47 protein-coding genes (1 of these 47 running past the window's edge) are annotated in these 57,671 nt (G+C 68.6%); 29 read left to right on the top strand and 18 right to left on the bottom strand.

The features are described 5' to 3' along the window. Positions 1–389: the beginning of a glycoside hydrolase family 15 protein gene (locus JJL56_RS11535; RefSeq protein ID WP_145624543.1), read on the bottom strand. The gene continues 1,408 nt to the left of window position 1, outside the view; the window shows 389 of its 1,797 coding nt (coding positions 1–389); its start codon is at positions 387–389; the stop codon falls past the left edge of the window. Positions 390–568: 179 nt separating this feature from the next. Between JJL56_RS11535 and JJL56_RS11530 the strand changes: the two genes are divergently transcribed. Next, on the top strand, positions 569–2,074 hold the full coding sequence (locus tag JJL56_RS11530; protein WP_247891034.1) for a right-handed parallel beta-helix repeat-containing protein: 1,506 nt from the start codon (positions 569–571) through the stop codon (positions 2,072–2,074). A 37-nt stretch (positions 2,075–2,111) separates the two neighbouring features. Here the strand turns inward: JJL56_RS11530 and JJL56_RS11525 are convergent, their stop codons facing one another. Next, positions 2,112–2,387, bottom strand: coding sequence for a hypothetical protein (locus JJL56_RS11525; protein WP_200485198.1), 276 nt, complete (start codon positions 2,385–2,387; stop codon positions 2,112–2,114). Positions 2,388–2,428: 41 nt separating this feature from the next. On the opposite strand from JJL56_RS11525, the gene JJL56_RS11520 reads away from it, so the two are divergent. Then, complete coding sequence (locus JJL56_RS11520; RefSeq protein WP_145624545.1) at positions 2,429–3,304, top strand: response regulator transcription factor; 876 nt, start codon at positions 2,429–2,431, stop codon at positions 3,302–3,304. Between the two features lie 60 nt (positions 3,305–3,364). Here JJL56_RS11520 and JJL56_RS11515 read toward each other — a convergent pair whose 3' ends face one another. Further along, entirely contained in the window at positions 3,365–4,063 is a 699-nt protein-coding gene (locus JJL56_RS11515; protein WP_247889359.1) for a response regulator transcription factor, read from the bottom strand. A gap of 889 nt (positions 4,064–4,952) precedes the next feature. Here JJL56_RS11515 and JJL56_RS11510 point away from each other — a divergent pair. Beyond that, complete coding sequence (locus JJL56_RS11510) at positions 4,953–5,627, top strand: response regulator transcription factor (RefSeq protein ID WP_247891033.1); 675 nt, start codon at positions 4,953–4,955, stop codon at positions 5,625–5,627. Here the strand turns inward: JJL56_RS11510 and JJL56_RS11505 are convergent. The 9 genes from JJL56_RS11505 to JJL56_RS11465 form a co-directional block, all read right to left on the bottom strand. Beyond that, entirely contained in the window at positions 5,584–6,084 is a 501-nt protein-coding gene (locus tag JJL56_RS11505; protein ID WP_247891032.1) for a response regulator, read from the bottom strand. The two genes, JJL56_RS11510 and JJL56_RS11505, sit on opposite strands and share 44 nt — an antisense overlap. A 163-nt stretch (positions 6,085–6,247) precedes the next feature. Then, on the bottom strand, positions 6,248–7,684 hold the full coding sequence (locus JJL56_RS11500) for a UDP-glucose dehydrogenase family protein (RefSeq protein WP_145624933.1): 1,437 nt from the start codon (positions 7,682–7,684) through the stop codon (positions 6,248–6,250). Positions 7,685–7,748: 64 nt separating this feature from the next. Next, positions 7,749–8,768: an NAD-dependent epimerase/dehydratase family protein gene (locus JJL56_RS11495; RefSeq protein WP_200485195.1), complete on the bottom strand. Its 1,020-nt coding sequence runs from the start codon at positions 8,766–8,768 to the stop codon at positions 7,749–7,751. A gap of 27 nt (positions 8,769–8,795) precedes the next feature. Beyond that, positions 8,796–9,875, bottom strand: coding sequence for a GDP-mannose 4,6-dehydratase (locus JJL56_RS11490; protein WP_200485194.1), 1,080 nt, complete (start codon positions 9,873–9,875; stop codon positions 8,796–8,798). 45 nt (positions 9,876–9,920) lie between these two features. Then, a complete protein-coding gene (locus JJL56_RS11485) occupies positions 9,921–11,177 on the bottom strand; it encodes a glycosyltransferase family 4 protein (protein WP_200485193.1) in 1,257 nt (418 codons plus the stop codon). 198 nt (positions 11,178–11,375) lie between these two features. Further along, positions 11,376–12,182 (bottom strand): WecB/TagA/CpsF family glycosyltransferase, encoded by an 807-nt coding sequence (locus tag JJL56_RS11480; protein WP_145624564.1) that lies wholly within the window; start codon positions 12,180–12,182, stop codon positions 11,376–11,378. Further along, a complete protein-coding gene (locus JJL56_RS11475; RefSeq protein ID WP_200485192.1) occupies positions 12,179–13,258 on the bottom strand; it encodes an NAD-dependent epimerase/dehydratase family protein in 1,080 nt (359 codons plus the stop codon). The genes JJL56_RS11480 and JJL56_RS11475 overlap by 4 nt, the downstream gene beginning before the upstream one ends. Before the next feature lie 51 nt (positions 13,259–13,309). Continuing rightward, positions 13,310–14,908 (bottom strand): undecaprenyl-phosphate glucose phosphotransferase, encoded by a 1,599-nt coding sequence (locus tag JJL56_RS11470; RefSeq protein ID WP_186452861.1) that lies wholly within the window; start codon positions 14,906–14,908, stop codon positions 13,310–13,312. 76 nt (positions 14,909–14,984) lie between these two features. Continuing rightward, the gene (locus tag JJL56_RS11465) at positions 14,985–15,932 is read right to left on the bottom strand and encodes a UDP-glucuronic acid decarboxylase family protein (RefSeq protein ID WP_145624571.1); all 948 of its coding nucleotides are present in this window, start codon (positions 15,930–15,932) and stop codon (positions 14,985–14,987) included. A 549-nt stretch (positions 15,933–16,481) separates the two neighbouring features. Between JJL56_RS11465 and JJL56_RS11460 the strand changes: the two genes are divergently transcribed. The 6 genes from JJL56_RS11460 to JJL56_RS11435 all read left to right on the top strand — a co-directional run bounded on the left by JJL56_RS11460 (position 16,482) and on the right by JJL56_RS11435 (position 26,450). After that, on the top strand, positions 16,482–18,833 hold the full coding sequence (locus JJL56_RS11460) for a GumC family protein (RefSeq protein WP_145624572.1): 2,352 nt from the start codon (positions 16,482–16,484) through the stop codon (positions 18,831–18,833). A 270-nt stretch (positions 18,834–19,103) separates the two neighbouring features. Next, positions 19,104–21,350 carry an NAD-dependent epimerase/dehydratase family protein gene (locus JJL56_RS11455; protein WP_200485191.1) on the top strand — a complete coding sequence of 749 codons (2,247 nt, stop codon included), beginning with the start codon at positions 19,104–19,106 and terminating at the stop codon, positions 21,348–21,350. Continuing rightward, complete coding sequence (locus JJL56_RS11450; RefSeq protein ID WP_247891031.1) at positions 21,347–22,624, top strand: MATE family efflux transporter; 1,278 nt, start codon at positions 21,347–21,349, stop codon at positions 22,622–22,624. Before JJL56_RS11455 ends, JJL56_RS11450 begins: the two co-directional genes overlap by 4 nt. Then, positions 22,611–23,837: a glycosyltransferase family 4 protein gene (locus tag JJL56_RS11445; protein WP_186452863.1), complete on the top strand. Its 1,227-nt coding sequence runs from the start codon at positions 22,611–22,613 to the stop codon at positions 23,835–23,837. The genes JJL56_RS11450 and JJL56_RS11445 overlap by 14 nt, the downstream gene beginning before the upstream one ends. Further along, the gene (locus tag JJL56_RS11440; RefSeq protein ID WP_200485190.1) at positions 23,834–25,171 is read left to right on the top strand and encodes an O-antigen ligase family protein; all 1,338 of its coding nucleotides are present in this window, start codon (positions 23,834–23,836) and stop codon (positions 25,169–25,171) included. The genes JJL56_RS11445 and JJL56_RS11440 overlap by 4 nt, the downstream gene beginning before the upstream one ends. Positions 25,172–25,184: 13 nt before the next feature. Further along, positions 25,185–26,450: a glycosyltransferase family 4 protein gene (locus JJL56_RS11435; RefSeq protein ID WP_200485189.1), complete on the top strand. Its 1,266-nt coding sequence runs from the start codon at positions 25,185–25,187 to the stop codon at positions 26,448–26,450. 135 nt (positions 26,451–26,585) lie between these two features. On the opposite strand, the gene rffA is transcribed toward JJL56_RS11435, so the two are convergent. The 3 genes from rffA to JJL56_RS11420 form a co-directional block, all read right to left on the bottom strand. Further along, positions 26,586–28,106, bottom strand: a complete 1,521-nt coding sequence (rffA, locus tag JJL56_RS11430; RefSeq protein WP_425599129.1) for a dTDP-4-amino-4,6-dideoxygalactose transaminase — start codon at positions 28,104–28,106, stop codon at positions 26,586–26,588. A gap of 504 nt (positions 28,107–28,610) precedes the next feature. Continuing rightward, a complete protein-coding gene (locus tag JJL56_RS11425) occupies positions 28,611–31,430 on the bottom strand; it encodes a carbohydrate-binding domain-containing protein (protein ID WP_200485188.1) in 2,820 nt (939 codons plus the stop codon). Between the two features lie 372 nt (positions 31,431–31,802). Further along, positions 31,803–32,801 (bottom strand): LysR family transcriptional regulator, encoded by a 999-nt coding sequence (locus JJL56_RS11420; RefSeq protein ID WP_200485187.1) that lies wholly within the window; start codon positions 32,799–32,801, stop codon positions 31,803–31,805. 236 nt (positions 32,802–33,037) lie between these two features. Here JJL56_RS11420 and JJL56_RS11415 point away from each other — a divergent pair, with 236 nt between their 5' ends. The 11 genes from JJL56_RS11415 to JJL56_RS11365 all read left to right on the top strand — a co-directional run bounded on the left by JJL56_RS11415 (position 33,038) and on the right by JJL56_RS11365 (position 46,653). After that, positions 33,038–34,351 carry a M20 family metallopeptidase gene (locus tag JJL56_RS11415; RefSeq protein ID WP_211111837.1) on the top strand — a complete coding sequence of 438 codons (1,314 nt, stop codon included), beginning with the start codon at positions 33,038–33,040 and terminating at the stop codon, positions 34,349–34,351. Positions 34,352–34,391: 40 nt separating this feature from the next. Further along, positions 34,392–36,002, top strand: coding sequence for an ABC transporter substrate-binding protein (locus JJL56_RS11410; protein ID WP_145624585.1), 1,611 nt, complete (start codon positions 34,392–34,394; stop codon positions 36,000–36,002). A gap of 123 nt (positions 36,003–36,125) precedes the next feature. Next, positions 36,126–37,106, top strand: a complete 981-nt coding sequence (locus tag JJL56_RS11405) for an ABC transporter permease (RefSeq protein WP_145624587.1) — start codon at positions 36,126–36,128, stop codon at positions 37,104–37,106. After that, positions 37,103–37,975 (top strand): ABC transporter permease, encoded by an 873-nt coding sequence (locus tag JJL56_RS11400; protein WP_145624588.1) that lies wholly within the window; start codon positions 37,103–37,105, stop codon positions 37,973–37,975. The genes JJL56_RS11405 and JJL56_RS11400 overlap by 4 nt, the downstream gene beginning before the upstream one ends. After that, on the top strand, positions 37,975–39,639 hold the full coding sequence (locus JJL56_RS11395; RefSeq protein WP_200485185.1) for an ABC transporter ATP-binding protein: 1,665 nt from the start codon (positions 37,975–37,977) through the stop codon (positions 39,637–39,639). Before JJL56_RS11400 ends, JJL56_RS11395 begins: the two co-directional genes overlap by 1 nt. Before the next feature lie 10 nt (positions 39,640–39,649). Then, entirely contained in the window at positions 39,650–40,615 is a 966-nt protein-coding gene (locus JJL56_RS11390; protein WP_200485184.1) for a ketopantoate reductase family protein, read from the top strand. Positions 40,616–40,642: 27 nt separating this feature from the next. Beyond that, positions 40,643–41,872 (top strand): Zn-dependent hydrolase, encoded by a 1,230-nt coding sequence (locus JJL56_RS11385; protein WP_145624593.1) that lies wholly within the window; start codon positions 40,643–40,645, stop codon positions 41,870–41,872. A 147-nt stretch (positions 41,873–42,019) separates the two neighbouring features. Next, positions 42,020–43,081: a histone deacetylase family protein gene (locus JJL56_RS11380; protein WP_200485183.1), complete on the top strand. Its 1,062-nt coding sequence runs from the start codon at positions 42,020–42,022 to the stop codon at positions 43,079–43,081. Beyond that, the gene (locus JJL56_RS11375; RefSeq protein WP_200485182.1) at positions 43,078–44,640 is read left to right on the top strand and encodes an acetolactate synthase large subunit; all 1,563 of its coding nucleotides are present in this window, start codon (positions 43,078–43,080) and stop codon (positions 44,638–44,640) included. Before JJL56_RS11380 ends, JJL56_RS11375 begins: the two co-directional genes overlap by 4 nt. 55 nt (positions 44,641–44,695) lie before the next feature. Next, positions 44,696–45,640, top strand: a complete 945-nt coding sequence (kce, locus tag JJL56_RS11370; protein WP_200485181.1) for a 3,5-dioxohexanoate:acetyl-CoA acetone transferase — start codon at positions 44,696–44,698, stop codon at positions 45,638–45,640. Positions 45,641–45,714: 74 nt separating this feature from the next. Next, the gene (locus JJL56_RS11365) at positions 45,715–46,653 is read left to right on the top strand and encodes a DMT family transporter (RefSeq protein WP_200485180.1); all 939 of its coding nucleotides are present in this window, start codon (positions 45,715–45,717) and stop codon (positions 46,651–46,653) included. Here the strand turns inward: JJL56_RS11365 and JJL56_RS11360 are convergent. Beyond that, positions 46,619–47,704, bottom strand: a complete 1,086-nt coding sequence (locus JJL56_RS11360; protein ID WP_200485275.1) for a LacI family DNA-binding transcriptional regulator — start codon at positions 47,702–47,704, stop codon at positions 46,619–46,621. The two genes, JJL56_RS11365 and JJL56_RS11360, sit on opposite strands and share 35 nt — an antisense overlap. 134 nt (positions 47,705–47,838) lie before the next feature. On the opposite strand from JJL56_RS11360, the gene JJL56_RS11355 reads away from it, so the two are divergent. The 6 genes from JJL56_RS11355 (at position 47,839) to JJL56_RS11330 (ending at position 54,906) form a co-directional block, all read left to right on the top strand. After that, positions 47,839–48,894: a TRAP transporter substrate-binding protein gene (locus tag JJL56_RS11355; RefSeq protein WP_200485179.1), complete on the top strand. Its 1,056-nt coding sequence runs from the start codon at positions 47,839–47,841 to the stop codon at positions 48,892–48,894. Between the two features lie 50 nt (positions 48,895–48,944). Then, a complete protein-coding gene (locus JJL56_RS11350; RefSeq protein WP_247891030.1) occupies positions 48,945–50,834 on the top strand; it encodes a TRAP transporter large permease in 1,890 nt (629 codons plus the stop codon). Positions 50,835–50,878: 44 nt separating this feature from the next. Beyond that, on the top strand, positions 50,879–51,418 hold the full coding sequence (locus tag JJL56_RS11345; protein ID WP_137117247.1) for a VOC family protein: 540 nt from the start codon (positions 50,879–50,881) through the stop codon (positions 51,416–51,418). An 8-nt stretch (positions 51,419–51,426) separates the two neighbouring features. Then, complete coding sequence (locus JJL56_RS11340) at positions 51,427–52,698, top strand: ribulose-bisphosphate carboxylase large subunit family protein (RefSeq protein WP_200485178.1); 1,272 nt, start codon at positions 51,427–51,429, stop codon at positions 52,696–52,698. Beyond that, positions 52,695–53,999 carry a four-carbon acid sugar kinase family protein gene (locus JJL56_RS11335; RefSeq protein WP_145624607.1) on the top strand — a complete coding sequence of 435 codons (1,305 nt, stop codon included), beginning with the start codon at positions 52,695–52,697 and terminating at the stop codon, positions 53,997–53,999. Before JJL56_RS11340 ends, JJL56_RS11335 begins: the two co-directional genes overlap by 4 nt. Before the next feature lie 175 nt (positions 54,000–54,174). Beyond that, on the top strand, positions 54,175–54,906 hold the full coding sequence (locus tag JJL56_RS11330) for a helix-turn-helix domain-containing protein (protein WP_200485177.1): 732 nt from the start codon (positions 54,175–54,177) through the stop codon (positions 54,904–54,906). Positions 54,907–55,094: 188 nt separating this feature from the next. Here the strand turns inward: JJL56_RS11330 and JJL56_RS11325 are convergent, their stop codons facing one another. Both JJL56_RS11325 and JJL56_RS11320 read right to left on the bottom strand, forming a co-directional pair. Then, positions 55,095–55,277, bottom strand: coding sequence for a hypothetical protein (locus tag JJL56_RS11325; RefSeq protein WP_145624611.1), 183 nt, complete (start codon positions 55,275–55,277; stop codon positions 55,095–55,097). 86 nt (positions 55,278–55,363) lie between these two features. Then, entirely contained in the window at positions 55,364–55,648 is a 285-nt protein-coding gene (locus tag JJL56_RS11320) for an HU family DNA-binding protein (protein ID WP_014241890.1), read from the bottom strand. Positions 55,649–55,824: 176 nt separating this feature from the next. On the opposite strand from JJL56_RS11320, the gene JJL56_RS11315 reads away from it, so the two are divergent. From JJL56_RS11315 to JJL56_RS33055, 3 genes are all read left to right on the top strand, one after another. After that, positions 55,825–56,373: a sigma-70 family RNA polymerase sigma factor gene (locus JJL56_RS11315; protein WP_200485176.1), complete on the top strand. Its 549-nt coding sequence runs from the start codon at positions 55,825–55,827 to the stop codon at positions 56,371–56,373. A 2-nt stretch (positions 56,374–56,375) separates the two neighbouring features. Next, complete coding sequence (locus tag JJL56_RS11310; protein ID WP_145624613.1) at positions 56,376–57,263, top strand: anti-sigma factor family protein; 888 nt, start codon at positions 56,376–56,378, stop codon at positions 57,261–57,263. Between the two features lie 58 nt (positions 57,264–57,321). After that, a partial coding sequence (locus tag JJL56_RS33055; RefSeq protein ID WP_247891029.1) for a Bax inhibitor-1/YccA family protein occupies positions 57,322–57,671 on the top strand: 350 nt, incomplete at its 3' end.

The following is a 57,671-nucleotide window of genomic DNA, read 5'->3' as shown; positions in this document are numbered from 1 at the left end:
ACCCACGGCACGACGTGCCCGTAGCCGAAGCGCAGCGTCAGGTCCATGCGCATGGCGACGCGCCCGCGCCGCCCGCGCAGGATGCGCACGATGTCCGACGCCTCGCCGCGCGGGGGCATGAAGTCGATCATGGTGACGGCGCCCTCCGCCGTCTCGAACTCCGTCTCCAGGATCAGGCTGTCGCCACGGTAGCGCCGGGTCGTCCGGGCGTCGCGATCGCTCGGTCGCAGCAGCCAGCGCCCGTTCTCCGGCGTGCCCAGCAGTGCTGCGAAGCAGGCGTCGGAATCGAAGCGCGGCCAGCACAGCCAGTCGATGGAACCTTCGGCGGACAGAAGGGCTGCGGTCTCGCAGTCTCCCAGAAGGGCGTAATCCTCGATGCGGGAGGCCATGGCACGCTCTCGAACGATTGGGGGGTGTGCCTTTGGGCAACGGCCTGCGACGGCTCCGGTTCCCTCCGGTCAAGACTGTGTGCCGACGAAGGTCGATCGTCCGGTTTGACGATTCTGGCCGCCGAACCCGCGTGTTAGCGTTTCCGCCCATCGCCGGAGGACAACCCATCGAGGCCATCATGGACACCGGACGCGCCACGCCCCGGCGGCATGCCGCCCGCCTTGCCCGCCTCGCGGCGGCGGCCCTCCTTCTCGCCGGCCTCCCGATGACGGCGGCGGGAGCGGAGCCTCCCACCGTCTCCCTGCGGCCGGGCGCCGGCATCCAGGCGGCGGTGGACCGCCACCCCCCCGGCACGCGCTTTCGGCTGGAGCCCGGCGTCCACCGTTTGCAGTCCATCGTGCCGAAAGACCGCAACCGGTTCGAGGGCGCTCCCGGCGCGGTGCTGAGCGGAGCGCGCCGGCTGACCGCCTTCGTCCACCGCGGCTCCGTCTGGATCGCCCGCGGGCAGACCCAGGAGGGCCGGGTCAACGCGGCGGAGTTCTGCCGCTCCGGCTTTCCCCGCTGCGCCCGCCCGGAGGACCTGTTCATCGACGACGCGCCGATGCTGCATGTCGGCAGCCGGTCCGCCGTCGGGCCGGGACGCTGGTTCTTCGACTACGACGCCGACGAGATCGTGATCGGCGACGATCCCACCGGGCGGACCGTGGAGACCAGCGTCACCCCACGCGCCTTCGGCGGCACGGCGTCGGGCGTCGTCATCCAGTCGCTGACCATCGAGAAATACGCCGCCCCCATCCAGGCCGCCGCCGTGGACGCGGAGTTCGGTCCCGGCTGGACCGTCCGAAACACCACGCTGCGCCTGAACCACGGCGTCGGCGTCAACGCCGGCAACGGCAGCCGCATCCTCGGCAACCGCATCCTCGACAACGGCCACGCCGGCTTTTCCGGGTCGGGGACGGACTTCCTGATCGCCGGCAACGAGATCGCCCGCAACGGCTATGCCGGCGTCGACTTCCATTGGGAGGGCGGCGGCGGCAAGATCACCGAATCCGGCGGCGGCGGATTCATCCGGGGAAATTGCGTTCACGACAATGTGGGCGCCGGCATCTGGGCCGACATCGACGTGCACCGGCTGGTGATCGAGGACAATCTGGTCTTCGGCAACGCCGACAACGGCATCACCTACGAGATCAGCTACGACGGGGTGATCCGCAACAATCGGGTCGCCGACAACGGGCAGCGCGGCCAGGGCTGGTTCTGGGGCGCCCAGATCCTGATCTCCAGCGCGCGGGGCGTGAAGGTCTATGGCAACGACATCGACGTGCCGGGCGGCTACGGCAACGCGGTGACGGTGGTGTCCCAGGACCGCGTCCCCTACACCCCCGCCGTCGGCAACGAGATCTTCGACAACCGCGTCGTCATCCGCAACGCCAACGCGCGCGTCGGCGCCGTCACCGATGTGGACGCCGACAACGCCGTGATTGCCGCCGGCAACCGGCTTTACGGCAACCGCTACCACCTCGCGGATCTGGGGGAGCGTGTCTGGTTCTGGAACGACGCGGAGGCCGACTGGAACGCCATTCGCGCCCAGGGGCAGGAGACGGGCAGCGTCGTCCATACCGGCATTCCCCAGAAGACGCCGTTGACCTGCCCCCCGATGGTCCAAACGGACGAGGTTCGATGATCTTGTCCCCGACCCATTCATCCCTTGAGAGGAGAGTTCACGCTCTCCAACAAGTAAAGGTTTCAGCATCACTGTTACAGTTTTGAAAAATTACTAATTTGGAGGTACTTTGCGGATATCCGCGCACAGTATTATGATCTTGTTTGCGATTGACGGTCAAAACCAGCTGCGATGTTATAGGCTCAAAGCGGTCGCACAGACCTCTTGCAGCATCGCCTTCCCGCTTGATCCGGTTCATTTGATCGAATAGGGCCAAAGTCTTCGTTCCGATGATGTCGGCGGCGACGTTGGCGGCGATCCCGGACGGTTCCACGGGACGGCGTGTCCATGATGTGTGGCTGAGGGAGATTTTGTATGTTGCCGTGCAAAGACGGAACGCGCCTGCCCAACGCCTTCCGCCGCGCCCCACCGGTCACCTCCTTCACGTCCAACCACATCCTCGCCGCCACTCGCTTGACCGCCGCCCCGATGAACGACCCCGGCTCGTTCGGGTCCTACTACCGGATGTCCGGAGGCGCCCGGCCCCTGGGGGAGGATCAGGTCGTCACCGCCATCCTGCACGATGAAACGCCACTGACGCGGGAAAGCCTGTCCACCAGCCTGAACCTGTGCGGACGGGGTGTGCGGGTGCTAACGGCGGCGACCCTGGCCGACCTGGAAAGCGTGGTGCGGCGGCGCGACGGGGCGCCGGACGTGGCGCTGGCCAATTTCAGCGGGCGGCTCGCCTCCGACCCGGATTTCCGGCCGAGGCTGGCCGAACTGCTGGCCGTCCTGGACGGCATCCCGCTGATCATTCTGTCGGATTCCGACGAAACGGCGACCGCGCTGGAAGCCATCCGCCAAGGCGCGCACGGCTACATCTCGACCACCGTCGGCCTGACCATGGCTCTGGAGGCGATCCGTATGGTCGCGGCGGGCGGCATCTTCGTTCCGGCCACCATCCTGCACCGCCTGATCATCGACCAGGCCGGAATGCCGGACCCGGTGCGTCACGCCGCCTTATCCGTCCCGGCTTCCGCGGTCAACGGCAAGCCCCATCTGACGCAACTGACCCCGCGTCAACTCGCCGTCTTGGAATGCCTTCAGGAGGGCAAGCCCAACAAGGTCATCGCCCACGAGTTGGGAATGCGGGAAAGCACCGTCAAAGTGCATGTCCGGAACATCCTGCGACGGCTCGGCGCCACCAACCGGACGGAAGCGGTGTGCCGCGTCATGCGCGAGGAGAACTGAGCGCAACGCGCAAGAACGGCGCGGGCGGGTCCCGCACCGTTCCATCACGGGACCAACCGATCAGGGCTGATTCGATTCCAGGGCCGCGCCACGGGACAGATGGGCGTGCGCCATGAAGGCGGCCTCCGTCCGGTTGGTGGCGCCCAGCTTCTTCAGCACGTTGCGCACATGGGCCTTGGCGGTGTTCTCGCACATGCCCAGCATGTAGGCGATGAGCTTGTTCGACTTGCCTTCGCGCATGCAGGTCAGCACGGCCATTTCCCGCGGCGTCAGCCCGCCGATCCGGTCCGTCACCGGCACGGGGACACCCGGCGGCGGGGTCTGCGGAACGGCGATGCCGCCGGGCATCGGCGCGATCAGCGATTGCAGGGACGTGGCGGGCACGAAGGTCCCCCCGGCGGCAACCAGCCGGATCGCCTCCAGCATGACCCCCAGCCCGAGGCTGGGCACGATGTAGCCGCGCACGCCGAGGCGCAGGCTTTCCAGGATCATCCCGCCGTCGTCGCGGTCCGAGATGAGCACCAGCGGCACCGGCAGGCAGGCCGACACCGCGTCGCGGATGGCCGCGCACAGGACGTCGTTCAGCCCAGCCTGCGCGCCGATGTTGCACAGCACGACCTCGGTCCGCCCGTCCCGCGCCAGGACACCGGCAGCGTCCTTCAGCGAGGCCACCGATCGCACGGTCATGTCCTGGCACAGCGTGCCGAGGCCGAGCGAGAAGCAATCCCTGGTCAGGCTGTTCGGGTCCACCAGGACCACGGCTATTCCTGGGGCTATTCCTGGGGCTATACCTGGAGCCATCCCCGCTTGCTGCTTGATGTCCGTCGCCATCCGCTCCCCCTTTCGGTCAAACGCCATTGTTTCGCACCCTGTCAAACCGGGGTGGCAGGCAACCGCCTGCCGTCACCGGCCAAAGAGGCTACAATTCTCGGGTGAGCGCGTCCGCTCGCGGATACTCGGATAGATTTCATTTTTTTCATTTTCAGCGCCCTTCCCTGCCGACCACATGGATTGTTTCTGTTGGAAGATCATCAGGAATGCTTGCGCGGTTTGCATTTGATGCTTTCAACGTTACCAGAACAGCAGGCCCGGTAAATACGCACTTCGATGCAGGGTTGTGGCGTGTCGGCGTTCCAGTCCGTACCCATTCCGGCGTCCATGAAGCTGTTCTGCACGGGGCGCGTACGCCTTTGTGAGGATAGGAGCGGCGTGGAGTATCTGTTCCGCCTCATCCCGGACCCGCGCCGAGGGAGGTCATCGCCCGCCACCCTCTGCTTTGCGACCGAAAGAACAGACCCCATTGGCACAAGTCGGGGAGCAGTGCGCTCTGACCAATGGAAAGATCACAAGGACAAGACACTGCGCTTCCGGATGGTGATTACCGAAACCTCTCCGAAAGAAACGAAAATCTAACGGAAATGCTTCAAATAGGAGGTAAAGGAAAAGTCCGACATAGTTATTTCTGCGCGGGATTGACGTTGACGAGCGTCTAGGTGCAGCGCAGCATAAGACCAGGAAAACGGGTCGGGAGACATGCTTCATGGCTTCGAGCGGGAAGGCGGTTCCATCCCCCCGCGCCGCCGCACGCGGTCCGGAACCGATGAATGGGCGCCGGAGCATCGCGGCCCTCCTTCTGGATGAAACACCGTTGACCCGTGAAAGTCTGTCCGCCGGCCTCAGCCTGCGCGACCCGTCCCTGCAGATGCGGACCGCGGCGTCGCTGGGCGAGGCGAAGGCGATGCTCGCCGCTGGAACGCAACCCGCCGTCGTGCTGTGCAACGTCGTCAGCCTGACCCCGCCGAACGGCAGCGTCCTGGCGACGTTGCGCGATGTTGCCGGTGCCTTCGGCGGCACGCCTCTGGTCGTCCTGTCCGACGGGGAGGAGGCGGACCTGCCGCTGGAAGCCAGCCGGCTGGGCGTGCGGGGGTGTCTGCCGACCAGCGTCGGCCTCGCCGTTGCCCAGGAGGCGTTGCGTCTGGTGGCGGACGGCGGCACCTTCTTTCCCTCCCCCTTCCTCCACCGCGTGCCGGAGCGTCGCGAGGCCACGGAGGACGACCCGCCCGCGCCATCCGGCGCCGCGCTGACGGCGCGTCAGCGCGGCGTGCTGCAACGGCTTCGCGAGGGGAAATCGAACCGCGTCATCGCGCAGGAGCTGGGAATCAGCGAGAATACGGCGAAGGTCCATGTCCGCGGCATCCTGCGGGCGCTGGGCGCCTCCAACCGCGCCGAGGCCGTGCGCAAGGCCTGGCAACCGGCCGAACCGGCCGCTCAGGAGTCGTTCAGCCGAGTTTGGGGCCGGGATCGGCGGCCGGATCGGGGCTGAGCGTACCGCCACCGTGGATCAGCCGCAGGGCGGCGATCACCTCGGCCAGCGGCATCCGTCCGCTCAGCACCCCGCGCAGCCCGAGGCGCACCGCGGCGTCGGCCACCGCCGCGCTGGGACGGTCGGCCAGAACGGCCACGGGAGGATGGGGGCCGCTGCCCGCCAGCGCGTCCAGAAGTTGGCCGACGCCCCCCTTGGCCGGGTCGGCGCGCCCGATGCTCACCAGAACCACGTCGGTGCCGCGCAGCGCGGCGGGAAGGTCGGCCAGAGCCGCGGCGCTGCGCCGGTGGCTGACCGCCACGTCCGGCGCGAAGGCGTTGATGGCGGCGGCGAGGCTTTCGCCGAACAATGAGCGGTCGTCGATCAGCAGCACGGCGATCGGTGCCCGTCCGCCGGTCCCCCCGTCCGGGTGCGGGGGAACGGCGCCGCCCCGCGCACCGGAGGGTGCACGGGGCATGAATTCTCGACGGATTCCGGCCGGCGCGTCCAAGCCAATCATGGCTGTGTCTTTCGGAATCGGGAGATCCCAGCCGGCATCCCGTGCCGGACCGCCACCGGGGCGGGGGCGGTCCGTTCAGGGCACCGGTGCGTGACCGAAGTCGGCCGGCGTTGCGCCCGCGTCAATCCGCCAGATCGGAGGCGGCCGCCGCAAGCTGTCCGGAGAAGGGAAGGACACAGGAGTCCGCCGCAAAGCCGTTGCTGAGCAGCATGGCCTCCGCCGCCTTGCGCCGCTTCGCCGCCTCGGGCCGCGCGTCCCGCCGCCCGACCGAGCAATAGTGGAACCCCGCCGCCGCCATGGCCGCCGGAGTATAGACGTTGCGCAGATCCACCATCACCGGGCGCCGCATCAGGCTGCGGACGCGGCCCAGATCGAGCGCGCGGAACTCGTTCCATTCCGTCAGGATGGCGACGCAGTCGGCCTCGACGAGCGGGGCGTAGGCGTCGTCATGCCAGACCACGCCGGGCAGCAGGTGGCGCCCCTCCTCCATGCCGGCGGGGTCGTAGGCATGGACCGTGACGCCGGCCTCCTGAAGCAGCGGGATGATTTCCAGGCTCGCCGCCTCGCGCATGTCGTTGGTGTCGGGCTTGAAGGTGATGCCCAGCACGGCGACCCTCCTGCCCGCCGCGTCCGGACCGCAGGCCTGGAGAATCCGCCCGGCCATCAGCCGCTTGCGCGCCCGGTTCACGTCCACCACCGTTTCGATCAGCCGGACCGGCGCGCCGTGCTGCCGCCCGGTGCGCACCAGCGCCTCGGTGTCCTTGGGGAAGCAGGAGCCGCCGAAGCCAGGCCCGGCGTTCAGGAACGGACGCCCGATGCGCCCGTCCAGCCCCATGCCCGCCGCCACGTCCTGCACATCGGCACCCACCCGCTCGCACAGGTCGGCCACCTCGTTGATGAAGGTGATCTTGAAGGCCAGGAAGGCGTTGGCCGAGTATTTCGTCAGCTCCGCCGTCTCGATGCCGGTGCGCACGAAGGGCGTCCCGGCGCGGATCAGCGGCTGGTAGAGGGCGTCCATCACCGCCCGCGCGCGGTCGGAGTCGGCGCCGATCACCACGCGGTCGGGCTGCATGAAGTCGCCGATGGCCGAACCTTCGCGCAGGAACTCCGGGTTGGACACCACGTCGAACTCGGCGCGCGGGTTGATGTCGCGCACCAACGCGGCGATCTGGCGTCCGGTGCCGACCGGAACGGTCGATTTGGTCACGATGACGGTGTAGCGGGACATGGTCCGCGCGATCTCCGCCGCCGCGGCGTGCACGTAGGTCAGGTCCGCGCCGCCGTCGCCGGGACGGGAGGGGGTGCCGACCGCGATCAGCACCACGTCCGCCCCCTCCATGGCGACCGCGAGGTCGGAGGTGAAGGACAGACGATCCGCCGCCATGTTGCGCGCCACAAGGACGTCGAGGCCGGGTTCGTAGATGGGGATCTCGCCGCCCCTCAGGCGCCGGATTTTCGTCTCATCCTTGTCCACACAGCACACGTCGATGCCGAATTCGGCAAAGCAGGCGCCGGACACGAGACCGACATAGCCGGTCCCCACAACAGCGATCCGCATCATTCCACTCCTGTTGCTTGATGGCGTTGCCGAAGCCATCCCTGGCCGGCTCGAAAGATGGCCGTCAGGCCACGGCGCGCTCCGCCATGCCGTTCGCCTGGCCGCTGTCCTCGCTGCTGTCCTGGCCGTTTTCGCGGCCATTCTCACGCAGCGCCCAGCGCACGGTTTCCGCCAGCCCCTGCTCCAGCCGGGTGCGCGGCGTCCAGCCGAGCACCGACCCGGCATAGGCCACGTCCGCCTGCACGCTGCGCTGCTCGCCCGGACGTTCGGGGTGGTAAAGCACGGGATGGTCCGCCCGCGTCCGCCCCAGCGCCCCCAGCGCGAGGTCGGCCAGTTCGCTGATGCTGGTCTGCCGCCCGCTGCCGAGGTTGAAGATCTTCCCATGGCTGGCCGGGTTGTCGAGCGCGCCGACCCAGGCGTCCACCACGTCGTCGATGAAGACGAAGTCGCGGGTCTGCTTGCCGTCTCCGTAGATACGGATCGGCTCGCCGCGGATGATGTTGCCCAGGAAGATGCCCAGCACCCCCTGATAGGGGTTATCCACCGCCTGCCGCGGTCCGTAGACGTTGTACATGCGGAAGGACGTGACCGCCAAGCCGCCCGGCAGGTCGGGCCGCGCCGCGGTCAGATGGACGTAGCGCTCGCCCGCGTATTTCGTCACCCCGTAGTAGGACACCGGAGAGCAGGGCGTGTCCTCGGGCGTCGGCACGGTCTCGGCGTTGCCGTAGGCGCTCATCGAGCTGGCGTAGAGAAGGCGCTTCACCCCGCGCTCCACGCACTGCTGAAGGACGTTCACCGTTCCTTCCACGTTGGTGCGCAGGTCGCCGACCGGGTTGCTGAAGGCGCGGATGATCGACACCTGCCCGGCGATGTGGATCACCGCGTCGGGCCGCTCCTCGAACGCCTTGTCGAGATCGTCGGGGTTGGTGACGTCGCCACGGATGTAGCGCACCTCCGCCGGCACGTTGGAGCGCAGCCCGGTGGACTCGTTGTCGATCACCGTCACCCGGTGGCCGAGCGACACGAGGCGGTGCGTGATGTGGGAGCCGATGAATCCGGCCCCGCCCGTTACAAGAACGTCCATTGGTTCCTCCACCGCACAGGAATGGGATTACGCGCTGAGGGCGATGCGGCCCGGTTCCAACTGGGTCTGGTCCGTGGGCAGGCCGTTCTGCGCGAGATAGCCTTCCGCCCAGTCCCACAGCCGGCGAATGCCGGTGTCGCGGTCCACCTGCGGGCGCCAGCCGAGAACCTCCTCCGCCTTGCGGATGTCGCTGACGTAGCAGGGCTGGTCGCCGGGCCGCCAGTCGGAGAAGTCGGCCTCCACCGGCTCGCCGCGCAGGGTGGAGAGCATCTCCCCGAACTCGCGCCAGACCGAGATGGTGTTCTCCGGCCCACCGCCGATGTTGAAGACCTGCCCGCGGCTGACCTCGATCTTCTCGGTGGCGAGGCGGAAGGCCCGCACGAGGTCTTCCACGAACAGCACGTCGCGCACCTGCATGCCGTCGCCGTAAATGTGGATGGGCCGCCCGCTCAGCGCCGAGATGATGAAATGCGCGACCCAGCCCTGGTCCTCGTTGCCGAATTGGCGCGGGCCGTAGATGCAGCTCATCCGGAAGACGACGGTCGGCAGGTCGTAGATGCGGGCGTAGTCGCGCACATACTGGTCCGCCGCCCCCTTGGAGCAGCCATAGGGCGAATGGAAGTCCAGCGGCTCCGCCTCCGAAACGCCGAGCGGGCGGTCCACGAAGCGGTAGCGGCTGCCGGTCCGCTCCACCGCCACATGCTCCAGCCCGCCATAGACCTTGTTGGTGGAGGTGAACACCACCTTCGGCGGGTTCTTCATCCGGCGGGCCGCCTCCAGCACGTTGAAGGTGCCGAGCGCGTTGATGTCGAAGTCGGTGCGCGGATCGTCCAACGACGAGGTCACCGCGACCTGTCCGGCGAGGTGGTAGACCTCCTCCGCCCCGGCCATGCAGGATTTGACGGCGGTGAAGTCGCGCACGTCGGCCTTCATGAAGGTCAGGCGGGAGCCGGCGTTGAGGGTTTGCAGCCACGCCGCGTTCCGCTCGCTGCCCGGCCGCAGCAGGGCGTCCAGGACGACGACGTCGCGCCCGTCCTCCAGCAGGTTCTTGACCAGATTGCAGCCGACGAAGCCGGCCCCGCCGGTCACGAGCGTCTTGCCTTCCATAAATTTCTTCTCCATTGCTGCGGCTTTTACCGGATGGGCAGGGGTTCAGGCGGCCTTGAGGACGGCGGCGCCCGCCGGGCGGCGGACCACCGCTTCGTAAAGCCGGTGGGTGTCGGCGGCGGCGGCGGCCCAATCGAAGCGCTGGGTGGCGCGCAGGCGGCCATGGCGGCCCATCCGCGCCCGCCGCTCGGGGTCGGCGGCGAGTTGCTCGACGGCGGCGCGCAGGGCCTGCGGGTCGCCCGGCTCGACGATCACCGCGCAGCCGTCGTCGACCTGATGCGGAATGCCGCCGACCCGGCTCGCCACCACCGGGACGCCGAAGGCCATCGCCTCCAGGATCACGTTGGGGAAGGTGTCGGCCAGGGTCGGGAAGACGAACAGGTCGGAGCGGCGGAACATGGCGGCGACCTCCGCCTCGGCCAGATTGCCGGTGAGATGGATGGTCTGGCCCGGCCCGCAGCGGCGCTGGTAGGCCTCGTAATCGACGAAGTCCCGCTTCTCGCCGCCGACGATCAGGCGGAACGGCATCGACAGCCCCACGAAGGCGTCGAGCAGCACGCCCAACCCTTTGTTGGCCGTGTGGTTGGCCAGGAAGAAGGCGGTGAATGGACCGCCACCCTCCTCCCGCTCCGGGATGCCGAACTTGCGGTGAATGTCGCGGTCCGCCGGGGTCGGCGCGCCCCAGTCGTTCGGGCGGTCCACGCCGTAGGGAATGACGGCGATGTCCTCCCCCGTGAAGCCGAAGTTCCGGACGATGGGCAGGTCCACCGGGGAGATCGCGCAGATGGCCGCCGCGTTGCGGACGACGTAGCGGACCGGGCGGTCGATCAGCAGATCCCAGGCCAGCCGCCGCGCCGCGTCCATGCGCCGGAAGGCCGCCGGGTTGCCGATCTCCACGAAGCCGTGGGTGGACACCACATAGGGCACGCCCTTCGCCACGCAGGCGCGGGCCACCCGCATCATCTCCAGCGCCGGGATCGGGTTGTGGATGTGCACCAGATCGTAGGAGCCGTGGCGGATCAGCGCCGGGATGCTCGATTGGTAGAACAGCGTCTTCGCGCGGTTGGGCAGGACGGAGTCGAGCCCGGCGAAGGGGCTGGCAAGGAGGCAGGATGTCCGGACGTCGATCCGTTCGCCCGGCTTGCTCAGGTCCATCGGGACCCGACTCGCCATGCCCATGTTCGCGATGTCGATGCGGTCGTGCGCCTGCAGCGCGACGCTCAACTTCTCCGCCGCCTTGCTGGCGCCGCTGACCGCCAGGTGCGGCGGCACGACGATCGCCGACAGGATCTTCAGGCTCATCGCAGGAATCCTCGACTGTCATGGAAGCGCGGACCGCGTCGGTTGCGGTTCAAAGCGCTGTTCCGAGGTCGTTCAGGAAAAACCGCCGACACCATGCCGTTTCATTTTAAAAACGGCACACAGAATCACAGCATCGGAGGGGTTTTCATTTATAAAAACACTTTCTGTATTTGGCAACCGCGAAGGAATGGCCAGCATCTAGCCAAATCGAAGCTCTCCTTTCGGACGCCGCGCCTGGCCGCTGCGGACCAGCGGCATCTGCACCGCCTGGCAGGCCAGCAGGAACAGGAAGGCCGGGTTCAGCATGACGTAGCGCCGCCACAGCCGCCGCGGCTCGGTGGACAGCCGGAACAGCCATTCCAGACCGGAATTCTGCATCCACATCGGCGCCTGAGGCTGTTTCCCGGCGATGAAGTCGAAAGCCGCCCCGACCGCGATCAGCGGCATCGACAGCGTCGCCTTGTGCTCGTAGACCCAGGTTTCCTGGCGCGGGCAGCCAAGCCCGACGAAGACGATCCGCGCGCCGGACTCCAGGATCTCGCGGTCCACCGCCGCGCGCTCCTCGGCGCTCAGGGTGCGGAAGGCGGACGGGCGGGCGCCGGCGATGATCAGACCGGGGAAGCGCTCGGTCAGCGCCGTGGTCAGCGTGTCGAGCAGCCCCGCCGTGGCGCCGTAGAGGTAGATGGGAAGCCCCCTCGCCGCCGCCGCCGCACAGGTGCGCAGCATCAGGTTCGGGCCGTAGACGCGGTCCGGCAGGGCGGCGCCGTGCAGGCGGTTCAACGCCCAGCGCACCGGCTGGCCGTCCGGCGTCACGAGGTCGATGGCGTTCAGGCGGTAACGGTGCTCGGGGTCCAGCGCTCCGGTCATCACCCCATGAACGGCAAGCGCGCTGACCGCGAAGGGCTTTTGCTGCTCCGCCGCGTCGATGATGGCGCGCACGCCGGCCTCGTAATCGACGGCGTTGACGTAGACGCCGAGCACTTCCTTTTTCCCATGGTCGATCATGCCACGGCCTCCACGCGCCAGCGGCGCCGATTGCTGTCGTGAATGTCGGTGAGGATGTTGCGCACGTCGTGCCGGATGTCCCAGGACGGGTAATGGGAGCGGAACCGGTCGAGCGAGCTGACCCACCAGATGTGGTCGCCGATGCGGTTGGCCTCCTTGAAGGCCAAGTCCATCGGGCGCCCGGTGATCTCCTCGCACAGAGCCACCGCCTCCAGGATGGAGCAGTTGCTCGCGCGTCCCCCGCCGATGTTGTAGACCTCGGCGCTGCGCGGCGCGTCGTGGACGGCGTGGAAGGCGGCGATCAGGTCGTTGCTGTGGATGTTGTCGCGGACCTGCTTGCCCTTGTAGCCGATCACGTCGTAGCGGGTGCCGGTGACGGCGCAACGCATCAGATAGGCCAGGAAGCCGTGAAGCTGCGTCGGCGAATGGTTCGGCCCGGTCAGGCAGCCGCCGCGGAAGCACACCGTCTTCATGCCGAAATAGCGGCCGTATTCCTGGACCAGCACGTCGGCGGCCACCTTGGAGGCGCCGAACAGGCTGTGCAGGGTGGCGTCGATCGACATGTCCTCGGCGATGCCGCCGGCGTAGCGGTGCGCCGGGTCGATCTCGTAGCGCGTCTCCATTTCGATCAGCGGCAGGCGGTTCGGCGTGTCGCCGTAGACCTTGTTGGTCGAGGTGAAGATGAACACCGCGTCCGGGCAGTGCCGCCGCGCCGCCTCCAGCAGGTTCAGCGTGCCGTTGGCGTTCACCGAGAAATCCATCTGCGGATCGCGCGCCGCCCAGTCGTGCGACGGCTGGGCCGCCGTGTGGATGATCAGGGAGATGGCCGAGCCGTGCCGCTCGAACAGCGCGTCGATGGCCGCGGCGTCGCGGATGTCGATGGCGTGGTGGCGGTAGCGCTGGCGCAGCGTCTGCTCCAGCGTCTGGCGCTGCCACGCGGTCGATGCCTCGTCGCCGAAGAAGGTCCGCCGCATGTCGTTGTCGATGCCGACGACGTCCATTCCCAACGCACCGAAATGCAGGCAACTCTCCGACCCGATCAATCCGCAGGAACCGGTGACAAGGGCGACGGACATGACGTCTAACTCCTTCACTGTTGTTCGTTGCTCTTTCGGTGTCTTCGCCGGTCAATAGGCGTTGCGGTCCCAGAAAAGGAGGAGGGCGGTGCGCACCATGATCTCGGCGTCCAGCCCCAGGGACCAGTTGTCGACGTAATAGAGGTCGTGCTCGACGCGGCGGGCGGCGGTGTGGAGGTTGTCGATCTCGCCGCGCAGCCCGTTCACCTGTGCCCAGCCAGTGATTCCGGGACGGACGCGGTGGCGGCAGGCGTAGTTCTCCACCGCCTCGTGGTACAGCACGTCCCCGGCCTTCATGGCGACGGGATGGGGCCGCGGCCCGACGATGGACATGTCGCCGCGCAGGACGTTGAAGAGCTGCGGAAGCTCGTCGATGCTCGTGCGGCGCAGAATGCGCCCAACGCGCGTCACCCGCGGATCGTTGCGCACGGTCCGCTGCGCGCCCGACTGGTCGCCGCGGTCGGTGTGCATCGTGCGGAACTTCCAGATTTCGAATTCTTCGTTGTTGAAGCCGAAGCGCTTCTGGCGGAACAGCACTGGGCCGGGGCTTTCCAGCTTGATCGCCGCCGCAGCCAGCAGCAGAAGCGGCGCCAGCGCGGCCAGCGCCGCGCCGCCGATCAGCAGGTCCTCCGACCGCTTCAGCACGCCGCGCCAGCCGGCCAGCGGGTGATGGATAACGCCCAGCAGCGGAATGCCCGCCGTCGCATCGACCGACAGGCCCGCGGTGCGGGCGATCAGCCGATGCGGCAGCAGGCGGACGTCCACCGCAAGGACGCGCAGCCGTTCCAGAATGTCGGTGATCTCGGCCTCGGCGCTCCAGGGCAGGGCCACCACCACGAGGTCGATGCGGTTCTTGCGCACCTGCTCGACCAGCCCGGTCACGCTTCCCAGCACCGGCACCCCGGCCAGCCGGGCGGTGGCCAGGGGCGGAGCGTTCATGGATGTCGGCCGGTCCGCCGCGGTGGACACCGCGCCGATCACCTGATAGCCCGCCCCTTCCGCGCGCTGGAGCCGGTCCAGCCATTCGAAGGCGAGATCGTTGGTGCCGACCAGCAGGGTCCGCTGTCGCAAACCGCCGGCCAGGTTCCAGTCGCGCGCCAAGCGGAGGAAGAGGCCGCGCAACGCGGTCAACCCGAACAGGCCGAGCCCGTACCACAGCCACAGCGTCCCCGCCGCCGCCGTGTCCAGCCGCCGCAGATCCCCCGTCACGCCGAGCATGAGGACGAGCACCAGGAAGGCCGCCGTCCAGGCCCCGAACAGCGGCCCGGCGTGCGAACCGATGGTCCGCCGCACCGCCTTGGGACGCAGGTTGCGGTAGCAGCCCGCGCTGTAGAAGCACATCAGCGACAGCACCGCCAGCGGGCCGACCGCGGCGTTGAAGACGCCTGCGAAAGCATGAACGGCGTCTGTGAACAGGGCCGGATCGGCCGGGGCGGCCCGCAGCAGACGGGCGGCGATGCCTTCCGCCGCCAGCCCCGTCCCGACGACCATCAGCGCGTCCGCGGCCACCAGCCCGCACAGCAGGGCGGGGGCGGAAGCCGCCGCGGCGACCGGCGACATGGACGCCGGGCGCGGGCCTTGGAAGGCCATCCCCACGCGCGTGCCGTATTCCGGCTTCGCCGAGCTGTCTCGTGAAGGGAGTTCGAACATCCGCCGTTCCCTGTTGGCCCATTCCCGGCCGCCGCACCCCAGCGATGCGGCGGCGCTGCCGGCTGCGTCGCCGCGCTCAGAAATAGGTCTTGGCGAAATAGGCGATGGTGCGCTCCAGCCCCTCTTCGAGCGGCACATGCGGCATCCATTTCAGGTAGGCGTTGGCCTTGGCGATGTCCGGCTTGCGCTGCCGCGGATCGTCCTGGGGCAGCGGGTGCCGCTCGATCCGGGAGCGCGAACCGGTCATCCGGATGACGGTTTCCGCCAGTTCCAGAATGGTGAACTCGCCGGGGTTGCCGAGATTGACCGGGCCGGTCACCGTCCCGTCCGTTTCCATCAGCCGGTGCAGCCCTTCGACCAGATCGTCGACGTAGCAGAAGGACCGCGTCTGCGACCCGTCGCCGTAGATCGTGATCGGATCGCCCTTCAGCGCCTGGACGATGAAGTTCGACACCACGCGCCCGTCGTTCGGATTCATGCGCGGCCCGTAGGTGTTGAAGATGCGCGCGACCTTGATCGGGACCTTGTGCTGCCGGTTGTAGTCGAAGAACAGCGTCTCGGCGCAGCGCTTCCCCTCGTCGTAGCAGGCGCGCGGACCGATGGGATTCACGTTGCCCCAATAATCCTCGCGTTGCGGGTGGACGAAGGGATCGCCGTAGACCTCGCTGGTCGAGGCCTGGAGGATCGTCGCCTTCACCCGCTTGGCCAGCCCCAGCATGTTGATGGCGCCGTGCACCGACGTCTTGGTCGTCTGCACCGGGTCGAACTGGTAATGCACCGGCGAGGCCGGGCAGGCGAGGTTGTAGATCTCGTCCACCTCGACATAGAGGGGGAAGGTGATGTCGTGGCGCACCGCCTCGAACTTCGGATTTTCCAGCAGATGCGCAATATTCGAACGCGCGCCCGTGAAATAGTTGTCGACGCACAGGACCTCTTTCCCGGCGGCCAGAAGACGCTCGCACAGGTGCGATCCGATGAACCCGGCGCCGCCTGTCACAAGAACGCGCTCAGTCGTGGACGTCATTGAGCCTCTCCATGGAGTTGACCAGGAAATTTGACCAGACAGCGGCGACACGCGGGGATGTCGCGCCCAACTTCTTCCGCGATTATTTTAAAAATCGCCGACAAGCCACAGCATTTTGCCATGCAATACGGGCCATCACTCGGCCCTCTACGCAGGAATGCATGGCCATGTCTGGAATTGTGCGGAGTTTTGGAGCCTGAACCGGCCCCGCTGCACCCGGCAAACTGTGACCGGCGCGGTGTTGACCGTCAAACACGCGGACGGGGTATCGGATATGATTATTTATGACGGTCGCCGTCGTAAGCACAGAGACGGATGGGCCTTCTTTTTTTCAATTGTTGCGTGGCCCCATTCACGATAATCGAAGTCTGTCCGGCGACGGTTGCAGCAATGGAACACCTCCGTCAATTCGGCTCTGCTCTTTAACAGGCATCCGAATTTTCGGTTATCTCCAATGAAAACAAAGGACCGCAACGCGTCCTTTGCACCCATCCGCCACGCCCATCCCGGACCGGACCGCCAGCCAGCAAGACGAAAAGGGGCGACGACGTGAATTCTTCGATCGGCAAAGGCGGAACGCTTCCGGGCCACGAAGCGCACGCCAGCGTCCTTCCGGACAGTCTCCTGCAATCGGGCGCCGGGGACTCCTCCGATGTCCGCGGCCGGCAGGAGGCGACGGTCTTCGCCACGCTGGCCGTGCTGTGGCGGCGCAAGCTGCTGCTGCTCACCGTCATCCTGCTGGGAACGGCGACCATCACCTACGTCATGCAGTCGCTGAAGCCGATGTATCGGGCCACCGCGATGGTGCAGCTCGATTCCCGGCGGGTCGAGCTGGCGGAGTTCAAGTCGGTGGTGTCCAACCTGACGCCCGAGGCTCCCGCGGTGCGCAGCGAGGTGTCCATCGTCGGCTCGCGCGCCCTGGCGGAGCGGGTGGTGGAGAAGCTGGGCCTGCAGAACGATCCCGAATTCAACCCGACGCTCAAGGCGCCGGACGGCGCGGACGATCATTGGCTGAAGCGGGTGACCAAGGCCGGTGTCGGCGCGCTGCCGCCGGAAGGAAACGACATCCTGCGCCACGTCGTGCAGCAGGCGACCGCCCTGTTCCGCGCCGATGAAAGCCCCATCGCCCGCGACCCGGATCAGGCCCGCCTGCTGACCATCGACACGCTGCTGCGCCGGATCGAGGCGCGCAACGACGATCGGTCCTTCACCATCATCATCGAGGCCTCGTCGGTCGATCCCGCCAAGGCCGCCGCCATCGCCAACGCCTTCGGCCAAGCCTATCTGGACTACCGGACGGCGATGAACCGCGACATGACCGAGCGGGTCAACCAGTGGCTCGGCGGGCGGCTCGTCGAGGCGCGCGAGGCGGTGCGCGTCGCCGAGGAGGCCATCCGCGGCTTCCGCAAGGAGAACAGCCTGCTGGAGCTGCCGCCGGACGGGCGCAACATGGTCCAGCAGCAGATGAACGAACTCGCCACCCAGCTGACCGCCGCGCAGGCGCAGAAGGCGGCGGCCGAGGCCCGCGTGCGCCAGGCCCGCGACCAGACCGCCACCAACAACGCCGCGGCGATCCCGGAGGTGCTGGCCTCTCCGCTGATCCAAAAGCTGCGCGAGGCGGAGGCGATGCTGGAGCGCCGGCTGGCCGAGCTTCAGCAGGTCTATGGCGACAAACATCAGGACATCGTGAATCTCCGCCGCGGCATCGGCGAGTTGAAGGCCCGCATCCGCGACGAGGTCGGCAAGATCCAGAAGGGCCTGGACGCCGATCTGGAGGTCGCGCGCATCCGCGAGGCCACTTTGCTGAAAGGCATCGCCGACCTGCAGGAGCAGCAGAAGGGCATCGAGGCGACCGGCATCCAGCTCCGCGATCTGGAGCGCTCCGCCGACGCGCACCGCACGCTCTACCGCAGTCTCGCCGAACGCTACGAGCAGACGATGGCGCTGAAGAACACCGGCGCGCTGGACGCGCATCTCAGCGCCCCGGCCCTGCCGCCGATCCGCCCGGCCTTCCCGCAGCTGCGCATGTCGCTGGGCGTCGGGCTGGTCGGCTCCACGGCGCTGGCGGTGGCGCTGGTGCTGCTGCTGGAGCGGCTCAGCTCCGGCCTGCGCACACCGAGCCAGGTGGAGCGGGCGACCGGCGTGCCCTGCCTCGGCATGGTCCCGTCGCTCCCCCGCAACGAGGCGGCCTGGAACCTGCCTCTCCACCCCGACAGCCGCCGCGCCCGCGAGATCGGGGCCTTCCGCGAGGCGATCCAGACGGTGCGCACCATGGCCTGCATGCCGCGCAAGCGGGGGACGCCGCCCAAGGTTCTGCTCGTCACCTCCTCCATCCCCAAGGAGGGCAAGTCGGTGCTGGCGGCCAATCTGGCGCGGTCGTTGGCCGGGCTGGGGCTCAACACGCTGCTGATCGACGCGGATTTCCGCCGCCCCTCCATCGCGAAGCTGCTGGGCTTCCAACCGCAGGGCAGCGTCGCCGACCTGCTGGACGGCCGCGTCGGCATCGACGACCTGATCCATCAGGAGACCACCAACCTCGGCGTCCTGGGCAACGCCGTCGGCACCCCCGACGCGCACGACCGCATCAGCTCCCAGGCTATGAGCGACCTGATCCAATGGGCGCGCCACAATTACGACGTGGTGGTGATCGACTCGGCCCCGGTGATGCTGTTCTCCGACGCGCTGGCCCTGTCCTTCCTGGCCGACAGCGTGATCTACGTCGTCCGCTGGCAGCACACCCCGCTGGAAACCGTGACGGCCGGCTTCAACAAGCTGAAATCGGTCGACAGCGCGGTCGGCGGCGTCGTGCTGTCGCGGGTCGTCGCGTCCAAGCACATCAAGTACGGCCACAAGGACGACGCCTACTACTACGCCCTGCACGCGCCCGCGCGGCACTCCTAACCCAGTCGAACCAGCCCTCCCCCCTCTGGTCACGCGCAAACGACGTTTGCGCTGACGCGACAGGCGGACCTCCGGTCCGCCGAAAGCGGAGAGAGGGGGGGCCCATAGGGGCCTCTCGCGCTGGCCGAAGGCCAGCACTGACGGCGGCAGGCGGATGCCAGAGGCATCCGCTGAGAGCCGGTGAGGGGGACGCGCTTCTGCCGGACGGTCCGCCACGCGCAACCCCCTCACCCTACCCTCCCCGAGGGAACAGCCAAGAACGAGGATTCCATGACCAACGCCGAGTTCCCGCGGCTTGCCATCATCGGCTGCGGCAGCATCGTGAGCCACCACCTGTTGCCGGCGCTGCTCCGTCTGGGCTGGCGGCCGAGCGTGCTCGTCGATCCCTCGCCGGAGCGGCTGGAGGCGGTGCAGGCCCTGCTGGGCCGCAACCGCGCGCCCGTCGCCGTGGCCGACTGGCGGGAGGCGGCGGACCGGTTCGACGCGGCGCTGGTGGCCGCCCCGCCGATGCTCCACGCGCCGGTCGGCCAGAGCCTGCTGGAGGCCGGGAAGCACGTCTTCATGGAAAAGCCGCTGGCCGTCACGCTGGCCGACGCCGAACGCATGGTGAGGACGGCGGAGGAGCGTCGATTGGCGCTCGCGGTCGGGCTGATGCGCCGCTACGTCAACGGCGTCCGCTGGCTGAAGGCGCTGGTGGACTCCGGCCAGCTCGGCCGCATCCTGCGCTTCGAGGCGCGGGAGGGCTTCGTCTACAACTGGGGCATCAGTTCGCCCGCCATGCTGCGCCGCGACGGGGCGGGCGGCGGCGTGCTGCTCGACACCGGGTCGCACACGCTGGACCTGCTGCTGTGGTGGTTCGGTGAGGCGGCGGAGGTCGATTACAGCGATGACAGCCACGGCGGGCTGGAATCCGACTGCCGGCTGTCCCTGACCATGGCCTCCGGCGCCACCGGAACGCTGGAGCTGAGCCGCACCCGCGCCCTGCGCAACACCATCCGCGTCTTCGGCACCAAGGGCAGCGTCGAGGTCCATCTCTACGAGAACCAGATCGCCTCGGACGTGCCGCAGATCCTCGATTTCGTCCATGACGGCTTCTCCGCCAACCACATCCCGCCGCAGATCTTCGGCGACCTGTTCCAGGCGGAGTTGAAGGACTTCGCCGGGGCCATCCGCGAAGGGCGCCCGGCCGCCGTCGGCGGGCGCGAGGCCCTGCCCTCCACCGCGCTGATCGAGCGCTGCTACGCCAGCCGCAAGCCGCTGGCCCTGCCCTGGGTCGACGGTCCGGCACCCGCCGCCGCTCCCCGCACAGACGGACCCACCGTGGTGGTGACCGGCGCCGCCGGATTCATCGGCGGGCGGCTGGTCGAGCGGCTGTGCCTGGAGCATGGCGCCAAGGTCCGCTGCATCGTCCGCGACATCGCGCAGGCGGTGCGGCTGGCCCGTTTCCCGGTGGAGATCATCCGCGCCGACCTGCTGGACCGCGAAGCGATCGGCAAGGCGATGTCCGGCGCCGATTGGGTTTTCCACTGCGCCTACGACGTGCGGTCGCGCCGCCAGAACATCGACGGGATGAACGCGCTGATCGACGCCAGCCTCGCCAACGGGGTGAAGAGCTTCGTCCATCTCAGCACCTTCTCCGTCTACGAACCGCTGCCCGACGGCCCACTGTCGGAGGAAACGCGCGACGGCGACCGGGCCTGGAGCTACGTCCAGAACAAGCTCGATCTGGAAAGGATGGTGCTCGACGCGGCGAGGGAGCGCGGCCTGCCGGGGGTGGTGCTCCAGCCCTCCATCGTGTACGGCCCCTTCTGCAAGCCCTGGACGAACGCCCCCGCCGAGATGCTGCTGAGCGGCACGGTGGTGCTGCCGCAGGAAGGCGGGCTGTGCAACGCCGTCTACATCGACGATCTGGTGGACGCGATGATCGCGGCGACCCGCAGCCCGCAGGCCATCGGGGAGCGCTTCGTGATCTCCGGCCCCGACGCCCCGCCCTGGGCCGCCGTCTTCGGGCGCTTCCAGGAGGCGCTGGGCGTGGACAGCCTGCGCTTCCAGCCCGCCGAGGCCATCCGCAAGGAGATGAAGAGCCTGCGGCGCGACATCGCCATGGTGCTACAGGACCCGAAGAAGATCATCCAGATCATCGTGCGCTGGCGTCCGGCCCGCCGGCTTCTCCAGGGCGGGTTCGACAGCCTGCCGCCACGGCTGCGCCATCTCGTGATGGTGCATTATTTCCTGAAGAAGAAGGCCAGCCGCAACCAGCTCTGGCTGCCCGACGCGCAGAAGCTGGCGCTCTATCAGGCCAAGGCGATCATCGATCTGGGCAAGGCGCGGCGTCTGCTCGGTTACGAGCCGCGCTTCACCTTCGAGGACGGCATGGCGCTGACCGCGGACTATCTGCGCTGGGCCTACCGCGACGCACCGCGCACCGCTCCCGCCCGCCCCGCCAACGAAGACCGGCAGCCCACGCCCCGGCCTGCCCCCCTCCCCACCGAGACGACGCGGGTCGGCAGCGCATGAAGATGATCCCGGCGTCCCTGCCAGCCTCATTGGTCCGCAGTTTTTGGACCCTCGCCGACCAGGGCGTGGTCAGCCTGGGCATGTTCGCCATCAACATCCAGCTCGCCCGCAACTTCTCGTCGGAGGAATACGGGACCTTCGTCTTCTTCCTCTCGGTGCTGCTGGCGCTCCAGGTCGTCAATGTCAGCCTGATCCAGTACCCGCTGTCGGTGGAAGGCGCAGTGCTGGACCCCGCCGAACGCCGGACCCTGGCGGGCCGCGCCGTCCTGATGACCACCGGATCGATCCTGCCGCTGTCCGGCATCCTGGCGCTGGTCGGGTACGGGCTTGGCATGCCGGAACTGGTCGGCCCCGCCGTGGTCTACTTCATCGTCTGGCAGGTGCAGGAGATCGGGCGGCGCGGGCTGATGTCCGGGCTGAAGCATGACAAGGCCCTGTGGGGCGACAGCGTCACCTATCTAGGCCAGATCGCCGTGCTGAACCTGATGGCGCTGGGTGGCCATCTGACGCTGGAGCGGGTGTTCATCGCCATGACCGGTCCGGCGCTGGCCGGGGCGGTGGTCCATTTCGCCATCCTGCGCCCGCGCTTCAGCGGCCTGTCGGACCTGCCGGCGGTCGTCCGCCGCTTCTGGTCGATCGGGCATTGGGCGCTCGCCAACAACCTGTTCCTGATGCTGCGGGTGCAGAGCCTCGTCTGGCTGATGGCGGCGATGGACGGCATGGCGTCGACCGCGGCGTTCCAGGCCGTGGTCAATCTGGTGAACATCGCCAACCCGATCATCATCGGCATGGGCAACCTCGTCCCGCAGATCGCCGCGCGCGGGCGCAGCAGCCTGTCCACAGGCGCCGGCGGGCTCCATCCGGACGAGCAGGCGTGGCTGGCGATCCGCGGCTACGTCGTCATCGGGGCAGCGCCGCTGCTGGTCTATTACAGCCTGGGTCTGCTGATCCCGCACCAGATGCTGAACGTCGTCTACGGCGCCATGTCGCCCTACGCCGACCAGGACTGGCCGCTGCGCCTGCTCTCCATCGGGGCGCTGGCCGGTTATCTGGCGGAGATGGTCTGCTCCTACTTCTACGGCGTGCAGCGCAGCCAGTTCGCGCTGGTGGTGAACGTCACCGGGACGCTGGCGGTGTTCGCCGTGGTCGGCCCGCTGGCGGCGATGTACGGCGTCGCCGGGGTGTGCATGGCCCTGCTGTTCTCCAGCCTGCTGCGCGTCGGCGCCGCCCACTACTACCTCTCCAAGACGAGGACCGCCCATGTCGCCCGCTGACGGCAGCGCCGCATTTCCCGTGGAGGAGTCCCCGCTGCGCCCGCTCGACCTCCGGCACGTCGTGATCCAGCCGGCCATCGCCCACCCTTCCTCGGCGAACGGGCTGCACAATGTGGTGCGCAGCCTGATCGCGGAGCAGCGCGCCATGGGCGACGACGCTCGGCTGTGCCTGTTCTCCGACGATCCGGACGCCCTGACCGGCATCCCGGCGGACTGCCCGGCGCAGCGCTTCCCCCTCGGCGGGCCACGGCTGTCGGGACGTTCACTGACCATCGCGGACGCGACGCTGGACCGCCTGCTCGACGGCGCCGGGCCGGACACGCTGGTGCACATCCATGGCGCGGTGAAGCCCCTGTTCGCGGCGCTCGCCCGCGGGCTGCACCGGCGCGGCGTCGCCTATGGCGTGACGCTGCACGGCCAGTGCTCCCACGTCTACGACATCGCGGGCCGGGTGCGCCGCCGTCTGCCCGCGGCGTGGCTGCGCGTCTTCGACGGCCCGGCCTTCGCCCGCGCCCGCTTCGTCCACGCCATCACGGAGGAGGAGGCCGCCATCGTCCGCCGGGTGGCCCCCGCCGCCGCCGTCCGCCTGCTGCCCAACACCGCCTGGTCGGCGCGGCGCGGCGGCCTTCCCGCCGCCGTTCCGCGCGCAGCACCGGACGGCGACCGGCTGACCTTCGGCTATTGCGCGCGCTACGAGATCGACCACAAGGGCGTGGACCTGCTGATCGACGGCTTCGCCGCCTACCGCCGCGCCGGCGGGCGCGGGGTGCTGGAACTGGCCGGGTCCGGCCCCGCACGCGCCGAGCTGGAACGGCGGGCGAACGCCCACGGCCTCGGCACCCTCATCCGCATCCACGGCCCGGTCTTCGGGGCGGAGAAGGCGGCGATGATGGCGGGCTGGCACTATTTCACGCTGACCTCGCGCTACGACGTGATGCCGACCGGCTGCCTGGAGGCCGCCCTGTCCGGCCTGCCGCTGATCGTGACGCGGGAGACCGGCCTCGTCCCCTATGTGGAGGGCCACGGCGCCGGCTTCGGCGTGTCGGCCCTGACGGCGGAGGCGGTGGCCGACGCGCTGGCGCGGGCCGAGCGGACCGGACCCGGCGCCTGGCAGAGCATGGCGGCCAACGCCCACCGCATGGTGGTGGCGATCGGCGATTGGGGTCGGATCGCCGCCCGGCTGCGCGCCGCCGCTTACGGACGCCCGTCATGAGCGCCGTCCTCTCCACGCCGAAGCGCAGCCGGACCCGCGCCGCGGATCACTATCTGACCTTCCTGATGGTCGTTCTGCTGGGCTATTCCCTGGCCGGGCGCGGCTTCGCCTACATCGGGGCGCCGCCGCTGTTCATTGGGGAGGTGCTGCTGCTCTCCGGCCTGCTGGTCATGCTGCGCATTGGCGGGGTCTTCGCCACCGTGTCCAGCCTGCCGGGAACGCTGCTGTCGATCCTGATCGTCTGGGTGCTGGCGCGCACGCTGCCCTACTTCGGCACCTACAGCTTCGACGCGCTGCGCGACAGCGTGATCGTGATGTACGGGCTGCTCGCCTTCGTCGTCATCGCCCTGCTGTACGACGAGCCGGAACGGCTGCGCCGCCTCGTGCTGGCCTATGGCGGCTTCGCGGTGTTCTTCGTAACGGTCATGCCGGTCGTCTATCCGCTGTTCCAGCTTCTGAACGCGCAGATCCCCACCTGGCCGCGCTACGGCGTCCCCTTCATCAGCCTGCGCCCCGGCGAGGTCGGCGTGCATTTCGCGGGCGTCGCCCTGTTCGTGCTGCTGGGCTTCCGCCGCCTGAACCCGCTGCATCTGGCGATGCTGGTGTTCGGCATGGCGCTGGTCGCCGCGCACAGCCGCGGCGGCATGCTCGCCATCGTCGTGCCGCTGGCCGTCGCGCTGGCCCTGGTGCCGCGCAGCCGGCAGCTCGCCCCGCTGCTGGGCATCGCCGCGGTCACCGTCATCGTGGCGCTGGTGCTGAACCTGGAGATCGAGGTCTCGTCGCGGAAGCTGTCGGTCGAACAGCTCGTCACCAACGTGATGAGCATCATGGGGACCACCGACACCGCCACGCTCGACGGCACCAAGCAATGGCGCATCATGTGGTGGGACAAGATCATCGGCTACACCGTGCAGGGCGACCATTTCTGGGACGGCAAGGGCTTCGGCATCAATCTGGCCGACGACGACGGGTTCCAGGTGGTCGACGCCGAGGACGGACAGGTGCTGCGCAGCCCGCACAACGCCCACATGACGATCCTCGCCCGCGCCGGGGTGCCCGGCTTCGCCCTGTGGGTGGCGCTGCTGGGAAGCTGGTCGGTCTTCATGATGCGCGCCTTCCTGCTGGCCCGCCGCAACGGTGACCGCGCCTGGGCGCGGCTGTTCGTCTTCCTCTTCTGCTACTGGCTGTCCATCGTCATCAACGCCTCCTTCGACGTGACGCTGGAGGGGCCGATGCTGGGCATCTGGTTCTGGGTCCTGTTCGGCGTCGGCATCGCCGCCGGCCTGATCTACCGCAACGAACTCGAAAACCGGTCCCCGCTGCCGCATTCATGAGGGAGGATGGACGATGAGCGTGCCGTTCACCGGCGAATCCGCCAATTCCGGAAAGTCGGTTCTTCTGGTGGCCTTCGCCTGCGAGCCGGACAGCGGGTCGGAATCCGCCAACGGCTGGAACTGGGGCGAGGGGCTGAAGCGCTCGGGCTGCCGCGTGACGGTGGTCACGCAGGGGCGCCTGCGCCCGAAGATCCTGGGCAAGATCGCGCGCGGCGAAACCGCCTTCGAACCGGACGACTTCGTGTTCATCGACCGCCCCGACACCATGGCGCATCACGACAGCAAGACGCGGTTCCAGCTGTCCTACATCGCGTGGCAATGGCGCTGCCGGGCGGTGGTGAAGGAGCTGGTGCGCCAGCAGCCCTTCGACATCATCCACAACGTGACCATCGGCGGCATCCGCTTCCCCGCCTTCTGCGGCGGGCTGGCGCCCCTGTCGGTGATCGGCCCGGTCGGCGGCGGGGAGCGGGCGCCCTGGCCGCTGATCCGCCCGCTGGGCTGGAAGGCCATCGCGACGGAGCTGGTCCGCGACGCCGCCATCGCCATGACGCGCATCGACCCCTTCCTGCGCCTGACTTACCGGCGCTACAACCTGATCTATGTGAAGACCCATGAGAGCCGCCACGTCCTGCCCTCCGGGGACCGCCACAAGGCGCGCCAGCATTTCGGCTGCTCCCTCCCGCCCGAACGCTTCGTGCCGATGAAAGCCCAAACCGGCGGCGATGCCGGAGCGCCGCTGAAGCTGCGCTTCTCGGGCCGCTTCCTCTACTGGAAGGGTGGCTACTACGCGCTGGCGGCTCTTGCCAGGGCACTGGAGAAGGGGGCGCGGGCACGCCTTCAAATGATCGGCAGCGGTCCGCAGTCGGAGGAGTGGAAGACTCTCGCCGACCGGCTGGGCATCGCCGAACATGTCGATTTCATCGAATGGCTGTCGCAGCCCGACTATATGGAGGTGCTGCGAAGCTCCGACGCGCTTCTGTTCCCCAGCCTGCACGACTCCGCCGCCAACGTCATCATGGAGGCGCTGGCCAACGCGCAGCCGGTGATCTGCCTCGATCTCGGCGGCTCGGGAATCATGATCGATTCCTCCTGCGGCTTCGCCATTCCCTGCCGCGGGCGGGCGGCGGCGGAGGTGATCGACGGGCTGGCCGACGCCATCGTGACCCTGGACCAGGACCGCCCGCGCCTGCGCGCCATGAGCCGTGCCGCCCACGCGCGCGCCCAGGATTTCGCGAGCTGCCGCATCACCCCCGACCTCTACACGCCGGCACCGGCATAAGAGCAAGCATGGGAAAAGGCCAATGCCGGAACGATTGATGCGGTTGGAAAATGATTGCTTCCATCATTTTCCAACCGTGGAACCCTCTCGATCAATGCGCTCGCATTGATCGAGAGGGTCATGCCGGTGGCGCCCTCAGCTGGCGTTGGTATGAACCTCGCCGGATGTGCTTCGCACCCAAGCCAGATTACGCGCCGACGCCTTTGAGGCAGCATAGCCTGTCGTTGCCGCCGCCCTTGAGTAGGCCGTGCGGAAGAAGTCCTGCACAGCTTCGACCACGTGCCCGGCTCCAGCGCCCAACCCGTACCACATCGGAAGACGCAGCAGCCTTGCGGAGAGATCGATCGTAACGGGCAATTTCCCTGCGGCGCGGGAAAAACGCCGTCCGGCCGGCGAGGTGTGCAGCGGCACGTAATGAAACGGCGCCTGAATGCCGTTCGCTCGGAGGTGGGCGATCAACGCATTGCGCTCACGGGCTGTGCGCGCCAGGACGTAATACAGATGTGCATTGTGCCGACACTCGACCGGGATCAGCGGACGGCGCAACAGGCCGCATTCCTCCAGCGGTGCCAGTGCCTCATGGTAGGCGTTCCACAAGGCATGGCGCTCCTCGTCCAGTCGCTCGGCATTCTCGAATTGAGCGAGAAGAAACGCCGCCAGAATGTCGGAGGGAAGATAGGACGAACCGACGTCCACCCAGCTGTACTTGTTGACTTCGCCACGGAAGAAGCGCGCGCGGTTTGTGCCCTTCTCGCGGATGATTTCGGCGCGGGTGATCAAATCCGGATCGTTGACGACCAGGGCGCCTCCCTCGCCGGAGATCAGGTTCTTGGTTTCGTGGAAGGAGAAGGCCGACAAGGCGCCGAAGGTGCCGAGCGGACGGCCGCGGTACGCCGACATCAGCGCCTGCGCGGCATCCTCAATCACCGCCAGACCATGCCGGGCGGCGATGGCGCAGATCGCGTCCATTTCGCAGGCGACGCCGGCGTAATGCACCACGCAGATGGCGCGGGTGCGGGGCGTGATCGCCGCCTCGATCAGGCGCTCGTCGATGTTCAGCGTGTCCGGCCGAATGTCCACGAAGACAGGCACCGCTCCGCGCAGCACGAAGGCGTTCGCGGTGGACACGAAGGTGTAGGAGGGCATGATGACCTCATCCCCCGGACAGACGTTGGTCAGAAGGGCGGCCATCTCCAGCGCTGCCGTGCAGGAATGGGTCAGCAAGGCCTGCGGTGCCCCAAGCCGCTGTTCCAGCCACGCATGACAGCGTTTGGTGAACGCTCCGTCTCCGGAAATGTGCGCCTGCTCCAGGGACTGGCGGATGTATTCCAGTTCGTTGCCGGCTAACTTGGGGCGGTTGAAGCCAATCTTCATGTCGCTCATCAACATCACCTCGCGCTCGAACTCGCCGTAGAACGCCCTGGGTCGGGGAGCGAGCGCGGCGAAATGAGGGGCACGGCTGATCGCCATCCACCGCTCGCCCGCCCAGGACCCGGCGATCCGTGTTTTCTGGATGGCCTGTTGATAGCGTCCCTTGGTCTCGGTCGGGGTTGTCAGCCATTGCACACCCCGCACCGTCTTGATGCGGTTGTGCCAGCCGCACCAAGCAAACGACACGCAGTCGAACAGGGGAAATCCGTCTATCGAGCAGATGATATCAAAGCGACCTTTCTAGGACACGTAGCTAGATTGAATGATAGTGGTGCGCTTACCCATCAGAGACTCAATTGGGCGATGTGTAATACCAACGGCAAATGAATGATCCCAATGAGGCGCGGCCGATCCCATGTTGGAAGGCATGGGAAGCGAGGTTCATTTGGTCCGCCATCTCAATGAGGCGGAACTGTATCGGCTCTATCGGGGCGAGAAGGATGGGGCGCAGCGTTCGCATCTGCAGATTATCTGGCTGCTGCCCCCGGAGCGCTCAGCAAAGCTTGTCTCCGAGGAGACGGGCTATTCACAGCGTTGGATCAGCGACGTCATCGGACGGTCGCTCATGCCATGCCTCTAGAGATGGTGTCAGAGACGGATACCGGCCGGATTCGCCGTCCAGCACGCACATGGCCATATGGCGGGCCAAGCCTCGCGGCCACGACAAAAAAAGGGGGGCGGTCCAGTGTCGATGGACCGCCCCCCTTTTACCAGGCGGCCGAAGCCGCGTTACGCCGCGTGGCTCAGCAGCGACGGGTCGACGTGGTCGAACAGCGGGTCATAGCCGGCGTCGACCGGCATGGCCCCGTACACGCTGTTCGCCACCGTCACATCGGCCAACGCCGCCGGAGCGGCCGCCGCCTGCTGGGCCGCGACGTGGCTCCACACGCTGTCCGTTCCGGCGTCGAGCGCCAGCGCCGTGGCCTCGCCGACCGGGGTGGCCGAGGGGAAGAAGCTCTTGTCGGCGTCGACCACCAGCGTGCCGTTCCACCACAGGCCGGACTGGCCCTTGACCACGTCCTTCCCGTCCAAGGCACCCTTGTCGTAGGTGACGATGCTGTCGGTGGCGGAGACAGACTTGCCGTTGATGGTGACCTTGTTGACGATCAGCGAGCGGTCCTGCCCGTTCACCACGGCGTCGTTGTCGTACTGGATCTGCACCTTGTGCGCCTGATCGGCGCTCAGGCTGGTGGTGAAGCTGTAGTCCTTGGCCGAGGTCCCGGCCACGCCCTCCCCGACCTTCTGACCGTCCACCAGCAGGTTGAAGTGGGCGTTCACCCCGCCGGCCGCAGCGCCGGAGGCGTTGACGGTGATCGTCGTGGTGCTGGGACCGCTCTGCGGCAGCGTGCCGCCCGCGGGAAACTCCTTGGCGGGGGCATCGACCACCAGCGTGCCGCCCCACCACATCGACGACTGGCCCTTGACCACGTCCTTGCCGTCCAGCGCGCCCTTGTCGTAGCTGACGATGCTGTCGGTCGGGTTGTGGGCGGTGCCGTTGATGGTGATCTTGTTGACGAACAGGTTGCGGTCCTGCCCGTTCACGAAGCCGTCGTTGTCATACTGGATCTGCACCTTGTGCGGCTGCCCGGCGGTCAGCGTGGTGGAGAAGCTGTAGTCCTTCGCCGCCGTGCCGACCGTGGCATCGCCGATGGCCTTGCCGTCCACCAGAACCTTGAAATGCGCGTTCACCCCGCCCGCGGCGGCGCCGGAGGCGTTGACCTTGATCGTCGTGACGCTGGCCGTCGGCGTCGTCGGAACGGTTGGTGTGGTCGTCGTGGTGTCCACCGCGAAGCCGGCGGAGGCGCCCGCCTTGCCCGCATTGCCGGCCAGATCGGTGTAGCTGCCCACCTTCACCGCCACGTTGGCGTCGGTGATCTTCGTGTTGGACGAGGGCGTGAAGACGGCGGTGTAGGTGGAGGCGTCCACCGTCTTGAAGCCGCTCAGCGTGCCGCCCTTCACCGTGGTGTCGGCCAGCGCGAAGCCCTTCACCGCCTCGCTGAAGGCGAAGGTGACGAGCGGCGCCTCGCCCTTGGTCACGCTGGTGTCGGCGATGCTCACCTTGACCGTGGGGGGCGTGGTGTCGGTCGGGGTGGGGGCCGGCGGGTTGGTCGGGGTGGTGGGCGTGACCGTCGTCCAGCCGGCGGTCGAGGGATAGGCCTGGGACAGGGTCGAATGCTCGTCCTGCGTGGTCGCGTTCATGTAGGCGGACCAGCTGTCGCCTTCCGGGAAGTCACCCCAGCGCCAGCGGTCGCCGTCCGGCATGTAGTAGGTGTTGTTGTCCCACACGTTGCCGCCGTTGAGCATGCCGGCTTCATTGTGGTCGGCGACGCCGCCCGACTGGCCGTTGCCGTCCTTGGAAACGATGATGTTGTCGTGGACCTTGTTGTTGGTCGTGGTCCAGGTCCCGAATTCCCCGGCGCCGCGGTCCTGCTGGATCATCACGATGCCGTTGGCGCCCTTGACCCCGGTGATGTCGATCTTGTTGCCGTAGGCTTCGACGTTCTGCGAGTTCTGGATCTGGATCGACCCGCCCCACAGCCAGCCCTCGGCCTGCGGCTTGGCGCCGTTGCCGACCATCACGTTGTTGCGGATGACGGCGTCGTAGCTGATCTCGTGGGTGATGCCGCCGCCGCTGTTGTTCACGAGCACGTTGTTCTCGTACAGCGTCCCGACATTGTCGATGTCGGTCCACAGGCCGAAGCCGGTGTTGTCGTGGGAATAATTGCCGCGGACCACCAGATCGGTGGTGTAGGCGAACTTGGTGCCGCCGCCCTCCCAGAACACGTCGATGCCCGACCAGGCGCCGTTGCGCGCGATCTCGTTGCCTTCGACCAGGATCTTGGCGCCGGCGCCGCCCAGCCCCATCTCGCCGTTGTCGTGGACGTAGTTGCCGATGAACTTGCTGCCGTCCTGCGCCGTGGCGCCGACCGCGTAGTTCAGCCGCAGTTCGTTGTCCTGGATGGTCCAGTTGACGTCGCCCTGGATGGCGCCTTCCTGCGCCGGCGGGGTGTATTTCTCGATGACGAGGTTCTTGACCGTCACGCCGTCCGCGGTGCCGCCGAAGGCGCGGGCGGTCGTCCCGGCCTCCACCTTGTGGCCCGCCGGGTTGTCGCCGAGGTAGATCTTATCGGCGTTGTAATCGAAGTAGAAGGTTCCCGCCTTCAGCTTCGACAGCGCGTCAACGGGGGTCAGCGGCTTGTCGTCGACATAGACGGTTTCCGGATAGCCGGCGCGCATCGCGCCGGGCGTCGCCTCGTCCGTCGCGCGACGCTCGCCCTGCTGGGTCTGCCCGCCGACCACCCAGCGCCCGGCGCTGTCCTGGGTGAAGCCGGTCAGCAGCTTCGACCCGTTCAGCACGGCGCCCTCGGCCCCGATGAAGGTCTGATTGTCCTTGGGCGTGATCGACTGGAGACGGTACTCGCCCGGCTGCAACCAGAAGGTCGCGCCAGCGGGAGCGCCATTGACGATGGACTGGATGTTGGCGCCCGGTGCTATGACGATCGCACCAGCGGGGGCCGTCAGCGTCTTAGGTCCGTACAGGTTGGCCATATGTCAATGCTCTCTTACGATGTTGTCTTCTGATATGAGTTCTCAGGCGTTTCGCCCTTTGGCATATGCACTTACTACCAATTCGGGGACGGTGGCCGGCGGGGCATTTTTGTGAGATTCCCGGCATCTTTTGCGAAGACTCCAGGAAGTCTCTGTTTTTCAAAAAGGAATCTTCCGCTTATCAAAGAGCGGGGAAGAGAATGGGAATTTTTGCTTGCGGCCTCTTCAAGCGCGAAAGCGCCATGCGTCGCGGGTGAAGCCCACCCGGCCCAGGGGGAAAGTCAGCCGACCAGTTGTGAAACGGGCGCGCCGGGGCGCGTCATCCGCTGGACGACGGCGCAAACCCGTTGAGACATCGAAAACGCGGAGGGATCAGTCGCCGCCGAACTGGCGGTCGATCCATTCGCTCACCGCCGCCGGATCGAAACGCAGGTCGAGCGGGATGGCGGCGACGGCGGCGCGGCAATGCTCGATGAAGGCGCGCTCCGCCCGGTTCATCTTGGACGCGGGATTCCACAGCAGATGGATGTCCACCGGCGCCACCCCTTCCTCCGGCGGCAAGGGCCACAGCAGGCCGTCGCGCACGTCGCGCTCCGCCACATGGCGGGGCAGCGGCCCGATTCCCAGCCCGACGGAGATCATCCGCCGCACCTCGTCCAGATTGACCGAGGCGCCGACGATCCGGCTCTCGATCCCCTCCTGCGCGCGGAAGACGGCCAGCGGCGACAGCACCCCGCCGATCTGGTCGGAGGTGAAGGAGACGAACCCCTCGCTGCGCAGGTCGCCCAGCGTCAGGCCGGTGCGGCCGAACAGGTGATGCCGCGGCCCGCAATAGAGACGGTAGATCTGGCGGGCGAACAGCGCGTGCTCGACCAACGGCGGCGGCTCCCGCATCAGGCAGAGGCCGAGCGAGCCGGTCTTCTGCTGGATCGCCATGTGGACGTCGGCGCTCGCCATCACGTCCAGCCGGAAGGTCACCTGCGGGTGGGTGGCGTGGAAGCGCTCCAGCAGGGCGTCGAACAGCAGCGACTGGATCCGGCTGGCCAGCAGGATTCGGATATGGCCGGAAATCTCCTCGCGGATGTCGCGCATCAGGACGGCGAAGCGGGAGATGTTGCCGTAGATCTCCAGCACCTCGGCGTAGATGATCTCGCCCGCCTCGGTCACGCGGAAACGGCCCTGCCCACGCTCGATCAGGCTGCGGCCGATCTGGTCCTCCAGCCGCTTCAGGGCCTGGGACACCGCCGGCTGGGTCAGCCCGAGACGCTGCGCCGCGCGGGTCAGCCCCTGCTCCTGCACGATCACCATGAAGGTGCGCAGCAGGTTCCAGTCGAGCTGGTGGCCGAGCCGCTCCAGATCGCGCGCCGTCATCGGGGGGAATCCCATCGCCATAAATCCTGCTTATGTCGGCAATGAGGATTATCGATTTGGCGGAAGATGAGAAGCTGAATTGTAATACACCGGTCGTCAGCGGTCGATCCCCGGCTTCGCCCAAACGGGCAAAACCGGGGTCCTAGTCCGAAAGTCGAAATCGCCACAGTGTCTGTCCGGAGATTTGCCGACACACACGGACGACTGCGCGGCGGAGTGGTAAGAACGGAGTCGTCATGCCCGCATCCCACGAGGGTGGGCGGAGCATTGCAGCCGTGGACCGGGATGCGATCCTGGGTGCGGTCGCGACGCTGCGCGAGGATGGAGTGCGCCTGCTGTCCGATCTGGTCCGGAGCCCCAGCCTGCTGGGGCAGGAAGGCCCGGCGCAGGATCTGATGGAACGGATCTTCCGGGACATGGGCCTGGAGGTGGACCGCTTCGCCATCGACGAGGAGGCGCTGAAGGCCCAGCCCGGCTGGTCCCCCTCGCTGATCTCCTACGAAGGCCGCGAGAACGTCGTCGGCGTCCACAAGCCCCGGCGCGCGACCGGCAAGTCGCTGATCTTGAACGGCCACATCGACGTGGTGCCGACCGGGCCGGAGGAGCTGTGGTCCGCCCCGCCCTTCGAGCCGGTGATCCGCGACGGGCGCCTCTACGGGCGCGGCGCCGGCGACATGAAGGCGGGCATCGCCGCCTACGTCATGGCCTTCAAGGCGCTGCGGAGCCTGGGCGTCCAGCCCGCCGCCCCGGTCTATCTCCAGTCGGTGGTCGAGGAGGAATGCACCGGCAACGGCGCGCTCGCCTGCGTCGCCCGCGGCTACAAGGCCGACGCCGCGGTGATCCCGGAACCCTTCAACCACACGCTCCAGATCGCCCAGGTCGGCGTGATCCGCTGCGAGCTGGAGGTGACGGGCCGACCCGCCCATGTGCTCGACACCGGCGCCGGGCTGAACGCCATCGAGGCGGCTTTCCGCGTGCTGAAGCACCTGAAGACGCTGGAATCGGCCTGGAACCACCCCGACGGGCGGCATCCCGCCTACGCGCACCATCACCACCCCTACAACCTGAACGTCGGGCACATCGACGGCGGCGAATGGGCCTCTTCCGTCCCCACCCGCTGCCGGATGGAGCTGCGCTTCGGCTTCCCGCCGGGCCGCGCCGCCGCCGAGGTCAGCGCCGAGATCGAACGCGCGGTGGCCGAGGCCTGTCGCGGCGACTCCGACCTCAAGGGGATCGACGCCCGCGTCATCTTCCGCGGCTTCCAGGCCGAGGGCTGCACGCTGGACCCCGATCACCCGATGCTGGAGGCGCTGGACGCCGCGCATCGGTCGATCTTCGGAACGCCGGCGCCGAAGCTGGCCCAGACCTGCACCACCGACGTCCGCAACTTCGTGCTCTACGGCGACACGCCGGCCACCTGCTACGGCCCGGAGGCGGAGCGCATCCACGGCATCGACGAGTCCGTCTCGCTCGACAGCATGGCGAAGGTGACCGCCGTGCTGGCCCTGTTCATGGCCGACTGGTGCGGCCTCGAATCCATCGATCCATAACGGTCGCGTGACGAGAATCAACAATAAGGGGGCTTCAGACATGAGCAATCGTTTGCGTCACTTTCGTCAAACCCTGACCGCCGCGGCGCTGGCGGCCGCCCTGGCGGCGCCGCTGGCGCTGACCGTGCCCGGCGTCGCCGTGGCGCAGGAGCGCGGCGGCACGATGAACATCATCGTCCAGCCGGAACCGCCGATCCTGGTGCTGGGCCTGAACCAGCAGGGTCCGACGCAGACGGTCGCCGGCAAGATCTACCAGGGCCTGCTGACCTTCGGCTTCGACCTGACGCCGCAGCCGGAGCTGGCGGAGAGCTGGGAGGTCTCGCCCGACGGCAAGGTCTACACCTTCAAGCTGGTGAAGAACGCCAAGTGGCACGACGGCAAGCCCTTCACCGCCCACGACGTGGTGTTCTCCACCTCCAAGTTCCTGATGGAGACCCACCCGCGCGCCCGCGCCACCTTCTCCAAATGCGAGAAGATCGAGGCGCTGGACGACTACACCGTCCGCTTCACGCTGAAGGAGCCGTTCGGCCCGTTCCTTCAGGCCTTCGAGGTGTCGTCGGCCCCGATGATGCCGAAGCACATCTATGAAGGCACCGACTTCAAGGCCAACCCGGCCAACGCCACCCCGATCGGCACCGGCCCCTTCAAGTTCAAGGAGTGGAACAAGGGCTCCTACATCCATCTCGTCCGCAACGACGAATACTGGAAGGCCGGCAAGCCCTACCTGGACGACATCTATTTCCGCGTGATCCCCGACGCCGCCTCGCGCGCCGTCGCCGTGGAGCAGGGCACCGTCCAGCAGACCCAGTTCAACGACATCGAGACCTTCGACGTTCCGCGCCTGAAGGGCCTGCCCAACGTCGAGATGACGACCAAGGGCTACGAGTTCTTCGCACCGCTGTCCTGGATCGAGATCAACACGCGCAACAAGCCGCTGGACGACAAGCGCTTCCGGCAGGCGATGATGCACGCCATCGACCGCAAGTTCATCCGCGACAAGATCTGGTTCGGCCTCGGCCGTCCGGCGACCGGCCCGGTGAATTCGGTCACCCGCTTCCACGAGTCCAACGTCCGGAAGTACGACTTCGACCCGAAGAAGGCCGAGGCGCTGCTTGAGGAGGCTGGCTATAAGAAGGGCTCCGACGGCACCCGCGCCAAGGTCCGCCTGCTTGTCATGCCCTACGGCGAGACCTGGACCCGCCTCGGCGAGTATGTGAAGCAGGCGATGAAGCGCGTCGGCGTCGACGTGACGCTGGAGACCACCGACGCCGCCGGCTGGGTCAACCGCGTGTCCAACTGGGACTACGACCTGAGCTTCAACTTCGTCTACCAGTACGGCGACCCGGCGCTCGGCGTGTCGCGCACCTACATCTCGGACAACATCCGCAAGGGCGTGATGTTCTCCAACACCATGGGCTATTCCAACCCCGAGGTGGACCAGCTGTTCGCCCAGGCCGCCCAGACCAACAAGGACGAGGAGCGCCGGCAGCTCTACTCCGCCGCCCAGAAGATCCTGGTCGAGGACGTGCCCGTCGCCTGGCTGCTGGAGATGGAGTTCCCGACCTTCGTGGACAAGCGCTTCAAGAACGCCGTCACGACCGCCATCGGCGTGAACGAGAGCTACGACAGCGTTTATATGGTGAAGAAGTAAGAAAAGGGAGCGGTTGCCCCCACCCCGGCCCTCCCCCGCTTCGCAGGGGAGGGGCTAAATTCCCTCCCCTGCGGGAGCGGGGGAGGGTCAGGGAGGGGGCAACACGCACCCGGGAGTGACAACATGCCCCGCATCGCCCTATTCATCTCACAGAGGCTGGTGAAGGCGGTCTTCGTCGTTCTGGCGATCGCCGTGTTCAACTTCTTCCTGGTCCACGCAGCGCCCGGCGATCCCGCCGCGGTGATGGCGGGCGAGGCCGGGGCCGCCGATGCCAAGTTCGTCGAACAGCTCCGCCAGCAGTTCGGCCTCGACCGCCCCCTGTACGAGCAGCTCGGCACCTACATGTCCAAGGTGGTGCAGGCCGACCTCGGCTACTCCTACCGCCAGCAGCGTCCCGTCTTCGACCTGCTGATGGACCGGCTGCCCGTCACCCTGTCGCTGACGCTGACCGCCTTCGTGCTGGCCCTGCTGGGCGGCGTGGCGCTGGGCACGCTGGCGGCGATGCGCGCCGGCACCTGGTCGGACACCGCCATCACCGTGGTCGGCCTGACCGCCTACGCGACCCCGATCTTCTGGATCGGCCTGATGCTGATCCTTCTCTTCTCGGTCAATCTCGGCTGGCTGCCCGCCTTCGGCACGGAGACCATCGGCGCCGGCTACACCGGCTGGGAGGCCTTCCTCGACAAGGCGAAGCACCTCGTGCTGCCGGTGACCACGCTCGGCCTCTTCTACATGGCCGTCTACACCCGGCTGACCCGCGCCTCGATCCTGGAGGTGCGCGACATGGATTTCGTCAAGACGGCGCGGGCCAAGGGCCTGCCGGAATGGCGCATCGTGTCGGTGCACATCCTGCGCAACGCCATCCTGCCCGTCATCACGGTGGCGGGGTTCCAGGCCGGGCACCTGATCGGCGGTTCCATCCTGATCGAGACCGTCTTCGCGCTCCCCGGCATCGGGCGCCTCGCCTTCGAGGCCGTGTTGCAGCGCGACTATCAGGTCCTGCTCGGCATCTTCCTTCTGACCTCGGTGGTGGTGGTGGTGTTCAACCTGCTGACCGACCTGATCTATTCCCTCGTCGATCCGCGCATCGAGGTGGCGCCATGACCGCCGCGGCCATCGCCCCCGCCCGCAAGGGCTCCGGCTTCTGGGGCGCCTTCGCCCGCAACAAGGGCGCGGTGATCGGTCTGGCCTTCCTGACCCTGATCGTCCTGATGGCGGCCTTCGCCGACGTGCTGTACCCGGACAGCCCCTGGGACATGACCGCCATGCCCTTCCAGCCGCCGCTGTCGGAGGACGCGCTGCTCGGCTCCGACACGCTGGGCCGCGACATCGCGGCGGGCATCGCCCACGGGGCGCGGGTGTCGCTGCTGATCGGCCTGACCTCGACCGCCGTCGCCGTCTTGATCGGCGTGTTCCTGGGGGCCGTCTCCGGCTTCTACGGTGGGCGCGTCGACGATCTGGTCATGCGCTTCACCGAGCTGTTCCAGACCATCCCGAACTTCGTTCTGGCCGTGGTGCTGGTGGCGATCTTCACGCCGTCGCTGACCTCCATCGTGCTGGCCATCGCCATCGTCTCCTGGCCGCCGCTGGCGCGGCTGGCGCGCGGCGAGTTCATGAGCCTGCGGAGCCGCGAGTTCGTGCACGCCGCGGTGACCACCGGCCAGTCGAACATGACGATCATCTGGCGCCAGATCCTGCCCAACAGCCTGTCCCCGATCATCGTGTCGGCCTCGCTGATGGTGGCGACGGCGATCCTGCTGGAAAGCTCCCTCTCCTTCCTCGGGCTCGGCGATCCGAACCTGATGAGCTGGGGCTACATGGTGGGCGCCGCCCGCACGGTGATCCGTCAGGCCTGGTGGATGAGCTTCTTCCCCGGCATCGCGATCCTTCTGACCGTGCTCGCCCTCAACCTCGTGGGTGAGGGGCTGAACGACGCGCTGAATCCCAAGCTGGCGCGAAAGGGCCGTTCCTGATGACCGAGACGCCTCTCCTCGACGTCCGCAACCTGACCATCGACCTGCCGCGCGGCGCCGACCGCCCGCACGCGGTCGAGGACCTGACCTTCACGCTGGAGCCCGGGGAAATCCTCTGCGTGGTCGGCGAGTCCGGGTCGGGCAAGTCGATGACCGCGCACGCCGTGATGGGCCTGCTGCCCAAGGCGGTGACGGTGTCGTCCGGCGAAATCCGCCACCAGGGCACCAATGTGTTCAGCCTGCCGGAGCGCGAGCAGCGCGCGCTTCGCGGCGGCCGCATCGCCATGATCTTCCAGGAGCCGATGACGGCGCTGAACCCGCTGATGCGGGTCGGTGACCAGATCGACGAGGTGCTGCGCTACCACACCACGCTCAATCGCGCCGCCCGCCGGGCGCGCGTGGTGGAGCTTCTCGCCTCCGTCGGCCTGCCGGAGCCGGACCATCTGCGCCGCAGCTACCCGTTCCGCCTGTCGGGCGGCCAGCGCCAGCGCGTGATGATCGCCATGGCGCTGGCGGTGGAGCCGGATATCCTGATCGCCGACGAGCCGACGACCGCGCTCGACGTCACCACCCAGAAGCAGATCCTGGAGCTGATCCAGGACATCCAGGCCAAGCGCCACATGGGCGTGATGTTCATCACCCACGACTTCGGCGTGGTGGCGGAGATCGCCCACCGCGTGGCGGTGATGCAACGCGGCCGGATCGTCGAGATCGGCACCGCCGAGGAGGTCCTGAACCGGCCACAGCATCCCTACACCCGCCAGCTCATCGCCGCCGTCCCGCACCTGATCGAGCACCGCGAGGACTTCACCCGCGCGCGCCAGCCGGTGCTGACGGCGGAGAAGGTGTGCAAGACCTTCCACCTCGGCGGCGGCTTCTTCACGCCGGGGCGCAAGGTGGTGGCGGGCGACGACCTGTCGCTGACCATCCACCAGGGCGAGACGGTCGGGCTGGTCGGCGAATCGGGCTCCGGCAAATCGACGCTGGGGCGTTCCATCGTCGGGCTGATCAAGCCGGATTCGGGCAAGATCCTGTTCGAAGGGGTCGATCTGCTGTCGCTGTCGCGCCCGGCCTTCCGGCCCTACCGGCGGCATGTGCAGATGGTCTTCCAGGACCCCTACGCCTCGCTGAACCCGCGCCACACCGTGGGCGACATCATCACCCAGGGGCCGGTGGCCTTCGGCGAGGACCGCCGCAAGGCGCTCGACAAGGCGAAGGCGCTGCTGTCCCTCGTCGGCCTCGACGCCTCGGCGGCGGAGCGTTTCCCGCACGAATTCTCCGGCGGGCAGCGCCAGCGCATCTCCATCGCCCGCGCCCTGGCGCTGGAGCCGAAGCTGCTGGTCGCCGACGAGCCGGTGTCGGCGCTCGACGTGTCGGTGCAGGCGCAGGTGCTCGACCTGCTGGAGGATCTGCGGCACCGGCTGAACCTGTCGATGCTGTTCATCACCCACGACCTGCGCATCGCCGCCCAGATCTGCGACACCATCGCGGTCATGCAGAAGGGCCGCATCGTCGAAATCGGCCCGGCGAAGGAGGTGTTCGGCAACCCACAGCACAGCTACACCCGCACTCTGCTGGACGCCATCCCCGGCAAGGGCTGGACCATCCCGGAGGACGTGATTCCGGTGACGCGGCGTTCGGCCGCTCTGCGCAACAGCGCCTGACGGCACGAGGATGAAAGTCGCCGTCATCGGGGCCGGGGCGGTCGGCGGGCTGATCGCCGCGCGGCTGACCGCCGCCGGGCTGCCGGCCTCGCTGGTCGCCCGGCGGCGGACGCTCGACACGCTGCGGCGCGACGGGCTGACGGTCGAAGGACCCTCGGGCCGTCCGGTGACGGTGCGGCCGCTGGTGACCGACGACACGCTGGCCCTCGGCCCGCAGGACGTGGTCGTGCTGGCGGTGCCCGCCCCGCTGCTGACCGACGTGCTGGACCTGCTTCTTCCCCTGCTGGGGCCGAAGACGCGGCTGGTCCCGGTGGTCGGCGGCATTCCCTGGTGGTACCCGGCGGACGAGGCCATCGGTGGCCCCCTGGGGGCAGCGCCCCTTGCATCGGTCGATCCCAAGGGGCTGCTGTCGGACGCAATACCGGCGGACCGCATCGTCGGCGCCGTCGCCCGCGTGGCGGTGGAGCGGCGCACGCCCGGTTACCTGCGGCATCTGGGCGGGCTGCGGCTCGCACTCGGCCCGGCGGCGGGGAGTGGAGGCGCCAGGGATCTGGCGGCTCTGTTCGGGGCGGGCGGCTTCAACGCGCTGGCCGTGCCGGACATCCGGGCGGAGGTGTGGACGGCGCTGCTGGCGCCCTTCGCCTTCGGCCTGCTGGGCCTCGCCACCGGGAAGACGGCGCAGGAGATCGCCCACGACGACGCGCTCCAGCCCAGCTTCGCCGCGGTGGTGGAGGAACTGCTGGCCTTGTCGGTGGCTCTCGGCCATCCGGCGACGGCGAAGGTCGAGGATGTGTGGACGATTGCCCAGCATCCGGGCCGCATCCGTCCGGCGCTGCGCGCCGACGTGGCGGCGGGACGGCGGGCGGAGATCGAGGCGGTGCTGGACGCGCCGCTGGAACTGGCAAACAGGGCGGGTCTGAGCCTGCCCACGGTGACCGGGCTGCTGACCGCGGTTCGCGCCGACACTCAACAATAATTCGGAATTGGGATCGGGATAGGGACCATGTCTGACCTGCGCATCGACGGCGACCGCCTGTGGCGGACCCTGATGGACCTCGCAAAGATCGGCGCGACGCCGAAGGGCGGCCTGTGCCGGCTGGCGCTGACCGACCTCGACCGGGAGGGGCGCGACCTCTTCGTGCGCTGGTGCGAGGAGGCCGGCTGCACCGTGACCGTGGATGAGGTGGGCAACATCTTCGCCCGCCGTCCGGGCCGCAGCCCCGACCGCCCCGCCGTCTGCATGGGCAGCCATCTGGACACCCAGCCGACCGGCGGCCGCTTCGACGGCATCTACGGCGTGCTGGCCGGGCTGGAGGTCATCCGCAGCTTCAACGACCAGGGCATCGAGACGGACGCCCCCATCGACCTGATCGTCTGGACCAACGAGGAGGGCGCGCGCTTCTCCCCGCCGATGCTGGGCTCCGGCGTGGCGATGGGCGTCTTCACGCTCGACCATGTGCTGGACATCCGCGACACCGACGGCGTCCGCCTGGGCGACGAGTTGGCGCGAATCGGCTACAAGGGCAGCGTTCCCGTCACCGGCCACGCCATGGGCGCCTATTTCGAGGCGCACATCGAGCAGGGTCCGGTGCTGGAGGCCGAGGATGTCGAGATCGGCGTGGTGACCGGCGCGCAGGGCCAGCGCTGGTACGAGGCGACGGTGACGGGCCGCGAATCCCACGCCGGCCCGACGCCCATGCGCCTGCGCCGCGACGCGCTGGCCGGTGCCGCCGTGATGATGGAGGCGGTGGAGGCCATCGCGCTGGAGGTCGGCGGCGACGCCTGCTCGACCATCGGGCGTGTCCAGGTCCACCCGGACTCCCGCAACGTCATTCCCGGCCGCGTCTGGTTCACCATCGACCTGCGCAACCCGGACCCCGACGCGCTGTCCCGCATGGACGCGATGCTGCGCGAGCGGCTGGCCGCCATCGCGGACAAGCGCGGCCTGACGCTGGAACTGACCGATTTCTGGGCCTTCCCGACCACGCCGTTCGCGCCGGAACTGGTCGGCCATGTCCGCCGCTCGGTGGAGCGGCGCGGCCTCAGCCACCGCGACATCGTGTCCGGGGCCGGCCATGACGCGGTCTATGTCGCGCGCAAGGTGCCGACGGCGATGATCTTCATCCCCTGCGAGAACGGTCTCAGCCACAACGAGGCGGAGAACATCAAGCCCGAACACGCCGCGTCCGGCTGCGCGGTCCTGGCCGACGCGGTTCTGGCGACGGCCGGGTAACAGCTTTCTTTTCCCCCTCTCCCCCTGGGGAGAGGGCCGGGGTGAGGGGGTTGCGCTTTTGCCGAACGTGCCGCCATGCGCATCCCCCTCACCCTAACCCTCTCCCCAGAGGGGAGAGGGGAAACACATCATTCCGGGAGCCCTTCCATGCGCTACGTCTTTGCCGAGGCCCAGTTGCGCCATCGACCGCCGACCTTCCTGGTGCGCGGCCAGCCGAAGCCCTCGCCGGAGAAGGCGGAACGGGCGGAGGCGCTCGTCGGCTCCCTGCGGGCGCGCGGCGTGACGGTGGAGGAGCCGCCGTCCTACGGCGCCGGCCCGCGCGCGGCGGTCCATTCCGCCGATTACCTGCGCTTCCTGGAAACCGCCCACGCCCGCTGGTCGGCCCTGCCCGACGCGTCGGAGGTCATCGTCCCCAACGTCCATCGCAACACCGACATGGCCGAGTATCCCACGGGCATCGTCGGTCAGGCGGGCTGGCACATGGCGGACACCGCCTGCCCGATCGGCGCCGGCACCTGGGAGGCGGTCTGCGGCGGCGCCGACACGGCGGTCCACGCGGCGCTGATGGTGGCGAGCGGTCGGGAGCGCGCGGCCTACGCGCTGTGCCGCCCGCCAGGGCACCATGCGTCCCGCGACATGGCCGGGGGCTTCTGCTACATCAACAACGCCGCCGTCGCCGCCCAGGCGATGCTGCCGGTGCTGGCCCAGCAGGGCCGCGCGCCGCGCGTCGCGATCTTCGACGTGGACGTCCACCACGGCAACGGCACGCAGGCGATCTTCTACGAGCGCGACGACGTGCTGGTCGTGTCGATCCACGGCGACCCCAACAACTTCTACCCCTGGTTCGCCGGCTACGCGCACGAGCGCGGCAAGGGCCGTGGGCTGGGCAGCAACCTGAACATCCCCCTGCCCATGGGCACCGAGGAGTCCACCTTCCTCGACGCGGTGGACGGGGCGCTGACCCACATCGCCGCCTTCGGACCGGAGGCGCTGGTGCTGTCGCTGGGCTTCGACACCTACGTCGGCGACCCGCTGGCCTTCTTCAAGGTGACGACGCCGGGCTTCGCCGCGCTGGGCCGCAAGATCGCCGGCGCCGGCCTGCCCACCGTGGTTGTGCAGGAGGGCGGTTACGATTGCGATGCGCTGGCGGTGAATCTCGCCAGCTTCCTGGATGGTTTCGAGGGCGGGCTTACGGAGGCGGCACGATGATCGGCGCGGAAATCCCGGGCGCGGAAATTCTGGTCCGGACGCTGGTGGCGAACGGCGTCGACACCTGCTTCGCCAACCCCGGCACGTCGGAGCTGCACGCTCTCGCCGCCTTCGACTCTATGCCTGGGGCGCGCTGCGTCCCGACTTTATTCGAAGGGGTGGCGACGGGCGCGGCGGACGGCTACGCCCGCATGACCGACCGCCCGGCGGCCACGCTGCTGCATCTCGGGCCGGGGCTGGCGAACGGGCTGGCCAACCTGCACAACGCCCGGCGCGCCTGCGTCCCGATGGTCAACATCGTCGGCGACCACGCGACGTGGCACCGCGGCGTCGACGCGCCGCTGACCTCCGACGTGGAGGGGCTGGCGACGCCGATGTCGGCCTGGGTGCGCACGGTGCCGGACGCCGCCTCGGTCGCCGCGGACACGGCGGAGGCCATCCGCGCCGCGCTGACCCCGCCGGGCGGCGTGTCGACGCTGATCCTGCCCTCGGATTCCTCCTGGGACGACGCGGCGGCGGTGGACCCGATCGTCGTGGAGCCGCCCGCCCCCGCTGTTCCGGACGCCGCCGCCCTGCGCGCCGCCGCCGCCGCCCTGCGCGGCGGGGAGCGGGTGGTGGTCCTGCTGAACGGCCGCGCCACGCGGGCGGAAGGGCTGGCCCTGGCTGGGCAAATCGCCGCCGCGACCGGCGCCAAGCTCTACGCCCACACCGGCGCCACCCGCATCGAGCGTGGGGCCGGCCGCGTGACGGTGGAGCGCTTCCCCTACCCCATCGACCTCGGCATCGCCGCGCTGGCCGGGGCCAAGCACGTCGTCCTGATCGGTTCGGGGGAGCCGGTCGGCTTCTTCGGCTACCCCGACAAGCCCAGCCGTCTGGCGCCGGAGGATTGCCGCATCCACAACGTCGCCCCGCCGGGCAGCGATGCCCTGGCCGCCCTGCGCTGGCTGGTCGAGGCGGTGGGCGCCGCCGGGACGCCCGTTCCGGTGCAGCCCCTCGCCCTGCCCGAACCGGCGACCGGCGAGCTCACCGCCGACAGCGTCGGGCAGTCCCTGGCGGCGTTGCTGCCCGAGGGCGCCATCGTGGTGGACGAGGGGATTTCCTCCAGCCCCATGGTCTACACGGCCTGCGCCGGGGCGCGCCCGCACGACTGGCTGACCATCACCGGCGGGGCCATCGGCATCGGCATGCCGCTGGCGCTGGGTGCGGCCATCGCCTGCCCCGACCGCAAGGTGGTGACCGTCCAGGCGGACGGCAGCGGCATGTACACGCTCCAGGCCCTGTGGAGCCAAGCGCGCGAGCAGACCGACGTGGTGACCATCATCTTCGCCAACCGCCGCTACGGCATCCTGCAATGGGAACTGGGCAACCTCGGCTTCCGCGACATGGGTCCGAACGCCCGCAACTGCACGGAGCTGGGCCGCCCGGACCTCGACTGGGTGGCGCTCGCCCGCGGCATGGGGGTTGAGGGGGGACAGGCGACCGACGCGGAGAGCTTCAACCGCCTGCTGACGACCGCCTTCGCCCGCAAGGGCCCTTTCCTGATCGAAGCGGTGATCTGACGAACAACAACATCCCCGCGCCCCCTCAAGGGGCGTGGGGGATAAGGGAGGACACATGACCACGCCCAAGAAGAGCGCGCGCAAAGTCATCATCACCTGCGCGGTCACCGGTTCCATCCACACGCCCAGCATGTCGCCGCACCTGCCGGTGACGCCGGACCAGATCGCGGCGGAGGCCATCGCCGCGGTGGAGGCCGGGGCGGCCATCGTCCACCTGCACGCCCGCGACCCGGAGACCGGCCGCCCCACCCAGGACCCGGATCTGTTCCAGCGCTTCCTGCCGCGCATCAAGCAGGCGACGAAGGCCGTGGTGAACATCACCACGGGCGGCAGCGCCGCCATGACGGTGGAGGACCGGCTGCGCCCCGCCGCGCAGTTCCAGCCGGAGGTCGCGTCGCTGAACATGGGCTCGATGAATTTCGGCCTGTTCCCCATGCTGAACCGCTTCAGCGAGTTCCAGCACGACTGGGAGCGCACCTATCTGGAGAACAGCCGGGACCTCGTCTTCAAGAACACCTTCACGGACATCGAGCACATCCTGAAGACCTGCTCCGGCAACGGGACGCGCTTCGAGTTCGAGTGCTACGACATCTCACACCTCTACACGCTGGCCCATTTCCTGGACCGCAAGCTGGTGACGCCCCCGCTGTTCGTGCAGTCGGTGTTCGGCATCCTGGGCGGCATCGGTGCGCATCCGGAAGACGTGATGCACATGAAGCGCACCGCCGACCGGCTTTTCGGCGACCAGTATGTGTGGTCGGTGCTGGGCGCCGGGCGCAACCAGATGCCCATCGCCACGCAGTCGCTGGCGCTGGGAGGCAACGTGCGCGTCGGGCTGGAGGACAATCTGTGGGCCGGTCCGGGCCGCCTCGCCACCTCCAACGCCGAGCAGGTCGCCATGGTCCGCACCCTGATCGAGGGGCTGGCCCTTGAGGTCGCCACTCCGGACGAGGCCCGCGCCATGCTGTCGCTGAAGGGTGGCGACGCGGTGACGTTCTGACCGGGAATAACCCTCTCCCCGGAGGGGAGAGGGGATTTCAAGATACGACCACCCCACACCCGGAATCCCATGCCATGATAAGCCGCGCTCGGGCGCTGGATCTGTCGCTGGTTGGCCTCATCAGCGTCTGCTGGGGCCTGAACTGGCCTGCCGTCAAGATCATCCTCACCCAGATCCAGCCCTGGACGCTGCGCAGCCTGGGCTTCGCCGTGGGGGCGGCGGTGCTGTTCGCCTACGCGCGGTCGCGCGGGGAATCGCTGGCCGTGCCGCGCGGGCAGCGCTGGCCGCTGGTTGCCGTCGCCCTGCTCAGCATGGCGGGGTTCAACATCTGCTCCGCCTTCGGGCAGATGAACATGGCGACCTCCGGGGCGGCGATCATCGCCTACACCATGCCGGCCTGGGCGATGCTGCTGGCCATCCCCATCCTGGGCGAACGCCCCGGCCCGCGCCAGTGGATGGGGCTGGCCTGCGGACTGGCCGGGCTGGCCGTGCTGCTCGGCCCCGACCTGCTGCGGCTGGGCGCGCTGCCGCTCGGCCCGGCCTTCATGCTGACCGGCGCGCTGTGCTGGGCGCTGGGCAACGTCCTGATCAAGCGGACGGCCTGGACCATGGGGCCGAACGCCATCACTGGCTGGCAGTTCGCCATCTCCCTGCCGGTGGTGCTGCCCTTCGCCCTGGTGCTCGACCCCGCCCCGACGCTGGCGCTGGAACCCCGCGTGCTGGTCGCTCTGGTTTTCCACCTGCTGGTGGCGATGGTCGGCGGCTATCTGCTGTGGTTCGCCATCGTGCGGCGGCTGAGCGTCGCGCAGGCCTCGGTCAGCTCGCTGATCGTGCCGGTGATCGGCGTGACCGGCGCCATCGTCGTGCTGGGCGAGACGCCGCCGCTGCGCACCTACGCCGCACTGGCGCTGATCCTCTGCGCCGTCCTGCTGGTCGTGATGGTGCGCGACAAGCGGTCCGCTCCCACCCCGGCGCCGGTCACGGCGGAGCCGCGGGGGGCAGGTTCTCCCTGAAGATGACCTCGATGCGCGGCGGCTCCACGCCGTGCATCGCCTCCCGACCGGCGCGCAGGTTGGCGAAGACGGCGGCGCAGCTCATCAGGGCGCTGCGCGGGTCCTGGGTGATCACCGCCTCCATCGTGCCGTCGATCAGAAGCGAGCGCGTCTCCGGCGTGAAGCCGTGGCCGATGAAGACGACCTCGCGCTCCCGCCGCGCCTCCTTCAGCGCGCGGGCGACACCCTCCGCCCCGCCGCCGATGGTGTAGATGCCGGCGAGGTCGGGATGGTGGCTGAGCAGGGTCCGCGTCTGCCGGTAGCTCTTGGCCTCGTCGTCGTGGGCCTCGCGCAGCCCCACCACCTCGATGGCGGGGGCCATCTCCTTCAGGACGTTCAGGAATCCCAACTCGCGGTCCTCGTGCGCGCGGTAGCTGAGGCTGCCGGCGATCATCGCGACCTTCCCCGCCCGCCCGCCGAGGAAGCGCGCGAACAGATAGCCCGCCGTCCGCCCCGCCGCCCGGTTGTCGAGCCCGACATAGGCGGCCCGCCGGCAATTCTGCACGTCGGAGATCAGCGTCACGGTCGGCACGTTGCGGGCCGCCAGCTCGTTCACCGCCTCGCGCACCGCCGGATGCTCCAGCGCCATGAAGGCGACCCCGTCGACCTTGCGCCAGTGCTGAAGCAGGCTGCGCGCCAGCAGGTCAGGATTGAAGCTCTTGATGAACTCCACCTGCGCGCGGATGCCCAGGGGGGCCAGCGCCGACTCCGACTGGCGGATCAGTTGGCCGAGCCGCGTCAGGTAGCGGTTCGTCCCGTCCGGCAGCAGGAAGGCCAGCCGCACCGGCTTCGGCCCCAGCGCCGCGCCGATGTCCGATTCCGGGATGTAATCCAGCTCCGCGGCGGCCTTCATCACGCGCTGCACGGTCGCCGGGCGCACGCCGGGGCGGTGGTTCAGGACGCGGTCCACGGTGGCGGTGGACACGCCGGACAGCCGCGCGATGTCGGCGATCCGCGGCAGTCCACGGGCGTTCTCGAAGGGTGCGGCGACGGCGTCCGCATCATCCTGCATCACGGCTCAAATCCCTCCGATCCCATCAAATCACATCATCATTCGCGTTTGACACCAGCCATTCGCGCACATACCGTCCAACCAACAATCACCGTCAAACATCAAACTACATCAACGTTTCCTGGGAGGAAAGCATGAACCCGCTCTCGCGCCGCAATGTGCTCAAGGCGTTGGCCGCCACTCCGGCGGCCGGAATGGTTGCCGGGTTGGCCGCGGGGGCCGGCACCGCCACCCTGATCGGCGCGCCGCGCATCGCCCGCGCCGCCGAGTTCGACTTCAAGTACGGCAACAACCTGCCGCTGACCCATCCGCTGAACGTCCGCTCGCACGAGGCGGCGGAACGCATCCGCCGCGAGACGAACGGCCGCGTCGACATCCAGATCTTCCCGAACAACCAGCTTGGCGGCGACACCGACATGCTGTCGCAGGTGCGCAGCGGCGGCATCACCTTCTTCACACCCTCGGCGCTGGTCATCGCCACGCTGGTCCCGGTCGCCGCCATCAACGCCGTCGGCTTCGCCTTCGCCGACTACGGGCAGGTCTGGTCCGCCATGGACGGCAAGCTGGGCGAGCATGTGCGCGGCGCCATCTCCAAGGTCGGCCTGCACGCCTTCGAGAAGATGTGGGACAACGGCTTCCGCCAGATGACCAGCGGGGCCAAGCCGATCCAGACCGCCGCCGACATGGACGGGCTGAAGATCCGCGTGCCGGTCAGCCCGCTCAGCATCGCCATGTTCAAGTCGCTGTCCGCCGCCCCCGCCAGCCTCCAGTTCTCGGAGGTCTATTCCTCGCTGCAGACGCGCATCGTCGACGCGCAGGAGAACCCGCTGCCGATCATCCAGGTCGCCAAGCTGTACGAGGTACAGAAGTACTGCGCCCTGTCCAACCACATCTGGGACGGCTTCTGGTTCATCGCCAACGGGCGCGCGTGGCGCGGCCTGCCCGCCGACCTGCAGAAGATCGTCTCCACCGCGATCAACGACGCCGGCGTCCAGCAGCGCGAGGACATCAAGGCGCTGAACCAGTCGGTGCAGGCCGACCTCCAGTCCAAGGGCCTGACCTTCAACCAGCCCGCCCCCGACAGCTTCCGCGCCAAGCTCCGCGACAGCGGCTTCTACGGCGAATGGAAGGGCCGCTTCGGCGACGAGGCCTGGGCGCTGCTGGAAAGCGCCGTCGGCAAGCTCGCCTGACGCCGGCCTGAAGAAAAGCTGTGGACAACACGGGAAGGGAGGGTGCGGCTTTGTCTCACCACGCGACGGCGCTCGACGAGGGCGGCGCCATGCCAGGGGCCGCGACCGGCGGTTCCTGGACCGATCGGCTGGACCGCGGCCTCGCCGCGACGGTGGAGGGTGCCGCCGCCCTCATCGTTCTGGCCGAGATCGCCATCCTGCTGGCCGGGGTGACGGCGCGCTACGTCTTCCACGCGCCGCTGGTGTGGTCGGACGAGCTGGCCTCCATCCTCTTCCTGTGGCTGTCCATGCTGGGCGCCGTGGTGGCGCTGCGCCGCGGGGAGCACATGCGGATGACCGGTCTGGTCAGCCGCGTCGGCCCGACGGCCCGCGCCCTGCTGGAGACGCTGGCGATCACGGCCCCCATCGCCTTCCTGGCGATGATCCTGCACCCCGCCCTGGATTACGCCATGGAGGAGCAGTTCATCGTCACCCCGGCGCTGGAGATCAGCAATGCCTGGCGCGCGGCGGCCCTGCCGACCGGGCTGGGGCTGATGGCCGTGGTCGCGCTGATCCGCCTGATGCGGATGCGCAACCTCCGGCTGACCCTAGCGGCGGTCGCCCTGACCGCGGCGGTGACCGTGGCCTTCTGGCTGGCCGGGCCGGTGCTGAAGCCGTTGGGGCAGGCCAACCTCGTCATCTTCTTCGTCGGCGTGGTCGCCGCCTGCGTGTTCGGCGGCGTTCCCATCGCCTTCTCCTTCGCGTTGGCCACCTTCGGCTATCTGGCGCTGACCACCTCGACCCCGCTGCTCGTCATGGTCGGGCGGCTGGACGAGGGCATGTCGCACCTGATCCTGCTGGCGGTGCCGCTGTTCGTCTTCCTCGGCCTGCTGATCGAGATGACCGGCATGGCCCGCGCCATGATCCAGTTCCTCGCCAGCCTGCTCGGCCATGTGCGCGGCGGCCTGTCCTACGTGCTGATCGGGGCGATGTATCTGGTGTCGGGCATTTCCGGTTCGAAGATCGCCGACATGGCGGCCATCGCGCCGGTTCTGTTCCCGGAAATGAAGAAGCGCGGCGCCCCTCCGGGCGACCTCGTGGCCCTGCTGTCGGCCACCGGCGCGCAGACCGAGACCATCCCGCCCTCCATCGTCCTCATCACCATCGGTTCGGTCACCGGCGTGTCGATCGCGGCGTTGTTCGCGGGCGGCCTGCTGCCGGCGGTGGTGCTGGGCGCGGCGCTGTGCGCCGTCGTCTGGTGGCGCTACCGCCATGAGGACCTGAGCCACATCCGCCGCCCGCCGGCGTCGGAGATCGCCCGTCTGGCCGTGGCCGCCCTGCCGGCCATCCTGCTGCCCTTCGTCATCCGCGCCGCGGTGGTGGAAGGGGTGGCGACGGCGACCGAGGTGTCGACCATCGGCATCGCCTACTCCACCCTCATGGGGCTGCTGGTCTACCGCCAGTTCGACTGGGCGCGGCTGAAGCCGATGCTGATCGAGACGGCGTCGCTGACCGGGGCGATCATCTTCATCGTCGGCTGCGCCACCGCCATGGCCTGGGGCCTCACCCAGTCCGGCTTCTCCCGCGCGCTGGCCCTGTGGATGGCTGACATCCCCGGCGGCGGCTACGGCTTCCTCGCCATCTCCATCGTCGCCTTCATCATCCTGGGCAGCGTGCTGGAGGGCATCCCCGCCATCGTGCTGTTCGGCCCGCTGCTGTTCCCCATCGCCCGCGACGCCGGGGTGCACGAGGTGCATTACGCGATGGTCGTGATCTTCGCCATGGGCATCGGCCTGTTCGCCCCGCCCTTCGGCGTCGGCTACTACGGCGCCTGCGCCATCAGCAAGGTCAGCCCGGACGAAGGTCTGAAGCACATCTGGGGCTACGTCGCCGCCCTTCTCGTGGGCCTGATCGTGGTCGCCGCCATTCCGTGGATTTCAACCGGCTTCCTTCCGTACTGAAGCCCCGCCGGTCCCCCCATAACGATAAAATCAGGAGTTCCTTCATGAGCCGATTCTTCGGCCAGATCCGGCAGGCTGGCTACGTCGTCGACGACATCGAGGCCGCCATGGATTACTGGAGCCGCACCCTGGGCATCGGCCCGTGGTTCTACAACGAGCGGGTTCCGATCAAGAACTACACCTACCGCGGGGAGCGGTACGAGGTTCACAACTCGGTGGCGCTCGCCAACTCCGGCCCGCTCCAGATGGAGCTGATCCAGACCCGCAACGACGCGCCGTCGATGTACCGCGACTTCCTGAAGGCCGGGCGCACCGGGCTCCAGCACGTCGCCTACTGGACCGAGGATTACGACGCCGACCTGGAGCGGCTGACCGCCCAGGGCTTCAAGCCGGTGATGAGCGGCGAGGTCGGCGAGAAGGGCCGCTTCGTCTATTTCGACACCGAGTACCATCCCGGCACGGTGATCGAGCTGTCGGAGGTCGCCGGGCCGAAGGGCAAGATGTTCGACCTGATCCGCAACGCCTCCCTCGACTGGGACGGCCGCGATCCGGTCCGGCCCTTCCCCGACCTCAGCCGTCTGTGAGCAGCGCCATGCGGTCCGACAGCTTCGAGGCGACCTATCTGATCGAGACCCCGCTGGACCCCGCCAAGGTGGCGGAGGTCATGGCGGGGGAGCAGTCCTGCGGCACCTTCACCCGCGTCCACGGCGAGACGGACGACCTGCGCGCCCGCGCCCGCGCCGTGGTGGAGCGGGTGGAGGAGCTGGAGCCCGCCGCCGCCCCCAGCCTGCCGAACAGCTGGCTGGAGCGGCAGAAGCGGCCCGGACCGTGGCGGCGCGCCCGCGTCACCATCAGCTTCCCCACCGGCAACGTTGGCGCCAACCTGCCGACGCTGGCCGCGACGGTGGCCGGCAACCTGTTCGATCTGGGCGAGGTCACCGGCCTGCGGCTCGACTCCGTCCGCCTGCCCGCCGCGTACCGCGAACAGTTCGACGCGCCGCGGCACGGCGTGGCCGGCACGCGGCGGCTGACCGGAGTGGAGCGCGGGGCGCTGGTCGGCTCCATCATCAAGCCGAACCTCGGCCTGTCGGCGGAGGAGACCGGCGAGCTGGTCGGCACGCTCTGCGCCGCCGGGCTCGACTTCATCAAGGACGACGAGATCTGCGCCGATCCCGTCCACGCCCCGCTGGCCCAGCGCGTGCCGGCGGTGATGGACCGGGTGCGCCGCCACCAGGACCGTACCGGCAAGCACGTGATGGTCGCCTTCAACATCAGCGACGAGACGGACGCCATGCGCCGTCACGCCGATCTGGTGGAGCGCGAGGGCGGCAGCTGCGTGATGGTCAGCCTGAACTGGTGCGGCTTCTCCGCCGTGCAGACGCTGCGCCGGCACAGCGGGCTGGTCCTGCACGGGCACCGCAACGGCTTCGGCGCCCTGTCGCGCCACCCCAGCCTGGGCATCGGCTTCGACGCCTACCAGACGCTGTGGCGGCTGGCCGGGGTGGACCACATGCACGTCCACGGCCTCCAGGGCAAGTTCGCCCAGCCCGACGCGGAGGTCATCGACGGCGCCAAGTCCTGCCTCGCCCCGTTGGCCGAAGGCTGCGACGACGCGGTGATGCCGGCCTTCTCCTCCGGCCAGTGGGCGGGGACGGTGCCGGTGACCTGGGACGCGGTGGGGACGAACGACCTGCTGTTCATGTCCGGCGGCGGCATCATGGCCCACCCGGACGGCCCCGCCGCCGGCGTGACGAGCATCCGCCAGGCCTGGGAGGCGGTGCGCGAGGGCGTCACCCTGCCCGACGCCGCTGCGGCGCAGCCGGAGCTGAAGCGCGCCCTGGAGTTCTTCGGAGCATCCAAGTGATAGGACATCCGCCGCCCCGGCTTGGCTGGTACGGGGATGACTTCACCGGGGCCACGGACACTCTGGCCACCCTGGCGAAGGCGGGCCAGCGGGCGCTGCTGCTGCTGGAGATTCCCGACGCGGAGCGGCTGGCCGGGCTCGGCCCGCTGGACGCGCTGGGGATCGCCGGGGCGTCGCGGACCATGAACCCGGAGGCCTTGCGGGCGGAGCTGGTGCCGGTGGGGCGCTTCTTCGCCGGGCTCGGCGTGCCGGTGATGCATTACAAATGCTGCTCGACCTTCGACAGCGCACCGCAGGTCGGCAGCATCGGGGCGGCGGTGGCGGCCCTGCGGCCCTTCGTCCCCAACCGCTTCCTGCCGGTGGTCGGCGGCCAGCCGAACATCGGACGCTATTGCCTGTTCAGCACGCTGTTCGCCGCGGCGGGCACCGGCGGGACGGTCCACCGCATCGACCGACACCCGACGATGAAGGCCCATCCGGTGACTCCGATGACCGAGGCCGACCTGCGCCTCCACCTCGCCGCGCAGGGGCTGGAGGGGATGGGCGCCCTGCACTACCCTGATTACGGGCTGGACGCCGGGGCGCTGGACGAGAAACTGGACCGGATGGTCGCGGGCGGGGCTTCCGCCGTCCTCCTGGACATCGCGCAGCCGGCGGATCTGGCACCCGTTGGGCGGCTGATCTGGGAGCGGGCGCGGCGTTCGCCCCTGCTGGCGGTCGGGCCGAGCGGCGTGGTCCAGGCGCTGGCCAGCCAATGGGATCGCAACGACACCGTCCGCGACGCCCCCCTGGCCCCGGCGGAAGGGCCGGTCTTCGTGCTGGCCGGCAGCCTGTCGCCGGTCACGCGCAAGCAGATCGCCGCCGCCGCTTCCTTCCACCGGATGCCGGCGGACGCGGGCGCCCTGTGCCGCGACGACGCCTACCGCGAGCGGCTGCGGAGCAAGATCGCCGGCCTCCTGGGCCAGGGCCGGAACGTGCTGGTGTGGACCGCCCCGGCGGAGGGCGAGACGCCTGACACCGCCCAGTCCGCCGCTATCGCCGACGCGACCGCGGACTTCTTCGCCTCGGTCGCCCGCGCGGTGCCGCTGCGCCGCATGGGCATCGCCGGGGGCGACACCTCCAGCAAGGCGGTGAAGGCGCTGGGCCTGTGGGGCCTGTCCTACCGGACGGCGCTCAGCCCCGGCGTGACGGTCAGCCTGACCCACAGCGCGCACCCATCCACCGATGGCGTCGAGCTGATGCTCAAGGGCGGGCAGATGGGATCGGAGGATCTGTTCGAACGGCTGGTGCGCGGGGGGTAATGTCCGCCTCCTCGCTCACGAAGCGTCCGCAATGGCCCCTAGGTAGTCTTACGTACGCAAAGCCCCTTAGGTACAAGACCGAACTGCACAGGGTACCCCGCAGCGCATAACTTCGGCTCATCGAGCGGTTGCCCCACGGGGACGGGCCGCTTCCACGAACGCCGAGGGGCCCGACATGCACGCTCACACCGCCATCGCCGCCCAGCCGACGCGCGTTCCGCACGGCCATCAGGCCGCCGTGATGGCGATGCCGCGTGTCGCCCCGTCCCGTCCCGCCGCCGGCTTCGCCGCCATTGACGCCGACCCCCTGGCCGCCATCGCCCAGTTCCGGGTGTTCGACCGCGAGCAGTCCATCTTCGCCGAGGGCGAGGCCGCCGACGCCGTCTTCCGGGTGGTCGACGGCATGATCCGCCTCTACAAGCTGCTGCCGGACGGGCGGCGCCAGATCATCGGCTTCCTCCAGGCCGGCGACATGGTCGGTCTGGCCTTCGCCGACCGCTACCTCTACTCCGCCGAGGCGATCACCGCCTCCACCGTCCAGCGCATCCCGCGCTGCCAGCTCGACGCCCTGCTGGACTCCCAGCCGGCCCTGGCCCGCCGGCTGCTGTCGGTCACCACCTCCGAGCTGGTGGCGGCGCAGGACCAGATGCTGCTGCTGGGCCGCAAGTCGGCGCTTGAGAAGCTGGCCAGCTTCCTGCTGGCGCTGAGCCGCCGGGCCGGTGCGGGCCGGGCCATCGCCCTGCCGATGAGCCGCTGCGACATCGCCGACCATCTGGGCCTGACCACCGAGACGGTGTCGCGCGGCTTCACCAAGCTGAAGACCTCGCGCCTGATCCGCATCCTGGACGGCGGCCGGGTCGAACTGCTCGACGCCGAGGCCCTGGCCGATCTGGCCGACTGCGCCTGATCCCGATCTCTCGATCGACCGGCCGGCGAATGCCGGCGATGGGCGGACACGAGCTGATTCGCCGGACTCGGACCATCTGCGGGTCCTGCACAAACCTCTCAGCTTCTCGGCCCCTCAGCTTCCAGGCCGCGATCGGCGCCGTCCTCGCCATGCTCGACCACGCCCGGCCCTCGGAGTAGAGCCCGGATTTACTCGTCGTCCTTGGGGGCGGCGTTGCGGGGCGGCGGCTCGATCACCGGGCCGACCTTCACGCTGCGGGCGGTCAACGGCACGATGTCGCCGATCGGCATGTAGGAGCCATCGGCCAGTTGCTGCGCCGGCTCCCACCGGCCTTCGACCTTGACCCAGCGGTAGATGTTGTTGTTGCTCATGACATCACCACGAAATTTGGAAAGACGAAAGGGGCGGCGTTGCCGCCGCCCCTTCATCCAATACAAGGACAGTCCTTGCGGAAGGCTTACTCGGCCTTGCCGTTGACGGCGTCCTTGAGGGCCTTGCCGGCGGAGAACTTCGGCGCCTTGGAGGCGGCGATCTTGATCTCCGCACCGGTCTGCGGGTTGCGGCCCGTGCGCTCGCCCCGCTCGGCGATCTCGAACTGGCCGAAGCCCGGCAGCTTGACCGTCTCCCCCTTGACCAGCGCGTCCTGCAGGCTCTCCAGAACCGCGTCCAGCGCCTTGCCGGCGTCGGCCTTGGTGCCGCCCAGCTTGCCGGCGATCGCGTCGATGAGATCGGCCTTCGTCATTCCCTACTCCCCTTGTTCATGGCGGAACCCCAGCATCCTCCAGGGCTCCAGGCGCTTCTGACCTACTCCGCCCCGCGTCCGCGCGCAAGCCAATCCCGTGGCGAATTTTTCCCCGGAGCGGATTAAGCCACGGCATGATCCGTATGCCGAGTGTGAGAAACCAATCCGGGACGGTGATGAAAGACGAGTTGGGACAGCATCTGGACGTTCTGAGGCGCTACTCCCTGGTCCTGATGCGCGACCCCGACCAGGCGGAGGACCTTGTCCAGGAGGCGCTCGTCAAGGCCATCGAGGGAGCGTCGTCCTTCACGGACGGGCGTGACCTGCGCAAATGGCTGCTCGCCATCGTCCACAACACCTTCGTGGACCGCTGGCGGCGCCAGCAGGCCGAACGCCAGGCGACCGGCGAACTCAGCTCGATGGCGGAGGAAGGCTCCCCGCCCGCGCAGTTGAGCCACGTCCATCTGGGCCAGACCATCGCGGCCCTGATGACCCTGCCGGTCGAACAGCGGGAGGCCCTGGTGCTCGTGGCGCTCGACGGCATGTCCTACCGGGACGCCGCCGAATGCCTGGGCATCCCCGTCGGCACCCTGATGTCCCGCCTGGGCCGCGCGCGCGACGCGCTGCGGGCCAAGACGGGCGGTGGGCGCCAGCCGGCGTCGGACCAATCCGACCGCAACCCATCAGACCGGGTTCAGCGCCCCCCGTTGCGCGTGGTGAAATGACGATGAACGAACCGATCAGCGACATCGACCTGAACGCCTATGTGGACGGCGAACTCGACGCGCAGCGTCGCATCGAGGTGGAAGCCTATCTGGAGGCCAATCCGGAGGAGGCCGCCCGCGTCATGCACGACATGCGGGTGCGCGACGAGATCGGGCTGTTCATGGCCGGCCCGGCCGTGGAGAAGGCGGCGGCCGAGATGGTCACGCCCGAACCGGTCAGAGCCCCGGCCCCCACCCCGGCGCAGCCGGCGGTCGGCGCCGGCGCGCCCCTGCCGCGGCGCAAGCAGTGGGGCGCCCTGTGGCGCCGCCCGGTGGCGGAACTGATGAACCGGGCGCGGGCACGGGCCGCCAAGGGCTCGGGGCGTGGGCGGCGGGCGGTGGCGGCGCTGTGCCTCGTCGGGCTCGGCTGGACGGCGCACAGCGCGGTGTCGTCCATCTCGGTCAACCCCGTCGCCACGGCCCACGCGGCCACCCATTACATCACCATCGCGGCCCAGACCCACCAGCAGGCGCTGCACAGCGGGATCGACTTCAAACCCTTCGCCGATGCCGCCAATTCCCTGGTGAACCGGCTTGCCTCCGCCAATCCGGAGGTCGCGGTGCCGATCCCGCAACTCGACATTGGGCAGGCGCCGGACGGGCTGCGCACGGTGGCCTGGGACGGTGGGGTCGCCGTGCAGGCAGCCTACCGCCACGGCGGGTCCGAGCTGATCACGCTGTTCGCCAGCGAGGTCGACCGCTTCGCCGTCACCGAACCCCAGGCGGAGCGGATCGGCAACGTCTCGGTCGCCTACTGGCAGGTCGGGACGACGGTCTACGCGCTGTGCGGCGAGCAGCCGGAAAAGGAAATCCTGGCCCACGCCCGCGACGCCCGCATGGCGTGGTTCTGAATCAAGCGCCAAACGACAAGCATCCGAACGATAAGCATCCGAAGGACATGGTGAGACAATGAGCGGACCCTTCTACGGCAACCAATTCGGCACCGCCGCGCCGGCCTACGGCGCCGCGTTCGACGAGGGCCTGCGCAAGCACATGCTGCGGGTCTACAACTTCATGATGCTCGGCCTGGCCGTGACGGGCCTGGTGGCGCTGCTCGTGGCGAGCACGCCGGCGCTGTACGTGCCGATCTTCACGACCCCGCTGAAGTGGGTGGTGATGCTGGCGCCGCTGGCCTTCATCATGGTCCTGTCCTTCCGCTTCCACGCGATGTCGGCATCGGCGCTGCAGGGACTGTTCTGGGCCTTCTGCGCGGTGATGGGCGTCTCGATGGCGTCGATCTTCCTGGTCTTCACCGGGGC

It is taken from the genome of Azospirillum aestuarii (genome assembly GCF_016632405.1).
GTDB lineage: Bacteria > Pseudomonadota > Alphaproteobacteria > Azospirillales > Azospirillaceae > Azospirillum > Azospirillum aestuarii.
Note: the sequence above shows the minus strand (reverse complement) of the source record. Positions and strands in the feature narration are given on the sequence as shown.

Coding starts and splice junctions, on each gene's coding strand:
- JJL56_RS11450 (WP_247891031.1), top strand. CDS start 21,347: ATGAAGATGATCCCGGCGTCCCTGCCAGCCTCATTGGTCCGCAGTTTT.
- JJL56_RS11340 (WP_200485178.1), top strand. CDS start 51,427: ATGCGGTCCGACAGCTTCGAGGCGACCTATCTGATCGAGACCCCGCTG.
- JJL56_RS11365 (WP_200485180.1), top strand. CDS start 45,715: ATGATAAGCCGCGCTCGGGCGCTGGATCTGTCGCTGGTTGGCCTCATC.
- JJL56_RS11465 (WP_145624571.1), bottom strand. CDS start 15,932: ATGACGTCCACGACTGAGCGCGTTCTTGTGACAGGCGGCGCCGGGTTC.
- JJL56_RS11480 (WP_145624564.1), bottom strand. CDS start 12,182: ATGATCGACCATGGGAAAAAGGAAGTGCTCGGCGTCTACGTCAACGCC.
- JJL56_RS11520 (WP_145624545.1), top strand. CDS start 2,429: ATGTTGCCGTGCAAAGACGGAACGCGCCTGCCCAACGCCTTCCGCCGC.
- JJL56_RS11390 (WP_200485184.1), top strand. CDS start 39,650: ATGAAAGTCGCCGTCATCGGGGCCGGGGCGGTCGGCGGGCTGATCGCC.
- JJL56_RS11415 (WP_211111837.1), top strand. CDS start 33,038: ATGCCCGCATCCCACGAGGGTGGGCGGAGCATTGCAGCCGTGGACCGG.
- kce (WP_200485181.1), top strand. CDS start 44,696: ATGACCACGCCCAAGAAGAGCGCGCGCAAAGTCATCATCACCTGCGCG.
- JJL56_RS11475 (WP_200485192.1), bottom strand. CDS start 13,258: ATGTCCGTCGCCCTTGTCACCGGTTCCTGCGGATTGATCGGGTCGGAG.
- JJL56_RS11385 (WP_145624593.1), top strand. CDS start 40,643: ATGTCTGACCTGCGCATCGACGGCGACCGCCTGTGGCGGACCCTGATG.
- JJL56_RS11495 (WP_200485195.1), bottom strand. CDS start 8,768: ATGGACGTTCTTGTAACGGGCGGGGCCGGATTCATCGGCTCCCACATC.
- JJL56_RS11505 (WP_247891032.1), bottom strand. CDS start 6,084: ATGCCCCGTGCACCCTCCGGTGCGCGGGGCGGCGCCGTTCCCCCGCAC.
- JJL56_RS11345 (WP_137117247.1), top strand. CDS start 50,879: ATGAGCCGATTCTTCGGCCAGATCCGGCAGGCTGGCTACGTCGTCGAC.
- JJL56_RS11410 (WP_145624585.1), top strand. CDS start 34,392: ATGAGCAATCGTTTGCGTCACTTTCGTCAAACCCTGACCGCCGCGGCG.
- JJL56_RS11360 (WP_200485275.1), bottom strand. CDS start 47,704: ATGCAGGATGATGCGGACGCCGTCGCCGCACCCTTCGAGAACGCCCGT.
- JJL56_RS11440 (WP_200485190.1), top strand. CDS start 23,834: ATGAGCGCCGTCCTCTCCACGCCGAAGCGCAGCCGGACCCGCGCCGCG.
- JJL56_RS11310 (WP_145624613.1), top strand. CDS start 56,376: ATGAACGAACCGATCAGCGACATCGACCTGAACGCCTATGTGGACGGC.
- JJL56_RS11380 (WP_200485183.1), top strand. CDS start 42,020: ATGCGCTACGTCTTTGCCGAGGCCCAGTTGCGCCATCGACCGCCGACC.
- JJL56_RS11435 (WP_200485189.1), top strand. CDS start 25,185: ATGAGCGTGCCGTTCACCGGCGAATCCGCCAATTCCGGAAAGTCGGTT.
- JJL56_RS11400 (WP_145624588.1), top strand. CDS start 37,103: ATGACCGCCGCGGCCATCGCCCCCGCCCGCAAGGGCTCCGGCTTCTGG.
- JJL56_RS11315 (WP_200485176.1), top strand. CDS start 55,825: ATGAAAGACGAGTTGGGACAGCATCTGGACGTTCTGAGGCGCTACTCC.
- JJL56_RS11445 (WP_186452863.1), top strand. CDS start 22,611: ATGTCGCCCGCTGACGGCAGCGCCGCATTTCCCGTGGAGGAGTCCCCG.
- JJL56_RS11530 (WP_247891034.1), top strand. CDS start 569: ATGGACACCGGACGCGCCACGCCCCGGCGGCATGCCGCCCGCCTTGCC.
- JJL56_RS11485 (WP_200485193.1), bottom strand. CDS start 11,177: ATGAGCCTGAAGATCCTGTCGGCGATCGTCGTGCCGCCGCACCTGGCG.
- JJL56_RS11420 (WP_200485187.1), bottom strand. CDS start 32,801: ATGACGGCGCGCGATCTGGAGCGGCTCGGCCACCAGCTCGACTGGAAC.
- JJL56_RS11455 (WP_200485191.1), top strand. CDS start 19,104: ATGACCAACGCCGAGTTCCCGCGGCTTGCCATCATCGGCTGCGGCAGC.
- JJL56_RS11425 (WP_200485188.1), bottom strand. CDS start 31,430: ATGGCCAACCTGTACGGACCTAAGACGCTGACGGCCCCCGCTGGTGCG.
- JJL56_RS11395 (WP_200485185.1), top strand. CDS start 37,975: ATGACCGAGACGCCTCTCCTCGACGTCCGCAACCTGACCATCGACCTG.
- JJL56_RS11330 (WP_200485177.1), top strand. CDS start 54,175: ATGCACGCTCACACCGCCATCGCCGCCCAGCCGACGCGCGTTCCGCAC.
- JJL56_RS11355 (WP_200485179.1), top strand. CDS start 47,839: ATGAACCCGCTCTCGCGCCGCAATGTGCTCAAGGCGTTGGCCGCCACT.
- JJL56_RS11490 (WP_200485194.1), bottom strand. CDS start 9,875: ATGGAAGGCAAGACGCTCGTGACCGGCGGGGCCGGCTTCGTCGGCTGC.
- JJL56_RS11500 (WP_145624933.1), bottom strand. CDS start 7,684: ATGCGGATCGCTGTTGTGGGGACCGGCTATGTCGGTCTCGTGTCCGGC.
- JJL56_RS11405 (WP_145624587.1), top strand. CDS start 36,126: ATGCCCCGCATCGCCCTATTCATCTCACAGAGGCTGGTGAAGGCGGTC.
- JJL56_RS11325 (WP_145624611.1), bottom strand. CDS start 55,277: ATGAGCAACAACAACATCTACCGCTGGGTCAAGGTCGAAGGCCGGTGG.
- JJL56_RS11320 (WP_014241890.1), bottom strand. CDS start 55,648: ATGACGAAGGCCGATCTCATCGACGCGATCGCCGGCAAGCTGGGCGGC.
- JJL56_RS11470 (WP_186452861.1), bottom strand. CDS start 14,908: ATGTTCGAACTCCCTTCACGAGACAGCTCGGCGAAGCCGGAATACGGC.
- JJL56_RS11375 (WP_200485182.1), top strand. CDS start 43,078: ATGATCGGCGCGGAAATCCCGGGCGCGGAAATTCTGGTCCGGACGCTG.